Source organism: Mixta tenebrionis (assembly GCF_006517625.1).
In the GTDB taxonomy this organism is placed as follows: domain Bacteria; phylum Pseudomonadota; class Gammaproteobacteria; order Enterobacterales; family Enterobacteriaceae; genus Mixta; species Mixta tenebrionis.
Map to the genome: position 1 here is coordinate 1 of NZ_VHQI01000008.1, position 56,370 is coordinate 56,370.

General features: G+C 56.8%; 57 protein-coding genes (1 of these 57 only partly in view). 25 read left to right on the forward strand and 32 right to left on the reverse strand.

Annotated elements, in window-relative coordinates:
• Nucleotides 1-132: 132 nt before the first annotated feature.
• The 3 genes from clpP to bolA all read right to left on the reverse strand — a co-directional run bounded on the left by clpP (nt 133) and on the right by bolA (nt 3,034).
• Nucleotides 133-756, reverse strand: coding sequence for an ATP-dependent Clp endopeptidase proteolytic subunit ClpP (gene clpP / locus FKM52_RS13790; RefSeq protein ID WP_141176754.1), 624 nt, complete (start codon nt 754-756; stop codon nt 133-135).
• Nucleotides 757-1,096: 340 nt separating this feature from the next.
• On the reverse strand, nt 1,097-2,401 hold the full coding sequence (tig, locus tag FKM52_RS13795; RefSeq protein WP_141176755.1) for a trigger factor: 1,305 nt from the start codon (nt 2,399-2,401) through the stop codon (nt 1,097-1,099).
• Between the two features lie 318 nt (nt 2,402-2,719).
• Entirely contained in the window at nt 2,720-3,034 is a 315-nt protein-coding gene (gene bolA / locus FKM52_RS13800; RefSeq protein WP_141176756.1) for a transcriptional regulator BolA, read from the reverse strand.
• A gap of 267 nt (nt 3,035-3,301) precedes the next feature.
• Here bolA and FKM52_RS13805 point away from each other — a divergent pair, with 267 nt between their 5' ends.
• From FKM52_RS13805 to FKM52_RS13840, 8 genes are all read left to right on the forward strand, one after another.
• The gene (locus tag FKM52_RS13805; protein WP_141176757.1) at nt 3,302-3,880 is read left to right on the forward strand and encodes a lipoprotein; all 579 of its coding nucleotides are present in this window, start codon (nt 3,302-3,304) and stop codon (nt 3,878-3,880) included.
• A gap of 54 nt (nt 3,881-3,934) precedes the next feature.
• Entirely contained in the window at nt 3,935-5,416 is a 1,482-nt protein-coding gene (gene ampG, locus FKM52_RS13810; RefSeq protein WP_141176758.1) for a muropeptide MFS transporter AmpG, read from the forward strand.
• Between the two features lie 438 nt (nt 5,417-5,854).
• Nucleotides 5,855-6,781, forward strand: a complete 927-nt coding sequence (cyoA, locus tag FKM52_RS13815; RefSeq protein WP_141176759.1) for a cytochrome o ubiquinol oxidase subunit II — start codon at nt 5,855-5,857, stop codon at nt 6,779-6,781.
• Nucleotides 6,782-6,785: 4 nt separating this feature from the next.
• Complete coding sequence (cyoB, locus tag FKM52_RS13820; RefSeq protein ID WP_141176760.1) at nt 6,786-8,768, forward strand: cytochrome o ubiquinol oxidase subunit I; 1,983 nt, start codon at nt 6,786-6,788, stop codon at nt 8,766-8,768.
• Complete coding sequence (locus FKM52_RS13825) at nt 8,768-9,379, forward strand: cytochrome o ubiquinol oxidase subunit III (RefSeq protein WP_377090106.1); 612 nt, start codon at nt 8,768-8,770, stop codon at nt 9,377-9,379. The genes cyoB and FKM52_RS13825 overlap by 1 nt, the downstream gene beginning before the upstream one ends.
• Nucleotides 9,379-9,711: a cytochrome o ubiquinol oxidase subunit IV gene (locus FKM52_RS13830; RefSeq protein WP_141176762.1), complete on the forward strand. Its 333-nt coding sequence runs from the start codon at nt 9,379-9,381 to the stop codon at nt 9,709-9,711. The genes FKM52_RS13825 and FKM52_RS13830 overlap by 1 nt, the downstream gene beginning before the upstream one ends.
• A 13-nt stretch (nt 9,712-9,724) precedes the next feature.
• Nucleotides 9,725-10,612, forward strand: coding sequence for a heme o synthase (gene cyoE, locus FKM52_RS13835; RefSeq protein ID WP_141176763.1), 888 nt, complete (start codon nt 9,725-9,727; stop codon nt 10,610-10,612).
• 125 nt (nt 10,613-10,737) lie between these two features.
• Nucleotides 10,738-12,102 (forward strand): MFS transporter, encoded by a 1,365-nt coding sequence (locus FKM52_RS13840; protein WP_141176764.1) that lies wholly within the window; start codon nt 10,738-10,740, stop codon nt 12,100-12,102.
• Between the two features lie 1,300 nt (nt 12,103-13,402).
• Here FKM52_RS13840 and FKM52_RS13850 read toward each other — a convergent pair.
• Nucleotides 13,403-13,894, reverse strand: a complete 492-nt coding sequence (locus tag FKM52_RS13850) for a YajQ family cyclic di-GMP-binding protein (protein WP_141176765.1) — start codon at nt 13,892-13,894, stop codon at nt 13,403-13,405.
• A gap of 132 nt (nt 13,895-14,026) precedes the next feature.
• On the opposite strand from FKM52_RS13850, the gene panE reads away from it, so the two are divergent.
• From panE to lysC, 5 genes are all read left to right on the forward strand, one after another.
• On the forward strand, nt 14,027-14,947 hold the full coding sequence (gene panE, locus FKM52_RS13855; RefSeq protein WP_141176766.1) for a 2-dehydropantoate 2-reductase: 921 nt from the start codon (nt 14,027-14,029) through the stop codon (nt 14,945-14,947).
• A complete protein-coding gene (gene yajL / locus FKM52_RS13860; protein ID WP_141176767.1) occupies nt 14,901-15,497 on the forward strand; it encodes a protein deglycase YajL in 597 nt (198 codons plus the stop codon). The genes panE and yajL overlap by 47 nt, the downstream gene beginning before the upstream one ends.
• Nucleotides 15,498-15,917: 420 nt before the next feature.
• Complete coding sequence (locus FKM52_RS13865; RefSeq protein ID WP_141176768.1) at nt 15,918-16,460, forward strand: glycoside hydrolase family 108 protein; 543 nt, start codon at nt 15,918-15,920, stop codon at nt 16,458-16,460.
• Entirely contained in the window at nt 16,457-16,828 is a 372-nt protein-coding gene (locus FKM52_RS13870) for a DUF2570 domain-containing protein (protein WP_141176769.1), read from the forward strand. The genes FKM52_RS13865 and FKM52_RS13870 overlap by 4 nt, the downstream gene beginning before the upstream one ends.
• Entirely contained in the window at nt 16,722-16,997 is a 276-nt protein-coding gene (lysC, locus tag FKM52_RS22240; RefSeq protein ID WP_425462653.1) for an Rz1-like lysis system protein LysC, read from the forward strand. The genes FKM52_RS13870 and lysC overlap by 107 nt, the downstream gene beginning before the upstream one ends.
• Before the next feature lie 109 nt (nt 16,998-17,106).
• Here the strand turns inward: lysC and thiI are convergent, their stop codons facing one another.
• A complete protein-coding gene (gene thiI, locus FKM52_RS13880; protein WP_141176770.1) occupies nt 17,107-18,555 on the reverse strand; it encodes a tRNA uracil 4-sulfurtransferase ThiI in 1,449 nt (482 codons plus the stop codon).
• 229 nt (nt 18,556-18,784) lie between these two features.
• On the opposite strand from thiI, the gene xseB reads away from it, so the two are divergent.
• From xseB to dxs, 3 genes are read left to right on the forward strand one after another with little or no spacing between them, the layout of a single operon-like run.
• Nucleotides 18,785-19,027: an exodeoxyribonuclease VII small subunit gene (xseB, locus tag FKM52_RS13885; protein WP_141176771.1), complete on the forward strand. Its 243-nt coding sequence runs from the start codon at nt 18,785-18,787 to the stop codon at nt 19,025-19,027.
• Complete coding sequence (gene ispA, locus FKM52_RS13890) at nt 19,027-19,920, forward strand: (2E,6E)-farnesyl diphosphate synthase (RefSeq protein ID WP_141176772.1); 894 nt, start codon at nt 19,027-19,029, stop codon at nt 19,918-19,920. The genes xseB and ispA overlap by 1 nt, the downstream gene beginning before the upstream one ends.
• 19 nt (nt 19,921-19,939) lie before the next feature.
• Nucleotides 19,940-21,805: a 1-deoxy-D-xylulose-5-phosphate synthase gene (gene dxs, locus FKM52_RS13895; RefSeq protein WP_141176773.1), complete on the forward strand. Its 1,866-nt coding sequence runs from the start codon at nt 19,940-19,942 to the stop codon at nt 21,803-21,805.
• A gap of 152 nt (nt 21,806-21,957) precedes the next feature.
• Here the strand turns inward: dxs and pgpA are convergent, their stop codons facing one another.
• From pgpA to nrdR, 6 genes are all read right to left on the reverse strand, one after another.
• Nucleotides 21,958-22,464, reverse strand: coding sequence for a phosphatidylglycerophosphatase A (gene pgpA, locus FKM52_RS13900; RefSeq protein ID WP_141176774.1), 507 nt, complete (start codon nt 22,462-22,464; stop codon nt 21,958-21,960).
• Nucleotides 22,442-23,419 (reverse strand): thiamine-phosphate kinase, encoded by a 978-nt coding sequence (gene thiL / locus FKM52_RS13905; protein WP_141176775.1) that lies wholly within the window; start codon nt 23,417-23,419, stop codon nt 22,442-22,444. Before thiL ends, pgpA begins: the two co-directional genes overlap by 23 nt.
• Before the next feature lie 57 nt (nt 23,420-23,476).
• Complete coding sequence (gene nusB / locus FKM52_RS13910) at nt 23,477-23,896, reverse strand: transcription antitermination factor NusB (RefSeq protein WP_038627635.1); 420 nt, start codon at nt 23,894-23,896, stop codon at nt 23,477-23,479.
• 19 nt (nt 23,897-23,915) lie between these two features.
• Nucleotides 23,916-24,386 carry a 6,7-dimethyl-8-ribityllumazine synthase gene (gene ribH, locus FKM52_RS13915; RefSeq protein WP_141176776.1) on the reverse strand — a complete coding sequence of 157 codons (471 nt, stop codon included), beginning with the start codon at nt 24,384-24,386 and terminating at the stop codon, nt 23,916-23,918.
• An 89-nt stretch (nt 24,387-24,475) separates the two neighbouring features.
• Nucleotides 24,476-25,582, reverse strand: a complete 1,107-nt coding sequence (ribD, locus tag FKM52_RS13920) for a bifunctional diaminohydroxyphosphoribosylaminopyrimidine deaminase/5-amino-6-(5-phosphoribosylamino)uracil reductase RibD (RefSeq protein WP_141176777.1) — start codon at nt 25,580-25,582, stop codon at nt 24,476-24,478.
• 3 nt (nt 25,583-25,585) lie between these two features.
• Entirely contained in the window at nt 25,586-26,035 is a 450-nt protein-coding gene (gene nrdR / locus FKM52_RS13925; protein WP_038627640.1) for a transcriptional regulator NrdR, read from the reverse strand.
• A 182-nt stretch (nt 26,036-26,217) separates the two neighbouring features.
• On the opposite strand from nrdR, the gene FKM52_RS13930 reads away from it, so the two are divergent.
• The gene (locus FKM52_RS13930) at nt 26,218-26,754 is read left to right on the forward strand and encodes a DUF3251 domain-containing protein (protein ID WP_141176778.1); all 537 of its coding nucleotides are present in this window, start codon (nt 26,218-26,220) and stop codon (nt 26,752-26,754) included.
• Nucleotides 26,755-27,022: 268 nt separating this feature from the next.
• On the opposite strand, the gene secF is transcribed toward FKM52_RS13930, so the two are convergent.
• The 5 genes from secF to queA form a co-directional block, all read right to left on the reverse strand.
• The gene (gene secF / locus FKM52_RS13935; RefSeq protein ID WP_141176779.1) at nt 27,023-27,991 is read right to left on the reverse strand and encodes a protein translocase subunit SecF; all 969 of its coding nucleotides are present in this window, start codon (nt 27,989-27,991) and stop codon (nt 27,023-27,025) included.
• A gap of 10 nt (nt 27,992-28,001) precedes the next feature.
• Nucleotides 28,002-29,849: a protein translocase subunit SecD gene (secD, locus tag FKM52_RS13940; protein WP_141176780.1), complete on the reverse strand. Its 1,848-nt coding sequence runs from the start codon at nt 29,847-29,849 to the stop codon at nt 28,002-28,004.
• Between the two features lie 22 nt (nt 29,850-29,871).
• The gene (gene yajC / locus FKM52_RS13945; RefSeq protein ID WP_141176781.1) at nt 29,872-30,207 is read right to left on the reverse strand and encodes a preprotein translocase subunit YajC; all 336 of its coding nucleotides are present in this window, start codon (nt 30,205-30,207) and stop codon (nt 29,872-29,874) included.
• Between the two features lie 24 nt (nt 30,208-30,231).
• Complete coding sequence (gene tgt, locus FKM52_RS13950; protein WP_141176782.1) at nt 30,232-31,356, reverse strand: tRNA guanosine(34) transglycosylase Tgt; 1,125 nt, start codon at nt 31,354-31,356, stop codon at nt 30,232-30,234.
• Nucleotides 31,357-31,426: 70 nt separating this feature from the next.
• The gene (gene queA / locus FKM52_RS13955) at nt 31,427-32,497 is read right to left on the reverse strand and encodes a tRNA preQ1(34) S-adenosylmethionine ribosyltransferase-isomerase QueA (protein ID WP_141176783.1); all 1,071 of its coding nucleotides are present in this window, start codon (nt 32,495-32,497) and stop codon (nt 31,427-31,429) included.
• A gap of 103 nt (nt 32,498-32,600) precedes the next feature.
• Between queA and FKM52_RS13960 the strand changes: the two genes are divergently transcribed.
• The gene (locus FKM52_RS13960; RefSeq protein WP_141176784.1) at nt 32,601-33,182 is read left to right on the forward strand and encodes an ACP phosphodiesterase; all 582 of its coding nucleotides are present in this window, start codon (nt 32,601-32,603) and stop codon (nt 33,180-33,182) included.
• A gap of 169 nt (nt 33,183-33,351) precedes the next feature.
• On the forward strand, nt 33,352-34,602 hold the full coding sequence (locus FKM52_RS13965) for a mechanosensitive ion channel family protein (protein WP_141176785.1): 1,251 nt from the start codon (nt 33,352-33,354) through the stop codon (nt 34,600-34,602).
• Between the two features lie 61 nt (nt 34,603-34,663).
• On the opposite strand, the gene proY is transcribed toward FKM52_RS13965, so the two are convergent.
• The 7 genes from proY to phoB form a co-directional block, all read right to left on the reverse strand.
• On the reverse strand, nt 34,664-36,013 hold the full coding sequence (gene proY / locus FKM52_RS13970) for a proline-specific permease ProY (RefSeq protein ID WP_141176786.1): 1,350 nt from the start codon (nt 36,011-36,013) through the stop codon (nt 34,664-34,666).
• 68 nt (nt 36,014-36,081) lie between these two features.
• Entirely contained in the window at nt 36,082-37,401 is a 1,320-nt protein-coding gene (brnQ, locus tag FKM52_RS13975) for a branched-chain amino acid transporter carrier protein BrnQ (protein WP_141176787.1), read from the reverse strand.
• A gap of 152 nt (nt 37,402-37,553) precedes the next feature.
• Nucleotides 37,554-37,853: a hypothetical protein gene (locus FKM52_RS13980; RefSeq protein WP_141176788.1), complete on the reverse strand. Its 300-nt coding sequence runs from the start codon at nt 37,851-37,853 to the stop codon at nt 37,554-37,556.
• Nucleotides 37,805-38,908: a cobalamin-independent methionine synthase II family protein gene (locus tag FKM52_RS13985; protein ID WP_141176789.1), complete on the reverse strand. Its 1,104-nt coding sequence runs from the start codon at nt 38,906-38,908 to the stop codon at nt 37,805-37,807. The genes FKM52_RS13980 and FKM52_RS13985 overlap by 49 nt, the downstream gene beginning before the upstream one ends.
• A 397-nt stretch (nt 38,909-39,305) precedes the next feature.
• The gene (locus tag FKM52_RS13990) at nt 39,306-40,226 is read right to left on the reverse strand and encodes a PstS family phosphate ABC transporter substrate-binding protein (protein ID WP_141176790.1); all 921 of its coding nucleotides are present in this window, start codon (nt 40,224-40,226) and stop codon (nt 39,306-39,308) included.
• 12 nt (nt 40,227-40,238) lie between these two features.
• Nucleotides 40,239-41,558 carry a phosphate regulon sensor histidine kinase PhoR gene (gene phoR / locus FKM52_RS13995; RefSeq protein ID WP_141176791.1) on the reverse strand — a complete coding sequence of 440 codons (1,320 nt, stop codon included), beginning with the start codon at nt 41,556-41,558 and terminating at the stop codon, nt 40,239-40,241.
• Between the two features lie 14 nt (nt 41,559-41,572).
• The gene (gene phoB, locus FKM52_RS14000; RefSeq protein WP_141176792.1) at nt 41,573-42,262 is read right to left on the reverse strand and encodes a phosphate response regulator transcription factor PhoB; all 690 of its coding nucleotides are present in this window, start codon (nt 42,260-42,262) and stop codon (nt 41,573-41,575) included.
• A gap of 204 nt (nt 42,263-42,466) precedes the next feature.
• On the opposite strand from phoB, the gene sbcD reads away from it, so the two are divergent.
• The 3 genes from sbcD to FKM52_RS14015 all read left to right on the forward strand — a co-directional run bounded on the left by sbcD (nt 42,467) and on the right by FKM52_RS14015 (nt 47,806).
• The gene (gene sbcD, locus FKM52_RS14005) at nt 42,467-43,696 is read left to right on the forward strand and encodes an exonuclease subunit SbcD (RefSeq protein WP_141176793.1); all 1,230 of its coding nucleotides are present in this window, start codon (nt 42,467-42,469) and stop codon (nt 43,694-43,696) included.
• Nucleotides 43,693-47,370: an AAA family ATPase gene (locus tag FKM52_RS14010; RefSeq protein WP_141176794.1), complete on the forward strand. Its 3,678-nt coding sequence runs from the start codon at nt 43,693-43,695 to the stop codon at nt 47,368-47,370. The genes sbcD and FKM52_RS14010 overlap by 4 nt, the downstream gene beginning before the upstream one ends.
• Nucleotides 47,371-47,440: 70 nt before the next feature.
• Nucleotides 47,441-47,806, forward strand: coding sequence for a hypothetical protein (locus FKM52_RS14015; RefSeq protein ID WP_141176795.1), 366 nt, complete (start codon nt 47,441-47,443; stop codon nt 47,804-47,806).
• Here the strand turns inward: FKM52_RS14015 and mak are convergent.
• Nucleotides 47,781-48,722: a fructokinase gene (gene mak, locus FKM52_RS14020; RefSeq protein ID WP_141176796.1), complete on the reverse strand. Its 942-nt coding sequence runs from the start codon at nt 48,720-48,722 to the stop codon at nt 47,781-47,783. The two genes, FKM52_RS14015 and mak, sit on opposite strands and share 26 nt — an antisense overlap.
• A 144-nt stretch (nt 48,723-48,866) precedes the next feature.
• On the opposite strand from mak, the gene rdgC reads away from it, so the two are divergent.
• Nucleotides 48,867-49,778 (forward strand): recombination-associated protein RdgC, encoded by a 912-nt coding sequence (rdgC, locus tag FKM52_RS14025; RefSeq protein WP_141176797.1) that lies wholly within the window; start codon nt 48,867-48,869, stop codon nt 49,776-49,778.
• A 39-nt stretch (nt 49,779-49,817) separates the two neighbouring features.
• On the opposite strand, the gene ppnP is transcribed toward rdgC, so the two are convergent.
• The 4 genes from ppnP to aroL form a co-directional block, all read right to left on the reverse strand.
• The gene (ppnP, locus tag FKM52_RS14030; protein ID WP_141176798.1) at nt 49,818-50,102 is read right to left on the reverse strand and encodes a pyrimidine/purine nucleoside phosphorylase; all 285 of its coding nucleotides are present in this window, start codon (nt 50,100-50,102) and stop codon (nt 49,818-49,820) included.
• Nucleotides 50,103-50,178: 76 nt separating this feature from the next.
• Nucleotides 50,179-50,856, reverse strand: a complete 678-nt coding sequence (locus FKM52_RS14035; protein ID WP_141176799.1) for an AroM family protein — start codon at nt 50,854-50,856, stop codon at nt 50,179-50,181.
• 1,063 nt (nt 50,857-51,919) lie between these two features.
• Nucleotides 51,920-52,111, reverse strand: coding sequence for a YaiA family protein (locus FKM52_RS14040; RefSeq protein ID WP_141176800.1), 192 nt, complete (start codon nt 52,109-52,111; stop codon nt 51,920-51,922).
• A 134-nt stretch (nt 52,112-52,245) separates the two neighbouring features.
• On the reverse strand, nt 52,246-52,791 hold the full coding sequence (gene aroL, locus FKM52_RS14045) for a shikimate kinase AroL (protein ID WP_141176801.1): 546 nt from the start codon (nt 52,789-52,791) through the stop codon (nt 52,246-52,248).
• 284 nt (nt 52,792-53,075) lie between these two features.
• On the opposite strand from aroL, the gene FKM52_RS14050 reads away from it, so the two are divergent.
• On the forward strand, nt 53,076-53,774 hold the full coding sequence (locus FKM52_RS14050; protein ID WP_141176802.1) for a DUF2076 domain-containing protein: 699 nt from the start codon (nt 53,076-53,078) through the stop codon (nt 53,772-53,774).
• A gap of 35 nt (nt 53,775-53,809) precedes the next feature.
• Here the strand turns inward: FKM52_RS14050 and FKM52_RS14055 are convergent, their stop codons facing one another.
• From FKM52_RS14055 to FKM52_RS14065, 3 genes are read right to left on the reverse strand one after another with little or no spacing between them, the layout of a single operon-like run.
• Nucleotides 53,810-54,262, reverse strand: coding sequence for a YaiI/YqxD family protein (locus FKM52_RS14055; RefSeq protein ID WP_141176803.1), 453 nt, complete (start codon nt 54,260-54,262; stop codon nt 53,810-53,812).
• Between the two features lie 12 nt (nt 54,263-54,274).
• Nucleotides 54,275-54,718: a DUF421 domain-containing protein gene (locus tag FKM52_RS14060; RefSeq protein ID WP_141176804.1), complete on the reverse strand. Its 444-nt coding sequence runs from the start codon at nt 54,716-54,718 to the stop codon at nt 54,275-54,277.
• 9 nt (nt 54,719-54,727) lie between these two features.
• Complete coding sequence (locus FKM52_RS14065; protein WP_141176805.1) at nt 54,728-55,243, reverse strand: hypothetical protein; 516 nt, start codon at nt 55,241-55,243, stop codon at nt 54,728-54,730.
• Nucleotides 55,244-55,347: 104 nt separating this feature from the next.
• Between FKM52_RS14065 and proC the strand changes: the two genes are divergently transcribed.
• On the forward strand, nt 55,348-56,160 hold the full coding sequence (gene proC / locus FKM52_RS14070; RefSeq protein WP_141176806.1) for a pyrroline-5-carboxylate reductase: 813 nt from the start codon (nt 55,348-55,350) through the stop codon (nt 56,158-56,160).
• Between the two features lie 107 nt (nt 56,161-56,267).
• Here the strand turns inward: proC and iraP are convergent, their stop codons facing one another.
• Nucleotides 56,268-56,370, reverse strand: partial view of an anti-adapter protein IraP gene (gene iraP / locus FKM52_RS14075; RefSeq protein ID WP_141176807.1) — the 3' portion only. It continues 158 nt past the right edge of the window; only the last 103 of its 261 coding nucleotides appear in the window; the start codon falls outside the window, past its right edge — the gene reads right to left on this strand; the stop codon is at nt 56,268-56,270.

Here is a 56,370-nt window from a genome sequence, read left to right on the forward strand (position 1 = left end):
CCATCTTTGCGCTTATCTGTCATTCATTTACCCCCTATTTATTGCACACCCTTTCCGCAACGCGGAAGCGGGCTGTCCGTCCTTTTTCGTTTCCGACATGATACAGACAGACTGGTACAATATCGTATGTAATCAGGTACGCTGGGTAAGCACAGAGTCAACCAGACCGTACTCAACGGCCTCGCTGGCGGAAAGGAAACGATCGCGTTGCGTATCACGTTCAATAGTTTCTATGCTCTGACCCGTATGTTTCGCCATCAGCTCGTTCATCAGCTGTTTGGTCTTCACGATTTCACGCGCATGGATCTCAATATCAGAAGCCTGCCCCTGGAAGCCGCCCAGCGGCTGGTGAATCATGACGCGGGCGTGCGGCAGACAGAAACGCTTGCCTTTGGCGCCTGCGGTCAGCAGGAAGGAACCCATAGAGCAGGCCTGTCCCATACAGATAGTGCTGACGTCCGGCTTGATAAACTGCATAGTGTCATAAATAGACATGCCTGCGGTAATCACTCCGCCCGGCGAGTTAATATAGAGGTAGATATCTTTTTCCGGGTTTTCCGCTTCCAGAAACAGCATCTGGGCCACAATCAGGTTCGCCATCTGATCTTCAACCTGACCGGTAAGGAAAATGACGCGCTCTTTTAACAGGCGGGAAAAAATGTCGTAAGAACGCTCGCCGCGCGAGGTTTGTTCGACCACCATAGGCACCAGCGCCATGTGAGGCGCGGAAAATTCACGTTCGCCATTGTATGACATTACCGTCTCCTGGATAAATTTCATTGGCAACACTCTGTACCGATTCTACTCAAGTGAGCACATGAAAACCACGCTTCACGCAGCCACTCTCCGACGCTATCCGGACGGTCAATCAGTCAGCCTTACATTTCTCAATCTACGCGAGAAACGATCTGGGGGCGCTGCCCCGCTGTTTCAAGCATAACAACCTTTTCTTCAATCGCTAAACCGGATTACCATCATACTGAATAACCTGGCGCTTAATTAGCCAATAAGGCGCATAAAAGGCGATTTCAGAAGCAAATAAACAAAAAGCCCGCACCTTGCGGCAGCGGGCTTTCAGCTGTTAAAGCAGCGAAAATCAGGCCATGGTGGTCTGATTCATCAGTTCCTGGAATTTAGTGGCTTTTTCAGTCACTTTGGCTTTTTCCAGTACCGCTTCAACCGCCTGCTCTTCCAGCGCGACGTTGCGCATATTGTTCATCAGCTCATTATTTTTGCTGTAGAACTCGATCACTTCCTGCGGATCTTCGTAGGCGGACGCCATTTCTTCAATCAGCGCTTTTACGCGATCTTCGTCAGCTTTCAGCTCGTTGGCGCGAATCACTTCGCCCAGCAGCAGACCAACCATTACGCGGCGTTTCGCCTGCTCTTCAAACAGTTCGCGCGGCAGCTCCAGCGCCTGTTTTTCATTGCCGCCGAAGCGCTGCGCAGCCTGGCGACGCAGCACGTCGATTTCACCGTCGACCAGCGCTGAAGGCACGTCGATTTCATTCGCTTTGATCAGGCCGTCGATCGCCTGGGTTTTAACGCGGTTACGCACCGCGCCTTTCAGCTCGCGTTCCATGTTTTTACGCACTTCGGCGCGCAGGCCAGCGACAGAACCATCTTCAACGCCGAAACGTTTGATAAATTCTTCGGTCAGCTCCGGCAGTTCGCGCTCTTCAACTTTTTTCAGCACGATGGCGAACTTCGCATCTTTCCCTTTCAGGTTTTCAGCGTGGTAATCTTCCGGGAATTTTACTTCGATGGTGAATTCGTCGCCGGCTTTGTGGCCGACAACGCCTTCTTCAAAGCCTGGGATCATCCGGCCCTGGCCCATCGCCAGTACGAAATCCGACGCTTTGCCGCCTTCAAATTCTTCGCCGTCTACGGAACCGGTAAAGTCGATGGTTACGCGATCTTCGGCAGCCGCTTCACCTTCTTTTTCTGACCAGGTCGCCTGCTGCTTGCGCAGGGTTTCCAGCATGGCATCCACGTCTTCATCGGTCACTTCGACAATCGGTTTTTCTACTTCGATTGCATCCAGACCTTTCAGCTCAACTTCCGGATAGACTTCAAACTCAACCGAGTAGGTGAAATCTTCACCCTGCTTGTACTGCCCCGGTACGTAGTTCGGCGCGCCAGCCGGATTGATTTTTTCTTTGATGATCGCCTCAACAAAGTTGCGCTGCATCAGATCGCCCAGCACATCCTGACGAACGGAGGCGCCGTAACGCTGCGCGACCACGCTCATCGGTACTTTACCCTTACGGAAACCGTCGATACGGACTTTCTTCGCTACCTCGACCAGCTCTTTTTTCACAGCGCTCTCGATGCTGTCAGCAGCGACAGTAATCGTAACGCGACGGCCCAGGCCCTGAGTGGTTTCTACTGAAACTTGCATCTTGTTACCTCAAAAAATCACGAGCTCGGTCAACTTCAGACAGCGCGGATTACCGTAACCCACGCTATCCAACAACCGGGACGGCCTCTGATGAAGAACCCAATTCCCTGTTACCAGAAGCGTCCCGAAGCAATTCCGGAAAAATAGACGCCGCATTATAGCGGCATCGTTTTACCGCGTCGAGAACGCAAACCGCCCGCGGCTTCGCAGTTTGGCGGAAATTAAGCGAAAAATAATAAAAAACGCCGAATGAAGCGCGCAAAATTCAGACAAAAGAAAACGGCCCGCGGGCCGTTCAGAAAAAACATCGCGCTGAAATCAGGCCAGCGTCCCGGCGCCGCGACAGTTAGGCGAAGCCAGTACGGTATCCTGCAACCCCTCCCACTCTTTCAGCGTATAGGTGTGCAACGCCAGCGCGTGCACGCCGCCCGCCAGCTCATCGCTTAGCGTGCCGTAAATGGCGCGATGGCGCAGCAGAAAACGCTGGTTGGCAAAGCTGTCGCTGACGATCACCACTTTAAAGTGGCTTTCTGAGCCAGCCGGTACATTATGACGATAACTCTCATCATGAACTTCCAGATGAGCCGGTTGAAACGCCGTTCTTAACTTTTCTTCTATTTGTTCGCGAATCATGACTTACACTCCTCTACGGCAGTGAGCTACGCCCCATCTCTTTAAATATTAGTCGCTTTTCTTCCTTTTCCGCAGGCAAGGAGAAAAAAACTGTCCCGGTTGTTTCATTGCCGGCGGGCGCGCGCGCGTAACAGCGATCGTCGCGCTGGAGAAAAAACAAGCAGGATGATGAATTTACGCGCCGCCGGGGCTTTTTTCACGGAAAGGCAATGATATGATGGCTGCTGTTTTATCGGCAATATCATTCAGACATATGAGAACATAAGCATGTTAAAACGACTCCTTCTTCCGCTGCTGGCCGCCTTTATTTTGGCTGGCTGCGCCAGCAACAGCAATACGCTTGACGTGCAGCCCGTTATTCAGCTGCCCCAACAGGATCCCAGCCTGATGGGCGTAACCATTAGCATTAACGGCGCTGACCAGCGTGCCGATCAGGCGCTGGCGAAAGTCAACCGCGACGGCCAGCTGGTTACCCTGACGCCGGGGCGCGATCTGCGTTTCCTGCTGCAGGAAGTGCTGGAGAAACAGATGACCGCGCGCGGCTATATGGTTGGTCCTAACGGCGCGGTGGATCTGCAAATCGTGGTCAATAACCTTTACGCCGACGTAACGCAGGGCAATCTGCGCTACAGCATTACCACTAAAGCGGATATTTCTATTATCGCCAATGCGAAAAACGGCAATAAGCAGGTGAAAAACTACCGCCAGACCTACAGCGTCGAAGGCGCATTCAACGCCACCAACGAAAAAATCACCAAAGCCGTCAACTCAACGCTGAGCGACGTTATCAGCGATATGGCTCAGGACACCAGCGTCAACGATTTTATCAAACAAAACGCACGTTAATGATTTATTACGGCCCGGCAGGAACGCCGGGCCGTTTTGCAGGGAAAGATCGTTGTGGCTAATCAACTGTTACGTATTTTCACCCAGCGCAACGCTGCGGTGCTGCTGCTGCTGGGCTTCGCTTCCGGGCTCCCTCTGGCGCTAACCTCCAGCACGCTGCAGGCGTGGATGACCGTCGAGGGCGTGGATCTTAAAACTATCGGCTTTTTCTCGCTGGTTGGGCAGGCCTATGTTTTTAAGTTTCTTTGGTCGCCGCTCATGGATCGCTATACGCCGCCCTTTTTAGGACGGCGCCGCGGCTGGCTGCTGATCTCCCAGCTGCTGCTGATCGGCGGCATCGTCCTGATGGGCTTTATGGAGCCGGCGCGGCATCTGACGATGCTGGCGGCGCTGGCGGTACTGATCGCCTTTTGCTCCGCCTCGCAGGATATTGTCTTCGACGCCTGGAAAACCGACGTGCTGCCGCCGGAAGAGCGCGGCAACGGCGCGGCGATTACCGTATTAGGCTATCGCCTGGCGATGCTGGTTTCCGGCGGGCTGGCGCTCTGGCTGGCGGATCGCTATCTCGGCTGGCAGGCGACCTACTGGCTTATGGCGCTGATGATGGTGCCCGGCGCGATCGCCACGCTGCTGGCGCGCGAGCCTGACGGCGCAATTGTTCGCCCGCATTCGCTGGAAGAGGCGGTTATCGCGCCGCTGCGCGATTTCTTTAATCGCGATAACGCCTGGCTGATGCTCTCCCTGATTGTGCTTTATAAGCTTGGCGATGCCTTCGCCGCCAGCCTGACCACCACCTTCCTGATTCGCGGCGTCGGTTTTTCCGCCGGCGACGTCGGGCTGGTGAACAAATCTCTCGGCCTGCTGGCCACTATTATCGGCGCGCTGTACGGCGGCATGCTGATGCAGCGGCTGAGCCTGTTCCGGGCGTTAATGCTGTTTGGCATACTGCAGGCGCTCTCCAACCTGGCCTACTGGCTGCTGTCGGTGACCTCGCCGCACCTGTGGAGCATGGCCTGCGCGGTCTTCGTGGAAAACCTGTGCGGCGGCATGGGCACCTCAGCCTTTGTGGCGCTGCTGATGAGCCTTTGCAACCGCTCTTTTTCCGCCACCCAGTTCGCGCTGCTCTCGGCGTTTTCCGCCGTCGGCCGCGTCTATGTCGGCCCGGCGGCAGGATGGCTGGTTGAGCTGTGGGGATGGCCGACCTTTTACGCTTTTTCCATCGCGGCCGCCCTGCCGGGGCTGCTGCTGCTGGCCGCCAGTAAAAACAGCCTGCTGCGGGCGCAGCAAAGCGAGCAGTTCAGCGTCCGTCGCTGCTGGCCGGCGGCCTACCGCTGGGCGCTACGTTTGCTGGCCGGCGGCAGCGCGCTGCTGGCGCTCTGGCTGCTGCTGCTGGCGCTGGAAGCGAGCAACCTTCTGGCTGCGTCGGTATCGCCGCTGATTTTATTCAATACCGGTTGTCTGCTGGCGCTAATCGGCATATTTACCGGTACGCTGCTTGACTATCTGGCGCTGCGCAAACCGCCTGTCACGAAATAAAAACGCCGCGTTTAATTACCATGCAGCTGGCTCAGAAAAATAAGCGCCAGCTGTAAATAATATTGTCCGACTTTCCCCGCAAAAATTTAACCCGCCGTTTTAACTACCGCCGTCTAATATTAAAAAACGGTGCGTAATTATTCATGTTTAATAATTATCACTTAAATGATGCAAATTTGTTAAACTATTGAGGCTCGATTACGTTGTTTAGATTCATCCCTTCCTATGAGCGGGTAAGGACGTCTTTTTTCGTTATATTAACTCAACTGCCTGACCCTGTTCATATTATGTCACTTTGTGTAACAGATGTGACACCCTTAGCAAAAGGTGTCAACACAGTCCTGACACGTTCTTAAGCTGGTTTACACTGCATAAACCTTCCCGTAAAATGCCGCCACACTTAAACGACAATAGAGCCCTTGTCATTGAGGTCGTTAAATGAGACTCAGGAAATACAATAAAAGTTTGGGGATTTTGTCATTAACTGCAGGTACTTTATTGTTAAGTGGCTGCGATAGTGCGTTGTTAAATCCCAAAGGACAGATTGCAATGGAGCAGCGTTCGCTGATACTGACGGCCTTTGGCTTGATGTTGATCGTCGTAATACCCGCAATTCTGATGGCTGTGGTGTTTGCCTGGAAATATCGTGCGTCTAACACTAATGCAAAATACAGCCCTAACTGGTCCCACTCTAATAAAGTGGAAGCGGTGGTCTGGACCGTTCCGATCCTGATCATTCTTTTCCTGGCCGTGTTGACCTGGAAATCAACCCACGCGCTGGAGCCGGGTAAGCCGCTGGTTTCCGACGTGAAGCCGGTTGAGATCGATGTAGTTGCGCTGGACTGGAAATGGCTGTTTATCTATCCGGAGCAGGGTATTGCCACGATCAATGAAATCGCATTTCCGGTAAATACGCCGGTGAATTTCAGGATTACCTCAAACTCCGTCATGAACTCCTTCTTCATTCCGACCCTCGGCAGCCAGATCTACGCCATGGCGGGCATGCAGACCAAACTGCACCTGATCGCCAACGAGGCCGGCACCTTTAACGGCATCTCGTCTAACTTTAGCGGCCGCGGATTCTCAGGAATGAAATTTAAAGCTATCGCGACTCCCGATCGGGCTGGCTTCGATCGTTGGGTAGCGCAGGCGAAACAGGCACCGGATACCTTAACCACCATGGATGAGTTCGAGAAGCTGGCGGCGCCAAGCGAGAATCATCCGGTTGAGTACTTCTCCAAAGCTAATCCTGAGTTGTTCAGGCAGGTTATTGAAAAATTCAAGATGAGCCACGGAGAGATGGACATGTCAGGTCATGAAGGCATGGACATGAGTGAAGCCTCTCACGCGGGAGCCGAGGAATAATACGATGTTCGGAAAACTAACACTGGATGCAGTGCCGTATCATGAGCCGATTATCATGATTACGGTGGCCGCCATTATTCTTGGTGGTCTGGCCCTTGTCGCTGCCTTAACTTATTTCGGCAAGTGGAAATATTTGTGGACGGAATGGCTGACCTCCGTCGATCACAAAAAACTGGGTATCATGTATGTGATCCTCGCCTTCGTCATGCTGCTGCGTGGCTTTGCGGACGCCATTATGATGCGCGGCCAGCAGATGCTGGCCTCGGCCGGGGAGGCTGGCTTCCTGCCGCCTCATCACTACGATCAGATCTTTACCGCCCATGGCGTTATCATGATCTTCTTCGTGGCGATGCCGTTCGTGGTCGGTTTGATGAACATTGCTGTTCCTCTGCAGATCGGCGCGCGCGACGTAGCCTTCCCTTTCCTGAACAACCTGAGCTTCTGGTTTACCGCCGTTGGCGTGATTCTGGTTAACCTGTCGCTGGGCGTTGGCGAGTTCGCGCAGACCGGCTGGCTGGCCTATCCGCCGCTGTCGGGGGCGGAGTACAGTCCGGGCGTCGGGGTAGATTACTGGATCTGGAGCCTGCAGCTTTCCGGTATCGGTACGACATTAACGGGTATTAACTTCTTTGTTACTATCCTGAAAATGCGTGCTCCTGGCATGACCATGTTTAAAATGCCGGTGTTCACCTGGGCTTCGCTCTGTACTAACGTACTGATTATCGCGGCATTCCCGGTACTGACCGTCACTCTGGCGCTGCTGACCCTCGACCGTTATCTGGGCTTCCATTTCTTTACCAACGATATGGGCGGCAACATGATGATGTATGTCAACCTAATCTGGGTATGGGGCCATCCGGAAGTTTATATTCTGGTTCTGCCGGTGTTCGGCGTGTTCTCTGAAGTGGTTGCGACTTTCTCGAAAAAACGCCTGTTCGGCTACACCTCGCTGGTGTGGGCGACCGTGGTTATTACCATTTTGTCCTTTATCGTTTGGCTGCACCACTTCTTCACCATGGGCGCAGGCGCGAACGTTAACGCCTTCTTCGGCATCATGACGATGATTATCGCCATTCCGACCGGCGTGAAGATCTTTAACTGGCTGTTCACCATGTATCAGGGGCGCATTCAAATGCACTCCGCCATGCTGTGGACCGTAGGCTTCCTGGTCACCTTCTCCGTGGGTGGTATGACCGGCGTGCTGCTGGCGGTGCCGGGCGCAGACTTCGTACTGCACAACAGCCTGTTCCTGATTGCGCACTTCCATAACGTGATCATCGGCGGCGTGGTGTTCGGCTGTATGGCCGGCGTAACCTACTGGTTCCCGAAAGCCTTCGGCTTCACCCTGAACGAGACCTGGGGTAAACGCGCCTTCTGGTTCTGGATTATCGGCTTCTTCGTTGCCTTTATGCCGCTGTACGCGCTGGGCTTTATGGGGATGACCCGTCGTCTGAGCCAGGATATCGATCCGCAGTTCCATCCGCTGCTGGTGGTAGCTGCCGTTGGCGTAGGCCTGATCGCGCTGGGCATTCTTTGCCAGCTGATTATGTTCTGGGTTTCGGTGCGCGATCGTCACGAAAACCGCGATCTGACCGGCGATCCCTGGGGCGGACGTACGCTGGAGTGGTCAACCTCCTCTCCGCCGCCGTTCTATAACTTCGCAGTGGTGCCGCACATCAATGAGCGTGACGCCTTCTGGGAAATGAAAGAAAAAGGCGAAGCGTACAAACAGCCTGCTCATTACGAAGAGATTCATATGCCGAAAAACAGCGGCGCAGGACTGATTATCGCCCTGTTCGCGACGGTCTTTGGTTTCGCCGCCATCTGGCATATCTGGTGGCTGATGGGTCTCTCCTTTATCGCGATGATTGCGAGCTGGGTCATTAAGAGCTTCGACGAAGACGTTGATTACTATGTTCCGGTCAAAGAGATCGAAGCAATTGAGAATCAGCACTTCAAAGATATCAGCAAAGCAGGTCGGAAATAATGGCACAAACACTGTCTAAACAGCACGTCGCCCATGCGGAGCATGGGCATCATGATGCGGGAGCCAACAAGGTCTTTGGCTTCTGGATCTATCTGATGAGCGACTGCATTATCTTTGCAACCCTGTTTGCAACCTATGCGGTTATGGTTAACAACACGGCGGGCGGACCGGCGGGTAAAGATATTTTCGAACTGCCGTTCGTGCTGGTCGAAACCGCCCTGCTGCTGCTGAGCTCCATTACCTACGGTATGGCCGTGATCGGCATGAACAACGGCAGCAAAGGCGCGGTTAACCGCTGGCTGGCGCTGACTTTCCTGTTCGGTCTGGGCTTTATCGCGATGGAGATCTACGAGTTCCATCATCTGATCGAGGAAGGCTTCGGCCCGGATCGCAGCGGCTTCCTGTCCGGCTTCTTCACGCTGGTCGGCACCCACGGTCTGCACGTGACTTCCGGCTTGATCTGGATGCTGGTGCTAATGTTCCAGATCGCGAAACGCGGTCTGACCGATACCAACCGCGCCCGTATCATGTGTCTGAGCCTGTTCTGGCACTTCCTTGACGTGGTGTGGATCTGCGTATTTACCGTTGTCTATCTGATGGGGGCCATGTAATGAGTCATTCTGTTAACGAACATGGCGCCTCTCACGGCAGCGTGAAGTCATATATGATCGGCTTCATCCTCTCTGTCATCCTGACGGCGATTCCGTTCTGGATGGTAATGGATGGCGGCGCTTCGCATGGCACAATTCTCAGCGTGGTTCTGGTGTGTGCGGTAGTCCAGGTGCTGGTTCATCTGGTTTTCTTCCTGCATCTGGATACCAAATCTGAAGGCGGCTGGAACTTTGTGGCGATTGTTTTCTCCGCCATCATTATTCTGATAGTCGTCGTTGGCTCGCTGTGGATCATGTGGAATCTCAATTACAACATGATGATGTCCCACTAAAGAGTCGCTCGTGATGATTAAGCAATACCTGCAAGTAACAAAACCAGGAATTATTTTCGGGAATTTAATTTCTGTTATCGGGGGTTTTCTGCTGGCTGCCAAAGGCAGTATTGATTACACCCTGTTTCTCACCGCCCTCGTTGGTGTTTCGCTGGTGGTCGCATCAGGTTGTGTTTACAACAACTTTATCGACCGCGACATCGACAGAAAAATGGAGAGAACCAAGAATCGAGTGCTGGTTAAAGGCCTCATCTCTCCGAAAGTAACCCTGGTTTATGCAACCGTATTAGGTATTGCTGGCTTTGCGTTGCTGTATTTCGGAGCAAACCCGCTGGCCATGTGGCTGGCGGTGATGGGCTTCGTGGTGTACGTCGGCATCTATAGCCTTTATATGAAGCGTAACTCGGTTTACGGTACGCTGATTGGCAGCCTCTCCGGCGCCGCGCCGCCGGTGATCGGCTACTGCGCGGTGACCAATGAGTTTGATGCTGGCGCGCTGATCCTGCTGGCGATCTTTAGCCTGTGGCAGATGCCGCATTCCTATGCGATTGCCATTTTCCGCTTTAAAGATTACCAGGCAGCGAACATACCGGTTCTGCCGGTGGTGAAAGGCATTTCCGTGGCGAAAAACCATATCACGCTCTATATTCTGGCGTTTATGATCGCCACGCTGATGCTGTCGCTGGGCGGCTACGCTGGCTACAAATATCTGGTAGTTGCGGCGGCAGTTAGCGTGTGGTGGCTGGGAATGGCGCTTTCGGGTTATAAAACCTCTAACGATCGCGTTTGGGCGCGTAAGCTGTTCGTATTTTCCATCGTTGCCATCACCGCGCTGAGCGTGATGATGTCGGTAGATTTTATGGCTCCGGCTTCTCACGATCTGCTGACCTGGGTACGCTAATCGCAAGCAACATCTCTCAGGGCGCATCTGCGCCCTTTCTTTTTGTTACGACTGCTTAAACACTTCTGTTTTACCCGCCCTGCCCTGCTGCTTAAAATGTTGTCGGCAATAATACTGAGGTTGTAATGAACGATAATAAAATGACACCGGTTGAACTGCGGGCAACCTGGGGTTTAGGCGCCGTTTTTTCTTTACGTATGCTGGGCATGTTTATGGTGTTGCCCGTGCTGACCACTTACGGCATGGCGTTACAGGGCGCCAGCGAAGCATTGATTGGCCTGGCGATCGGTATTTATGGTCTGGCGCAGGCTATTTTTCAGATACCCTTTGGCCTGCTTTCCGATCGTATCGGCCGTAAGCCGCTGATCGTCGGCGGGCTGCTGGTGTTTGTCGCCGGCAGCGTTATCGCCGCCAGTACCGTATCTATCTGGGGCGTGATCCTGGGACGCGCTTTGCAAGGCTCCGGCGCCATCGCCGCCGCCGTGATGGCGCTGCTTTCCGATCTGACGCGCGAGCAAAATCGTACCAAGGCGATGGCGTTTATCGGCATTAGCTTCGGCATTACGTTCGCTATCGCCATGGTGCTGGGCCCGATTGTTACTCACGCTTTCGGTTTGCATGCGCTGTTCTGGATGATTGCGATACTCGCCAGCCTCGGCATTGTGATTACGCTGCTGGTGGTGCCGAATGCGCCGCATCATGTGCTGAATCGCGAATCGGGCATGGTGAAAGGCAGTATACGTGAAGTGTTAATGCAGCCGCGCCTGCTGAAGCTGAACGTCGGCATTCTTTGTCTGCATGTGTTGCTGATGTCAAGCTTTGTCGCCCTGCCCGGCCAGTTTGAACAGGCGGGATTTCCGGCGCAGCAGCACTGGAAGGTTTATCTGGTGACGATGCTGATTGCCTTCGTCGCCGTGGTGCCCTTTATTATTTACGCCGAAGTAAAGCGCCGCATGAAGCGGGTGTTTATCTGCTGCGTGGCGCTGATTCTGGTCGCGGAGATTGTGCTGTGGGGCGCCGGCGGTCATTTCTGGACGCTGGTGACCGGCGTACAGCTTTTTTTCGTGGCGTTTAATTTGATGGAGGCGATTCTGCCTTCGCTGATCAGTAAAGAGTCGCCGGCAGGTTATAAGGGCACCGCGATGGGAATTTATTCCACCAGCCAGTTTCTCGGCGTGGCGATCGGCGGCAGTCTCGGCGGTTGGGTGTTCCAGAATTTTGATGCCCAGACGGTGTTTCTGTTGGGGGCGATAGTGGCTACGCTGTGGCTGTTGTTAAGCACGACGATGCAGGAACCGCCCTATGTGAGCAGTCTGCGTATTGTTTTGAGCGAGCATGCGTTGAATGATGCGCGTCTGGAACAGAAGTTACGGGCGCAGCCCGGCGTCTCTTCAGTGTTTATCGTACCGGAAGAGCGCAGCGCCTATGTAAAAATTGACAGCAAGGTGACCAGCCGGGTTGAGCTGGAGGCGCTGCTCGCCAGCGCGTAAGGTTGCAGGTTGCAGGTTGCAGGTTGCAGGTTGCAGGTTGCAGGTTGCAGGTTGCAGGTTGCAGGTTGCAGGTTATTGTATGGTAAAGGCCGCACAGTGCGGCCTTGTTTATATCTTTAATACTCTTTGCATGCTGGACGGCGCCTGCACAGGAAGGCCAGTTCGATCGTAAAGACGCTAAATGTCATCCCTGACCGCTCGGCCCGCGCCTTCCCTGGCGCGGGACGCTTTACTCTTCGATCTGGCCTCCCTGCGCCTTAAGTCCGGCGTCGGCTGTCAGCAGGTGAAGCGATTAATTAAAGCAAAAGCGCGTATCGCGATGTTTTCGTGTTAAGTCTGTTGTTAATTGTCAGCAGGTAAAGCGGTTAATTAACGCAAAAGCGCGTATCGCGCCATTTTCGCCTTAAGTCCGGCGTCGGCCGTCAGCAGGCAAAACGATTAATTAACCCAGGAACGGGTTATCGCGACGTTTTCGTCTTAAGTCCGTTGTTAATTGTCAGCAGGTAAAGCGGTTAATTAACGCAAAAGCGCGTATCGCGCCATTTTCGCCTTAAGTCCGGCGTCGGCCGTCAGCAGGCAAAACGATTAATTAACCCAGGAACGGGTTATCGCGACGTTTTCGTCTTAAGTCCGTTGTTAATTGTCAGCAGGTAAAGCGGTTAATTAACGCAAAAGCGCGTATCGCGCCATTTTCGCCTTAAGTCCGGCGTCGGCCGTCAGCAGGCAAAACGATTAATTAACCCAGGAACGGGTTATCGCGACGTTTTCGTCTTAAGTCCGTTGTTAATTGTCAGCAGGTAAAGCGGTTAATTAACGCAAAAGCGCGTATCGCGCCATTTTCGCCTTAAGTCCGGCGTCGGCCGTCAGCAGGCAAAACAATTAATTAACCCAGGAACGGGTTATCGCGATGCGCAGCCAGGCCTCTCTGTCTTAAGTAGCGGCTGCGNCGTCTTAAGTCCGTTGTTAATTGTCAGCAGGTAAAGCGGTTAATTAACGCAAAAGCGCGTATCGCGCCATTTTCGCCTTAAGTCCGGCGTTGACTGTCAGCAGGCAAAACGATTAATTAACCCTGGAACGGGTTATCGCGACGTTTTCGTCTTAAGTCCGTTGTTAATTGTCAGCAGGTAAAGCGGTTAATTAACGCAAAAGCGCGTATCGCGCCATTTCCGCCTTAAGTCCGGCGTCGGCCGTCAGCAGGCAAAACAATTAATTAACCCAGGAACGGGTTATCGCGATGCGCAGCCAGGCCTCTCTGTCTTAAGTAGCGGCTGCGCCTCACAATAGCGCAGCCGTACCTTGATTAATCGCGGAAGTTTTTAAACTGGAACGGCTGCCCCAGGTTGCCGCCGCGCACCAGTGCGATAGCGCTTTGCAGATCGTCGCGTGATTTACCGTTAACGCGCACTTCTTCGCCCTGAATCTGCGGCTGCACTTTGATTTTGCTGTCTTTAATCAGCTTAACGATTTTTTTCGCCATATCGCTCTCAATGCCCTGCTTCAGCTTGAGATCGAGACTCCAGTTTTTGCCGCTGTGCTCAATCTGATCCGGCACTTCCAGCGCCGCACCCTCAATTCCCCGCTTCAGCAGCTTCTCGCGTAGAATATCGACCAGCTGTTTCACCTGAAAATCAGATTCGGTGGTCACTTTAATGGTCTGCGCTTTTTCATTCAGCTCGATGCTGGCGCTGACGTTGCGAAAATCGAAGCGGGTTGAGAGTTCACGGTTGGCGTTTTCAACGGCGTTACGCACTTCCTGCATGTCGATTTCAGAAACGATATCGAAAGATGGCATTATTTTGTCTCCAGACTCTAAAGTGACATGCATAATACCTGCTTGCGCCGGGCAAAGAAAACAGCCTGTGCGCACAGTGATTATCAATTAACTCGCCGTTAAGGCCTTGAAACTTCGCCTGCGGGAGGAAGCATGAAAATTACGGTACTCGGCTGCGGCGCCCTGGGTCAGCTCTGGCTGACCGCACTTAATCGTCAGGGCCATGAGGTTCAGGGTTGGCTGCGCGTACCGCAGCCCTATTGCTCGGTCAACGTTATCGGCACAAACGGCGTCGCCAGCAATAACACCTTTATCGCCAACGATCCGCTGTTTCTCAGCAGCAGCGATCTGCTGCTGGTCACGCTAAAGGCGTGGCAGGTTTCCGGCGCGGTAAAAAATATTCAGGCGCTGTTGCCGCCCGATTGCCCGATTCTGCTGCTGCACAACGGCATGGGTACGCTGGAAGAGCTGCGCGGAGTCACGCAGCCGCTGCTGCGCGGCATTACTACCCATGCAGCAAAACGTGACAATACGGTAATTGTGCACGTCGCCAGCGGTATTACCCATATTGGCCCCGCTTCGCCCGAAAGCGCGTCGCTGAGCGAGCTGGCGGAGACGCTGCATCAGGCGCTGCCGGACGTGGCCTGGCATAATGATGTCACCGCCGCCTGCTGGCAAAAACTGGCGGTTAACTGTGTAATAAATCCGCTCAGCGTGGTCAACGATTGTCTCAACGGAGCACTGCTCGCCTGGCCTGAGCAGATCGCCCTGCTGTGCGCAGAGGCGGCGGCGGTTATGGAAAGAGAAGGCGTTCACACCAGCGCGCAGCAGCTGCAGGATTATGTGTACTCGGTGATAGCCAATACCGCGCTGAATGTCTCTTCTATGCTACAGGACGTGCGGGCGCAGCGGCGTACTGAGATAGATTATATTACCGGTTACCTGCTGCTGCGGGCGCGGGCGCAAGGCATCGCCACGCCGGAAAACAGCCGTCTGTATGAAATGATCAAGCGAAAGGAGCAAAATTATGAGCGCGAACGTATCGGTGCTGGTCTGCCTGGCACATGGCACTGAAGAGATCGAAGCGGTCACGGCGATCGATCTGCTGGCGCGCGCGGGCATCAGGGTTACTACCGCCAGCGTGAATGGCGATGGCGATCGGCAAATCCTTTGCTCACGCGGCGTCAGGCTGCTGGCGGACAGCAGGCTGGTAGAGGTGGCGGATGGTCATTTTGACGCCATCGTACTGCCAGGCGGCCTGAAAGGCGCGCAGGCTTTTCACGATAGCCCGCTGCTGGTAGAAACGGTGCAGCAGTTCCACCTTTCCGGGCGCATTGTAGCGGCGATCTGCGCTGCGGCGGGTACGGTTCTGGTACCGCACAATCTGTTTCCCGTCGGCAATATGACCGGCTTTCCCGGCCTGAAAGATAAAATTCCTGAAGAAAAGTGGGTGGAGAAACGTGTGGTATGGGATCCGCGCGTTAACCTGCTTACCAGCCAGGGGCCAGGTACGGCGATGGATTTCGCCCTGAAGCTTATCGATCTGCTGGTGGGAAAAGAAAAGGCGCGTGAAGTCGCAGAGCAGCTGGTACTGGCGGCAGGCATTTACGCCTATCAGGACTAATGCAGATAAGCCATTGCTGACGAAATATTGTTCAGCAATGGTCAGTAAATTCTTATTCCTTTTCCCGCTCTGCCAGCGCGCCAGGCCGGCGCCGCTGGATATATACGTGCCCGCCTGAGCCAGGCTACGCTAAAAATTAAGCGATAAAAATTATCGCTACGGCAATAAAAAATAGTCGCCATGTCATATGTCATACCGGCTTCACCGGGTTATCAGCCAGCCCCAGCAACGCATCGCTTACTAATTCCGCTCACCAACGCCTGTTCGCTGCGGCGGAAATATAATATCCACCAACCGTTCCGCTATCATTTTTTATTTTCCGGCGCTTATTAATTAACGGGTAAAAAAGTTACCGTCCAACAACAGAAGTTTATAGTGTAGCGCAACCCGATAAAAAAATAGCAGATTGCGAGGCTGACGATGACGGAAACGGATATATTTAATGCGATAATTGAAAAAGAAGGCGATTATATTAATCTTCCCGCTGATAAAGGCGGAGCCACCCGCTGGGGCATAACGGAACAGGTAGCCAGAGCGCACGGCTACGCTGGCGCAATGGCCGAGCTGCCGCAGGCTACGGCATTAACCATTCTGTATAACGACTACTGGAGCGGCCCCAGGCTGGATCGGCTGGCGCAGGTTTCTCAGGCCATCGCCGTTAAGCTGTGCGATACCGGCGTTAATATGGGGCCGGTGCCAGCGATTAGCTGGCTTCAGCGCTGGTTAAACGCGTTCAGCCAGCAGCAAAAACTTTACGGCCGCCTTATCGCCGATGGCAATATCGGCCCGCTCACGCTTAGCGCGCTGGATATTTTTCTCACTCAGCGCGGCGCAGAAGGCGAACGGGTGATGCTCAAAGCGCTTAACTGCAGCCAGGGCGCACGCTATTTGCAAATAACCGAATCCCGTCCACAAAACCAGGCTTTTATTTATGGCTGGATAAAAGAAAGGGTAACGTTATGAGATTTATTCGCTGGAGCGCCATAATTGCCGTGCTAATTGTGATGCTGTTATTGCAATTTACTATTAATCAGCAGCAGCGTAATAGCCTCAGGCAAAAGGAGCAGGAAAAAATAGCGTTAATGGATCAGCTTATTCAGCAACAACATTTAATTGAAGACCTGCGTCAGTATGAACAACTTAACCGCAGGCTGGCGGCTAAACAATTACAACAGGAAAAAGCCGCCGCTCAGCAACATAACGCGATGCAACGGGAATATCACCATGCGATCAAAACCAGTCCTTGCGCTGCTCAGCCTGTGCCTGATTCTGTTATTAACCTCCTGCGCGCAGCGTCCGCCCAGCGTACCGCTGCTGCGGCTTCCTCCTGAAACGCTATTTCAGCCTTGCGAACAGCCGCTATTTATGGGTAAAAGCTGGGGAGACGCCGTCAGCTACAGCCTGCAGTTGCAGCATAGCTTAAAAATCTGTGCGGGACGCATCGACAGGCTGATTGAATGGCGTCGACAGGCCAGCCTTCTGCCCGGCAGGCTTAACTAATGCTCACCGGGACGAAGGCGGCTACTGCCAGCCTCGCCGGCATCATGCGGATGCGCCAGCCGGGAAAAGATCGCTGTCCGTATCGGTCAGGATAACGGACAGCGCTGTTTCAGGGGCGGTAAACCTTCACGTTCTTAAAGCCCTGCTCGTGCAGATAGAGCGCCTGCAGGCGGCTCATTACGCCGCGCTCGCAGTAGAGCAGCCAGGTTTTACTCTGATCGAGATCGCCAAACTGGGTGCCCAGCTTATAGAATGGCAGCGATTTCACCTCAATGCCTTCTACTTTCAGCGGCTTAACTTCCTGCTCATCCAGCGAGCGAATATCCAGCAGGGCGTCGTTAGCGGAGAAAGAGGCCACGGTCTCTACTTCAGTAACGTTTTCCTGCGTCTGCTCGGCAATGGTGCGGATATCGACATTGGTCGCTTCCTGCACCACGCGATCCAGCACGGCGAAATCGAAGTTTTCCTCTTCCGCCTCAATACGCGCCTTCACCGCCTTTACCGTCGGGCTTTTTGAGATCACGCCGCAATATTCCGGCATGGTGCGGGCAAAATCTTCCGTACCGATCTGGCGGGCGAGATTGATGATGTGTTCTTTATCATGCGAGATCAGCGGACGCAGAATCAGCGTATCTGACGCGTTATCAATCAGACGCAGGTTGGTCAGCGTCTGGCTGGAAACCTGGCCCAGCGCTTCGCCGGTAACCAGCGCCTGCACGCCATAGCGTTCGGCAATCTGCGAGGCGGCGCGCACCATCATTCGCTTCAGCACCACGCCCATCTGGCCGTCGTCCACTTTTTCCAGAATTTCTGCCACTACCGGCTCAAAGTTAATCGCCACGAAGCGCACGCGATGTGAGCGCCCAAAGCGGTTCCACAGGTAGTGGGCCACCTGACGCACGCCGATCTCATGGGCCGCGCCGCCGAGGTTAAAAAAGCAGTAGTGCACGCGGCAGCCGCGACGCATCAACATATAGCTGGAAACGCCGGAGTCGAAACCGCCGGAAATCAGCGACAGCACATCTTCCTGGGTGCCGATAGGGAAACCGCCCAGCCCTTCATAGCGCCCGGTGATCAACAGCAAACGATCGTTTTCAATTTCCAGATTCACCGTTACCTGCGGGTGAGAGAGCTTAACCTGCGCGCTTTCAATATGCTGGTTCAGCCCGCCGCCGACATAGCGTTCCACGTCCTGCGAGCTGAACGGGTGCTGGCCGCGGCGCTTCACGCGCACGCAGAAGGTCTTGCCTTCCAGACGCTCGCGGTTGATCGCCAGCGTCTGCTCAAAGATATCGTGCATATCGGTCCAGCTGCGATCTTCCACCGCCAGCACGTGATGAATGCCGGGAATCCGCGTCAGCTCATCGATAAAGGCCGCGCGCAGGCTATCATCTTTAGAGCGGACTTCAATATGATCCCAGTGACGCACCACCGCCAGCGTTTCGTCCAGATCTTTCAGGACATTACGGATATTGCCGGTAAGAATTTTAATGAAGCGCAAGCGCACCGACTGGCTTTTGATGGTGATTTCAGGAAACAATTTAATGATAAACTTCATGACCGCGCAGCTCTGAGGCAATTAAGTGCTAAAAATGGCGGCACTTAACTGATAAAATCAATGAATTGCAAAGGAACCTGAGCCCTCTGCTTCCGAGGCGCGACAGTATATCACCTTTGCCGGCGAGCTGCCTGTTTTACTGCCATGCTCTATGATTATTTTGCTAATCATTTCCAGTCGGCTACCATGTCCGATTGCTAAAGATAAAAACCTGTGAGCAACCATTACTATGCCAAAAAAAGCCGAACAGCCCATCAGTTTTGAAACATCGTTGCAGCAGCTGGAACAGATCGTCACCCGCCTGGAAAGCGGCGATTTACCGCTGGAAGAGGCGCTGAACGAATTTGAGCGCGGCGTACAGCTGGCAAAAACCGGACAGAAAACCCTGCAGCAGGCGGAACAGCGCGTGCAGATCCTGCTTAGCGATGATAAAGATGCGGCGTTATCGCCCTTTACGCCGGACGCTGAATAATGGATTTTGCTCAACTCCTCGCGCATTATCAGCAGCGGGTGAATGCGGCGCTGTCGCGCTTTATCGATCCGCTGCCCTTTCAGAGTTCTCCTCTGGTCAATGCGATGCAATATGGCGCATTATTAGGCGGTAAACGATTACGCCCGTTTTTAGTCTATGCAGTTGGCGACATGCTGCGCGTTGACGCCGACAGCCTTGATGCTCCCGCCGCCGCCGTTGAATGTATTCACGCTTATTCATTAATCCATGACGATTTGCCCGCTATGGATAATGACAGTTTGCGACGCGGGCAGCCCACCTGCCATATTAAATTCGGCGAGGATACCGCTATCCTCGCAGGCGATGCGTTGCAAACGCTGGCCTTTTCCATTCTTGTCGATGCGCCGATGCAGCAGGTAGAGCCGCGCGATCGCCTTGCGATGATTTCCGAACTGGCGCAGGCCAGCGGCGTCGCCGGCATGTGCGGCGGTCAGGCGCTTGATTTAGCGGCGGAGGGGCGGCAGACCGATTTAACGGCGCTGGAAACCATTCATCGTCACAAGACCGGCGCGCTGATCCGCGCCTCGATACGCCTGGGCGCACTGGCGGCAGGCGCACGCGAAGCGCTGCCGCATCTCGATCGCTATGCCAATGCGATCGGACTGGCTTTTCAGGTACAGGATGACATTCTGGACGTGGTAGGCGATACCGCCATAACCGGCAAGCAGCAGGGAGCCGATCAGCAGCTCGGCAAGAGCACCTATCCGGCGCTAATGGGGCTGGAAAACGCCCGGCGCAAAGCGCACGACCTTTATCAGGAGGCGCTGGACGCACTGGATCGGCTGGCCGCGCTCTCGCTGGATACCAGCACGCTGCGTGCGCTGGCAGGCTTCGTAATCGAACGCGATAAATAACTTCCACGATGAGTCACTGATGAGTTTTGATACTGCAAAATACCCAACGCTGGCGCTTGCCGATACCGTGCAGGCGCTACGCCAGCTGCCTAAAGAGAAACTCCCCGCCCTGTGTGACGAGCTGCGTCAATACCTGCTGGACAGCGTAAGCCGCTCCAGCGGCCATTTCGCTTCCGGCCTCGGCGTGGTTGAGCTGACCGTCGCGCTACATTACGTCTATAACACGCCGTTCGATCATCTGGTATGGGACGTGGGTCACCAGGCCTATCCGCATAAAATTCTGACCGGGCGCCGCGATCGCATTGGTACCATCCGCCAGAAAAATGGCCTGCATCCTTTTCCGTGGCGCGCGGAAAGTGAATTTGACGTGCTGAGCGTCGGCCACTCCTCCACGTCGATCAGCGCGGGCCTTGGCATGGCTGTCGCCGCAGGCAAAGAGGGCAAAGGCCGCCGCACCGCCTGCATTATCGGCGACGGCGCGATCACCGCCGGCATGGCGTTTGAAGCGATGAACCATGCCGGCGATATCAAAGCCGATCTGCTGGTGATCCTTAACGACAACGAAATGTCGATTTCTGAAAACGTCGGCGCGCTCAACAACCGTCTGGCGCAGATCCTCTCCGGGAAAACCTATGCGCGCCTGCGCGAGGGCGGCAAAAAAGTTTTAACCGGCCTGCCGCCGATTAAAGAGCTGGTCAGGCGCACCGAAGAGCACCTGAAAGGCATGGTGGTGCCGGGCACGCTGTTTGAAGAGCTGGGCTTTAACTATATCGGCCCGGTGGACGGGCATGACGTGCTGACGCTGGTGCATACGCTGAGCAACATGCGCGATCTGAAAGGCCCGCAGTTCCTGCATATTATGACCAAAAAGGGCAAAGGCTACGCGCCGGCGGAAAACGATCCTATCGCCTGGCACGCCGTGCCTAAATTCGATCCGGCCAGCGGCGCGCTGCCTAAAAGCGCCGACGGGCTGCCGAGCTACTCTACCATCTTCGGCAACTGGCTGTGTGAAACCGCCGCGGACGACGACAGGCTGATGGCGATCACCCCGGCAATGCGCGAAGGCTCAGGCATGGTCAGCTTTTCGCGCCAGTATCCGGGGCAATATTTCGATGTCGCCATCGCCGAACAGCATGCGGTAACCTTTGCCGCCGGACTGGCGATTGGCGGCTATAAGCCGGTGGTGGCGATCTACTCTACCTTTCTGCAACGCGCCTACGATCAGCTGATTCACGATGTCGCTATTCAGCAGCTGCCGGTACTGTTCGCTATCGATCGCGGCGGCATCGTCGGCGCCGACGGGCAAACGCACCAGGGCGCCTTCGATCTGGCGTTCCTGCGCTGCATCCCTGGCATGGTGATTATGACGCCGAGCGATGAGAACGAATGTCGCCAGATGCTCTATACCGGCTATCACTATCAGCAGGGCCCCAGCGCGGTACGCTATCCGCGCGGCACCGGCACCGGCGCTACGCTGCAGCCGCTCTCTGCCCTGCCGTTAGGCAAAGGCGTGGTAAAACGCAACGGTGAAAAACTGGCGATTCTGAACTTCGGCACCCTGCTGCCGCAGGCTGCCGCCGCCGCGGAAGCGCTGAATGCCACGCTGGTGGATATGCGCTTTGTGAAACCGCTGGATGAAGAGCTGGTGCTGGAGCTGGCCGCCAGCCATGAAGCGCTGGTAACGCTGGAGGAAGGCGCAATTAAAGGCGGCGCGGGCAGCGGGGTTAACGAACTGCTGATGGCGCGCCGCGTGCTGGCGCCGGTACTGAATCTCGGCCTGCCGGATGAGTTTATTCCGCAGGGCACGCAGGATGAGATCCGTCACGACTACCAGCTGGATGCCGAAGGTATTCAGCAGCAGATCGCTGGCTGGCTGGCGCAGTAATTACCCTGCAGCGATAAAAAAAGCTCAGCGGATCTTTCCCTGAGCTTTTCTTTTATCGATAACCATAAACCTTCCACAGGATAGCCGGCAAACGGCATCGAGAGCGAATGGCGGCCTGAACGGCGCCTCAGCGACGCCGTACATTTTCCGGCCTACAGCGGCAGATGCAGGCTGGCGTAATAGAGGATGCCTGCGGCGATGATGCCGGCGATGATATCGTCTACCATAATGCCCATGCCGCCGTGCACGTTACGGTCAAACCAGCGGATCGGCCAGGGCTTCCACATATCGAGCACGCGGAAAATCACGAAGCCGGCCAGCACCCACTGCCAGCTCACCGTTGGAATCGCCATCAGCGTGATCCACATACCGATAAACTCGTCCCAGACGATACTGCCGTGATCGTGAACGCCCATATCCTTTGCGGTGCGGTGACAAAGGTACACGCCGATACAAATGCCGAACATCACCAGCAGCGAGTAGATATCCTGCGGCAAGAAGTTCATCAGCCACCAGAACGGAATCGCCGCCAGCGATCCCATGGTGCCCGGCACGTAAGGGCTCAGGCCGCTGCCAAAACCGGTAGCCAGCAGATGCCAGGGGTTACTCAGCCGCAGGCGGCTTTTCGCCAGATCCTTATCGCGCGTCAAAATGGTCAAATCCTTTCAGTTTCAGCGTTGCCGGCTTGCCATCCTGCAACAGCACCAGGCCTTCCGATTCCGGCCCCAGCTGGCCAATACAGGTCCAGGGCACGCCGAGATTACCCAGCGCCACGTCCAGCGCGCCGCGGTTAATTTCCGGCACGGTAAAGCAGAGCTCATAATCTTCGCCGCCGCTTAACGCCCAGCGCTGCGCCTGCTCCAGCGGAAAATGGTCGCGCAGTACGGCAGAGATCGGCAGCGCATCGAGATTCACGCGCGCGCCGCATTCGCTGGCCTTCAGGATATGACCGAGATCGGAAATCAGCCCATCGGAGAGATCGATCGCCGCGCTGGCCAGGTTACGCAGCGCCTGGCCCTGCAAAATACGCGGCATCGGACGCAGATGACGCTTGATTAGCGCCTCATGAGCTGCCGGATCGGTAATACGCTCGCGATGCTGCAGCAGCGCCAGCCCCGCCGCGCTGTCGCCCAGCGTGCCGGTAACGTAGATCCAGTCGCCAGGGCGCGCTCCGCTGCGCCGCAGCGCCTTTCCGGCAGGCACCAGTCCATGAATGCCCAGCGTCAGGCTGCGCGGACCGCGTGTGGTATCGCCGCCGATCAGCTGCATATCATAGTAGTCCAGCAGTTCGAACAGGCTGTCGCTAAACGCTTTTAGCCACTCTTCGTCTACCTCCGGCAGCGTCAGCGCCAGCGTCAGCCACGCGGGATCGGCGCCCATCGCCGCCAGATCGCTTAAGTTAACCGCCAGTGCTTTATAGCCGAGATCGGCTGGATGGATATCGCGCAGGAAGTGGATGCCTTCCACCAGCGTATCGGTACTGATGGCAAGGGTCTGCTTTTCCGGCACGTTCAATAACGCGCAGTCGTCGCCGATACCCTTTTCCACATCGCGACGTGAGCTTGTCACGCGATTAAAATAACGCGCGATCAGTTCAAATTCGCCACATGACATAATGAAATTCCGCTGAACCTGAAAAGAAAAGGCCGGAGATGCTCCGGCCTCAGAAGATTATTTCTTGTTGGGGCGGATTTGTGGAGCAGCTTTATCCAGTACACCGTTAACAAACTTATGGCTGTCTTCAGCACCGAATACTTTCGCCAGCTCAATACCTTCGTTGATCGCCACTTTATACGGCACATCGCTACGCTTGCTCAGTTCATAGAGAGAAACGCGCAGGATGGCTTTTTCCACCTGGCCCAGCTCTTCCAGCTGGCGCGACAGATAAGGCTTCATCAGACCATCAAGGTACGCGCTGTTGGTCGCAACGCCAGCCAGCAGCTCGCGGAAGTAGTTGATATCAACATCTTTGACATCCTGTTCCGCGAGAAACTGATATTCAATATCAGCAATGTCATTATGGGACAACTGCCAGGAGTAAAGCGCCTGGACAGCACACTCACGGGCGCGGCGACGAGCAGCAGGTTTCACAAAAATCCCCTTACAAAAATCAGGCTTTGATGGCTTTCAATACGTTAATCATTTCGAGCGCGGTCAGTGCGGCTTCCGCACCTTTATTGCCCGCTTTGGTTCCGGCGCGTTCAATCGCCTGCTCGATATTTTCCGTGGTCAGGACGCCAAAGGCGACCGGGATGTCGCTGTTCATAGCGACGCTGGCAAGACCAGAGCTGGCTTCACCGGCAACAAATTCGAAGTGCGCGGTGCCGCCGCGAATGACGGTGCCCAGCGCAATAACGGCATCATGCTTGCCCGCTTTGGCGACGGCGCGCGCCGTTATCGGCAGTTCATAGGCGCCCGGCACCCAGACCACGGTGATGTTTTCATCTTTCACCTGGCCGATGCGTTTTAGCGCATCGATCGCGCCTTCCAGCAGACTGTCGTTAATAAAGTTGTTAAAACGCGCGATAATGATGGCGACTTTCGCTTCCGGCGTGGCAACAGCAGCTTCGATAATTTTCATAGTTTTCCTTTCAGGGTTCTTATTAGCCCCGCAGGGGGGCGGATTCTATCACACTCTTTCGCACTCTGCTTCCGCTTTTCCGCAGGGCGTTAAACCGGGCGGAGTGTCAGACGCAGATCGGGACCGACCTGCGCCACTTCGCTAAAGCTGAAGGCGGGCGCATCATGCAGCCGCTCCAGCCCCGGCAGGGTACAAAGACCGCGCGCGCTGTCGCCTAATAGTTTAGGCGCCAGATAGACGATAAGCTCATCAACTACGCCGGCACGCAGCAGCGCGCCAGCGAGCTGCGCGCCAGCTTCTACCCAAATATGGTTGATTTGCTGTTTGCCCAGCAGCATCATCAGCGCGACCAGATCGATGCGCTGATTAAGCGCCGGAACCTGCAGCTGACGCACGCCGGGCGGCCATGCCTGATTTTCATCGCTCTGCAGGCGGGCCAGCCAGGTTTCTCCCGGCTGCTGCGCCAGACGATGCTGCGGCGTGACCCGGTTGCGGCTGTCGACAATTACCCGTACCGGCTGACGCAGATTTTCTACCGGATAGTCAGCCTGAATATCCGCGCCCAGCTCCTGCCAGCGTACCGTTAATGCCGGATCGTCCGCCAGCACGGTAGCGCTGCTGCTCAGGATTGCCGAGCACTGCGCACGCAGGCGCTGCACATCCTGCCGCGCCTGCGGCGAGGTGATCCACTGGCTTTCACCGCTGGCCATTGCCGTCCGGCCATCCAGCGACGCGCCAAGCTTGAGCTGCACAAACGGAAATCCGGTACGCATACGCTTTAAGAAGCCGCGGTTCAGCGCTTCCGCCTCCGCCATCATCAGGCCATGACTGACCTCAACGCCCGCCTGCTGCAGGCGATACAGCCCGCGCCCCGCCACTTCCGGGTTAGGGTCCTGCATCGCCGCCACTACGCGGCTTACGCCGGCGGCAATCAGCGCATCGCAGCAGGGCGGCGTGCGTCCGTGATGGCTGCACGGCTCCAGCGTGACGTAAGCGGTAGCGCCTTTGGCGCGCTCGCCCGCCATACGCAGCGCATGTACTTCCGCATGCGGCTCACCGGCCCGCTGGTGCCAGCCTTCGCCGACGATCTCCCCATCGCGTACAATGACGCAGCCGACATTAGGGTTAGGGGTGGTAGTAAATTTTCCGCGCCACGCCAGCATCAGCGCACGCGCCATATATTTTTCATCACGCATGGCTTAATCCTGTAAGCGGGCGATCTCTTCGCCGAATTCGCGAATGTCTTCAAAGCTGCGGTAAACCGAGGCAAAGCGGATATAGGCTACTTTATCCAGCTTTTTCAGCTCATCCATCACCAGGTTGCCGATCATTTTACTGGGTATTTCACGTTCGCCGGTAGCGCGCAGCTGCGTTTTGATATGGCTGATAGCATTTTCCACCGCATCCGAGCTGACCGGACGTTTTTCCAGCGCTTTTACCATGCCGCTGCGCAGTTTATCTTCGTTAAAGGGTTCGCGAACATCGTTACTTTTGATGACGCGCGGCATCACCAGTTCCGCCACTTCAAAAGTGGTAAAGCGTTCATGACAGTCCAGGCACTGGCGGCGACGGCGTACCGAAGTACCTTCGCCAACCAGACGGGAATCAATCACTTTGGTATCCACAGCGGAACAAAATGGGCAATGCATGACATATCCTGATGGTTCACAAAATTAAACCTTAGTGTACCCCGAAGCCCATGACAACCAAAGCCTCTGGGGGCTGGCAAGGCATTTTTCTGTGCGACATGGCACAGGCAGCGCGCTTTTTCGCTCTCTCCGACGCTTTCACCTAAGCTTATGTAAGTGAAAGCGTTAGGAGGAGAGTAAAAATGAGAACAGGGCTTCTTTTGCTGCCGCTACTGGGCATCGTGTTGCTTAGCGGCTGCGCCGCGCCGCCAGCGAAGACTGAGGCGCTGGATCGGCAGGTGATTAAGCTGAATCAGCAGGTTTTGCAGCTGTCCCGTCAGGCCAGCGCGCTGGAATTGCAGAATAAGCTTAACAGTCAGTCGGCTCAGGGCGCATGGCTGTTGCCTGCGGCCAGTAGTCGCGTGGAGCTGGCAAGCCTTGCCGGGCCGTTGATGCTGTCGCTGACGCGCATTGAGCCGGAGGCAAGCGGGACGCGGGCGCTGCTTACGCTTCGCTCCGCCGGCGATGCTCCGCTGCAAAATCTGCGCATGCAGGTTGAATGGGGCGAGCTGGATGCCGCCACCGGGCAGCCGCTGAGCGGCAGCGCGCTGTCGCAAACTATTGAGGTGCGCAACACGCTGTTGCCAGCAGCATGGCAGCCGGTGCCGCTGCGCCTGAGCGGCCTGACGCCGGATCGATTAGGCTACGTACGGGTGCATGGCGTGGAGCCGCTCCACTAAGTTATGCCCGGCGCTGCCCTTCAGCATTGTGCCGGCGCCGCGCCCGGCCAGCGGCGGCCAGGCCGTTACGTAAAGACGCCGTAAATCCTCCTGGAGGCTCTGCCGCGTCATCCATGACGCGGAAGCTTTACTTCAGACCTGCCCGGCGCTGCCCTTCAGCATTGTGTGGCGCCGCGCCCGGCCAGCAGCGAACCGGGCGTTATCCATTCAATCTGGTGATGTAAAAAAGGCCGCATTAGCGGCCTTTTAATCACTGATATTACCGTGCTTACGGCAGAATCGAAGGCTGATCCGCGCCCTCTTTTTCTACTTTCTGCTGCAGCATATGCTCGCGCTTCATACCCATTTTCAGCGCCAGCGCCGAAGCGACGTAGATAGAGGAAACCGTACCGATGGAAACCCCGATCAGCATGGTCAGCGAGAAGCCTTCCAGCAGCGCGCCGCCAAAGATAAACAGCATCAGTACCACCACCAGCGTCGTGGCGGAAGTCATGATAGTACGGCTTAGCGTCTGCGTCAGAGAAACGTTGAAGATCTCATAAGGCGTACCGCGACGGATTTTACGGAAGTTTTCACGAATACGGTCCGATACCACGATGCTGTCGTTCAGCGAGTAGCCAATCACCGACATCAGAGAAGCAATGATGGTGAGATCGATCTCGATATGAAACAGCGACAGGATACCAAGCGTAATGATCACGTCGTGCGCCAGCGCCAGTACCGCGCCAAGCGCCAGACGCCATTCGAAACGAAAGCCGACATATATCAGGATACAGATCAGCGCCACCAGCAGCGCCATGCCGCCCGCCTGCGCCAGATCGCTGCCCACGCTGGGTCCGACGAACTCAATACGCTTAACCGCCGCGTTTTGACCGGCAGCCTGATTAATTACCGTAACAACCTTGTTGCCCAGTTCCTGACCCGCATTACCCGCGTTCGGCGACAGGCGCACCATAACGTCGCGGCTGCTGCCGAAGTTCTGCACCTGGGGTTCCACGAAGCCCGCTTTTTCCAGCGCGCCGCGCAGCGTATCCAGTTCGGCCGGTTTTTCCAGGTTGATTTCAATGACGGTACCGCCAGTGAAATCCAGCCCCCAGTTAAAACCGCGCACGCCCATGATGATAACCGACGCGATCAGCAGCAGCCCGGACAGGGTAAAGGCCAGCGTATCCCAGCGCATAAAGTCATGAACTTTACGGCCATAGTTTAATTGTTCAACACTATATTGCTGTGCCACAACCTACTCCTCAGATAGACAGCTTGTTGATGCGTTTGCCGCCATACAACAGGTTAACAATGGCACGCGTACCAACAATGGCGGTGAACATCGAGGTGCCCACGCCGATCGCGGTGGTAATGGCGAAGCCCTTAATGGAGCCGGTGCCGACCGCATACAGAATAATGGCGGTAATCAGCGTGGTAACGTTGGCGTCAATAATACTGGAGAACGCGCCTTTATAGCCCTCGTGAATCGCCTGCTGAACGGTACGCCCGTTCTTCAGCTCTTCTTTGATACGCTCATTTATCAGTACGTTGGCATCAACGGCAACCGCCAGCGTCAACACGATACCGGCGATGCCGGGCATCGTTAAGGTCGCGCCCGGCAGCAGCGACATAATACCGACGATCAGCACCAGGTTGGCGACCAGCGCGGTGGTGGCGATAACGCCGAACTTTTTATAGTAAACCACCATAAAGAGAATCGATGCGATCAGGCCCCACAGGCAGGCTTCCAGACCCTGGGTAATGTTTTGCTGCCCCATTGTCGGCCCGATAGTACGCTCTTCAACAATCTGAATCGGCGCAATCAGCGCGCCGGCACGCAGCAGCAGCGAAAGCTGGCGCGCTTCGTTCGGGTTGTTGATGCCGGTAATACGGAAGCTGTTGCCCAGACGCGACTGAATATTCGCCACGTTGATCACTTCTTCCTGCTTAACCAGAATCGCGCGTCCGTTAGCGTCTTTCTTACCGCTGTCTTTATACTCGACAAACAGCGTCGCCATCGGTTTACCGATATTATCTTTGGTAAAGTTCGACATCATATTGCCGCCCGCGCTATCGAGCGAAATATTAACCTGCGGTTGGTTATATTCGTCGGTGCTGGAGGTGGAATCGGTAATATGATCGCCGGTAAGGATAACGCGTTTGTACAGCACCACCGGCTGCCCTTCGCGCGTCTGCTTCACTTCGGAATCGCCCGGCACGCGGCCTTTAGCAGCGGCATTCGCATCCACCATGGTATTAACCAGACGGAATTCCAGCGTCGCCGTAGCGCCAAGAATCTCTTTCGCGCGCGCGGTATCCTGAATACCCGGCAGCTCAACCACAATGCGGTCGGCCCCCTGACGCTGTACCAGCGGTTCGGCAACGCCCAGTTGATTAACGCGGTTACGCAGGATATTGATGTTCTGCTGCACGGCATATTCACGCGCTTCACGCAGGCGTTCATCGCTCATTACCGCGCGCAGCGTGTTATCGCCGCGGCTGTTGATCACCAGATCGCGATGGCGGCCGGAGAGGTAGCTTACGGCGTCATCCCGCGCAGCGTTGTCGCGGAAACGAATTTCTACGCCGTAGTTATCAATTTTGCGCACGTTGCTATAAGGAATGCCCTTCTCGCGCAGATCGCTGCGCAGGCCGTCGGTATTCTGCTCCTGCAGCTTACCGAGCGCGGTATCCATATCCACTTCCATCAGGAAGTGCACGCCGCCGCGCAGGTCCAGACCCAGCTTCATCGGCTGCGCCGCCACCATTTCCAGCCATTTCGGCGTGGCGGGCGCCAGGTTAAGCGCGACAACATAATCTTCGCCCAGCGCGCTCAGCAGCGCTTCACGGGCGCGCAGCTGCACATCCGTATTGGCGAAACGCGCCAGGATGGCGCCCTGCTCCAGCGCAATGGATTTGCTCTGAATATTTTCTTGTTTTAATACGTTTTGGATCTGGTCCAGCGTTTGCTCACTGGCGGCGCTTCCGCGCGCACCAGTGATCTGAACGGCCGGATCCTCTCCATACAGGTTAGGAAGTGCATACAGCAGACCGACGGCGATAACCACGATCAGCATAATGTATTTCCATAAAGGATAACGGTTTAACACGGCAGTTCCCTTAGGAAAACTATCAATTAAGCGCCTTCATCGTACCTTTCGGCAGAACGGCAGCCACGAAATCACGTTTAATAATTACTTCATTGTTATCATTCAACGCAATAGTGATATAGCCAGTTTCCGCTACTTTGGTAACGCGCCCTACCAGACCGCCGGTCGTCAGCACTTCCTCACCCTTTGAAATGGAATCCATCAGTTTTTTGTGCTCTTTGGCACGTTTTTGCTGCGGACGCAGGATCATGAAGTAGAAAATCAGGCCGAACACGGCCAGCATAATCACCAGAGAATATGGACTTCCCTGAGAAGGTGCGCCTGTTGCTGCCACTGCGTCAGAAATGAAAAAACTCATCAAATTTCCCTCATTGTTTAATTATCAATCGTTTAATGGCGGAACCGCTTTGCCCTTCCGCGTGTAGAAGTCACTGACGAAGTGCTCTAATTTACCTTCTTCAATGGCCTTGCGTAAACCCGCCATCACGCGCTGGTAGTAACGCAAATTATGAATGGTATTCAAACGGGCACCCAGTATTTCGTTACAGCGATCGAGATGGTGCAAGTAGGCGCGGCTGTAATTGCGACAGGTGTAGCAATCACACTCTGCATCCAGCGGCGAAGTATCATCTTTATGCTTAGCGTTACGAATTTTTACCACGCCATCGGTAACGAACAGGTGGCCGTTGCGCGCGTTGCGCGTCGGCATTACGCAGTCGAACATATCGATGCCGCGCCTTACGCCTTCCACCAGATCTTCCGGCTTGCCGACGCCCATCAGATAACGCGGCTTATCTTCCGGAATCTGCGGGCAGACATGCTCCAGAATACGGTGCATATCTTCTTTCGGCTCGCCAACCGCCAGGCCGCCCACAGCGTAACCATCAAAACCAATCTCCACCAGCCCTTTGACGGAGACATCACGTAAATCTTCGTAAACGCTGCCCTGAATAATACCGAACAGCGCATTTTTATTGCCGAGCTTATCAAAGTGTTCGCGGCTGCGTTTCGCCCAGCGCAGCGACATCTCCATAGAGCGCTTTGCGTAATCCCAGTCCGCCGGGTAAGGCGTACATTCATCAAAGATCATGACGATATCGGAGCCGAGATCGTACTGGATCTCCATCGATTTCTCCGGATCGAGGAAAATCGCATCGCCGTTAATCGGGTTGCGGAAATGCACCCCGGCTTCGGTAATTTTACGAATATCGCCGAGGCTGAATACCTGAAAGCCGCCGGAATCGGTAAGTATCGGCCCCTGCCACTGCATAAAGTCATGCAGATCGCCGTGCAGTTTCATAATTTCCTGGCCAGGACGCAGCCAGAGGTGGAAAGTGTTGCCCAGCAGAATCTGCGCGCCGGTCTCTTTTACCTCTTCCGGCGTCATGCCTTTTACCGTGCCGTAGGTGCCTACCGGCATAAAGGCCGGAGTTTCCACTACGCCGCGCTCAAAAATCAAACGGCCACGACGCGCGCGGCCATCTTTAGTATCAAGTTCAAACTTCACGTTGCCTCCACCAGAGAAACAGTCTGATGCATAATTAACACAACGACGCCGCCGCGGCGGCGCCGGTTAGTCAGGCGCCGACCTTCTCGTCGGGCGCCTGGGGATTACGGGTGATAAACATCGCATCGCCGTAGCTGAAAAAACGATATTGCTGCGCCACCGCTTCACGATAGGCGTTCATCGTATGGCGATAGCCCGCAAAGGCGGAAACCAGCATAATCAGCGTCGATTCCGGCAGATGGAAATTGGTGATCAGCGCATCGATGAGCTGATAACGGTAGCCAGGATAGATAAAGATCTGCGTATCATCAAAGAACGGCGCGATAAGCGCGTCCCCGGCGGCCTGAGCCGCGCTCTCCAGCGAACGAACCGAAGTCGTGCCGACCGCCACCACGCGATTGCCGCGCGCTTTGCAGGCCAACACCGCATCCACTACCTCCTGCGGCACTTCGGCATATTCGGAGTGCATGATATGGTCTTCGATACTATCCACGCGCACCGGCTGGAAGGTGCCGGCGCCGACGTGCAGGGTGACAAACGCCATCTCCACGCCCTTTTCACGCAGCGCCGCCAGCAGCGGTTCGTCAAAATGCAGACCGGCGGTTGGCGCGGCAACCGCGCCCGGCTTCGCGCTGTAGACCGTTTGATAAAGCTCGCGGTCCGCTTCTTCATCAGGGCGATCGATATAGGGCGGCAGCGGCATATGGCCGATGGCGTTCAGGATATCAAGCACGCTGCGCGCGTCGGCAAATTCGATTTCAAACAGCGCGCCATGACGCGCCACCATGGTGGCGCGCACGCTTTCATCATCGCCGAACAGCAGCTCTGCGCCCGGTTTCGGCGCTTTAGAGGCGCGCACGTGCGCCAGTACGCGCTTGTCATCCAGCATACGCTCCACCAGCATTTCTATCTTGCCGCCGCTGGCTTTGCGCCCGTAAACACGGGCCGGAATAACGCGGGTATTATTAAATACCAGCAGATCGCCGGGGTTCAGCTTATCAAGCACGTCGGTGAACACGCCATGGCTCAGCGCGCCATCGGGGCCGTTCAGCGACAGTAGCCGACATCCGCTGCGTTGGGGCTGCGGATAATGGGCAATCAACGACTCTGGTAATGCAAAAGAAAAATCGGCAACGCGCATACATAGTGTCTTACGGATAACAAACAGGCGGCATAGTCTAGCGGAAAAGCGGCAAATTCTGAACTGTTACCCGGCATCCATTCTGTTAGCGTATACTGCGTGGATGAACTTTCTTGCGCATCTTCATCTGGCCTCGCTGGCCAACAGCTCGCTGGCGGGCAATCTGATAGCGGATTATGTGCGTGGCGATCCGCTGCCGCACTGGCCTGCCGATATCGCCGCCGGCATCGCCCTGCATCGGCGTCTCGACGCCCTGACCGACGCCCTGCCGGAGGTACGCAGCGCTAAACGTCTGTTCCGCGACAGCACGCGCCGGGTAGCGCCGATCACGCTGGATGTCGTCTGGGATCATTTTCTTTCACGCTACTGGCAGCGTCTCGTACCTGACCAGCCGCTGCCGCTGTTTCTCGCTCAGGCGCAGAGACAAATCGAGCCGATACTGCCTCAATCGCCTGAAGGCTTTCAGCGCCTTAATCAATATCTGTGGCGCGAGCGCTGGATGGAGCATTATGCCGAAGCCGCCTACCTGCAGCAGGTATTGCGCGGCATGGCGTCGCGGCGGCCGCGGCTGGCGGCGCTTAGCGATTCCTGGCATGATTTTCACGCTAATTACTCCGCGCTGGAGACGCTGTTCTGGCAGTTTTATCCGCGTCTGATGGCGCGCGCCGCGGCGCAGCAACTTTAACCGCGCCGGCTGAGCCGGTCAGTTTACGATATCCCTTCGCGCCAGGCTTTGGTAGACTCGCCCTGCTTAACGCAGGCGAGGCGGCCTGTTTGCCCGCCGCCGACGGAGAATGCTCGCCGTTGCGCCGCGTTGTTAAATAACCAGGACAAGTCTTTCTCAGGGAGAAAATATGCAGCACCAGATCCTTTACTGGCTTAATCACTTCGGCGTGCCTTACGCAACACCGCTTTCGCTAGCCGCAGTCGTGGCGATTATCCTGCTAATTTCGCTGATCGTGCACCTATTGCTGCACCGCGTACTGCTGCCGCTGCTGAAGCGCCGCGCTTACGCCTCCAGCTATCAGTGGCCGAAATCATTAATCGATAACCTTCTGTTCAACCGCTTTGCCCTGCTATTACAGGGCGTACTGCTGAATATTCAGGCCAGCCTGTTTTTACATGACGGCGAACCGCTGTATGCCATTTTGCTGGTCATCTCCCAGGTCTGGATGATGCTGTTCACGCTGCTGGTGCTCTTTTCGCTGCTGGATATCCTGCTGGAACTGTCAGCCGACAGCGCTATCGCCCATCAGCTGCCGCTGCGCGGCATTTTCCAGAGTATTAAGCTGGTAGCGGCGATTCTGTTCGCCATCATGATCATCTCGCTGCTGTTGGGTAAATCGCCGCTGGTGCTGATTACCGGGCTGGGTGCGATGACCGCGGTGCTGATGCTGGTATTTAAAGATCCCATTCTGGGGCTGGTGGCAGGAATTCAGCTTTCCGCTAACGATATGCTGAAGCTTAACGACTGGCTGGATATGCCCAAATATGGCGCGGACGGCGCGGTTATCGATATTGGCCTGACGACGGTAAAAGTGCGCAACTGGGATAATACTATTACCACGATTCCCACCTATGCGCTGATTGCCGATTCATTTAAAAACTGGCGCGGTATGTCAGAGTCGGGCGGACGCCGTATTAAACGCAGCCTGAATATTGATACCACCAGCATCCATTTTCTTAGCGAAGATGAACTGGCGGCGTTGCAGCGCGCGCAGCTGTTAGCGCCCTATATCGATCAAAAAATCGCTGAGGTTTCCCGGCATAACGCTGAACTAAGCTGCGACCTGAGCACGCCGCTGAACGGGCGCCATTTAACCAACGTCGGCACCTTCCGCGCCTGGCTCGAAGCCTGGCTGCGTAATCACCCGGAAATCCATCAAAATATGACGCTGATGGTGCGCCAGCTGGCGCCCGGTTCTGATGGCCTGCCGCTGGAAGTGTACGCTTTTACTAACACGACCGTCTGGCTTGAATATGAGCGTATCCAGTCCGATATTTTCGATCATATTTACGCCGTTCTGCCAGCCTTTGGCCTGCGCGTGCATCAGACCCCAACCGGTCACGATATGCAGCTGCTCAGCGCTTCGGTAGTAAAATAACGCCGTCAGCGCATCAAAACAGAGAAAAAAATAAGCCGCATCGCTGCGGCTTATTTATTGGTTACGCTTTTTTCACCAGCTTATAGCCCGCCAGCAGCAGCACTATCCAGACAGCGCCCACATAAAGCGATACGCGCGTATCCGGGAAATAGCCGATCATGCCGATAATAAATATCAGAAACAGCACGCCGAAGGCCGCGGTATAGCTGCCGCCGGGCAACGCGAACTTCAGCGCCTGCGCCTGCTGCCTGCTCAGGGTGCGACGGAAAGCAATCTGCGAGCAGAGAATCATGATCCATACCCAGACGGTAGCAAAGGTTGCCAGCGAAGCGATCACCAGGAACACTTTTTCCGGCATCAGGTAGTTAAGATAAACCGCGATCAGCATCGCCAGCATCATTACCACCACCGTAACCCACGGAATGCCGCGCCCGGAGACCTTCATAAACACTTTCGGCGCGTGGCCCTGCTGCGCCATGCCGTGCAGCATACGTCCCACGCCGAACACATCGCTGTTAATGGCCGACAGCGACGCGGTAAGCACCACGAAGTTCAGAATCGACGCCGCCGCGGCAATGCCCAGATGCTGGAAGGTTAAAACAAAGGGGCTGCCCTGGGTGCCGACCTGATTCCAGGGGTAGATCGACATAATGACAAACAGCGTACCGACATAAAAAACCAAAATACGCCACGGCACCGAGTTAATAGCGCGCGGTATCGATTTCTCCGGATCTTCCGCCTCGCCGGCGGTGATGCCGATAATTTCAATGCCGCCGTAGGCGAACATCACCATCTGCAGCGATAGCAGCATGCCCACCACGCCATGAGCGAAGAAGCCGCCGTTGGTCCAGAGATTGCTGATGCCGGTAGGCTGACCGCCATTGCCGATTCCCCAGATAATCATCCCGAAGCCCGCCACGATCATAATAATGATGGTGGCCACCTTAAAGAAGGAGAACCAAAACTCAACCTCGCCGAATACCTTGACGCTCATCAGGTTAACGCCGCCGATAATCAGCACCACGCTCAGCACCCAGATCCAGTGCGGCACCTCCGGAAACCAGACGCCCATATAGATGCCAAAAGCGGTAACGTCGGCAATAGCGACGATCAGGATCTCAAAGCAGTAGGTCCAGCCGGTGATATAGCCGGCCATTGGCCCAAGGTAATCCTGCGCGTAGCGCGAAAATGAGCTGGACTGCGGGTTATTAACGGACATTTCGCCCAGCGCGCGCATGATGATATAAGCGACCACGCCGCCGATGATATAGGCCAGCAGAACGCTCGGCCCGGCCATTTTAATGGCATCGGCAGAACCGTAGAACAGCCCGGTACCAATCGCCGAACCCAGCGCCATAAAACGGATATGGCGCGTGCTCAGTCCCCGTTTGAGCTTATTGGTTTCTTGCATAGTGACATCTTACCTGTGGAAATGAAAAACCACGGGCGGGCCCGTGGTTATACCGAAATGTATCAGGATTAATGATGCGCGCTGACCGGCTGCGGCCCCATCAGGCGATCGGCGACCACCACGATAGCCAGCATCGCCAGTGAAGGCGGCAGCCAGGCCAGCCCCTGTTCGGCCAGCGGCAGATGCTGACTAATGGCAGGCAGCGCATCTTTAAAGCCAGTGCTTTTAATCGCGTCGATGATACCAAATACCAGGCTGACAAGCATGGTCGGCGCCACGATGCGTGAGTTTTTATTCCACCAGCTCAGGGTAAAGCTCAGCACAATCAGCACGATGCAGGGCGGATAGATCGCCGTCAGCACCGGGATGGAGATCTGAATCAAATGGCTCAGGCCAAGATTTGACACCACCATTGAGAACAGGCCGAGAATAAATACCAGCGTCTTATAGGAGAACGGCAGGTACTGAGCAAAGAACTCCGCACAGGCGCAGGTCAGGCCCACCGCCGTCACCATACAGGCGATAAAGATCAGCGCCGCCAGGAAGAAGCTGCCCATGCCGCCGAAGGTATGCTGCACGTAAGCGTGCAGGATCGCAGCGCCGTTGGCATTCTGATCCGCCAGCGAACCGCTGCCGGCGCCCAGCTTAAACAGGCTGAGATAGACCAGCGTCAGGCCGACGCCTGCGATAATGCCCGCCAGAATAGTGTAACGCGTCAGCAGGCTCGCCTCTTCCACGCCGCGGGAACGCGCGGCGTTAACGATAACGATGCCGAACACCAGCGCGCCCAGCGTATCCATCGTGAGATAGCCGTTAACGAAGCCGCTGGAAAACGCCGCGTTTTGATACGCGTCGGTTGCCGTAATCGAGACTCCCGCCGGCCACAGCAGCGCGGCGACGCCCAGAATCACCAGCGCGACGATTTTCAGCGGCGCGAGGATATGGCCCACCGTATCCAGCAGCTTACCGGGATAGAGCGATACGCCAATGACCAGCGCGAAATAGATCAGGCTGTAGATAAGCAGCGGCAGCGGGCCGTCGCCGGTTAACGGCGCAATGCCGATTTCAAAGGAAACGGTGGCGGTACGCGGCGTGGCGAACAGCGGCCCTACGGCAAGGTAACAGACCGTCGCCAGCAGAATGCCCGCCGCTTTGCCGATCGGCGTGCTGAGCGCATCGATACCGCCGCCTACGCGCGCCAGCGCGATAACCGTCATAACCGGAAGCCCGACGGCGGTAACCAGGAAACCGAGCGCCGCAGTCCAGACGTGCTCGCCTGACTGCAAACCAACCATCGGAGGAAAAATAATATTGCCTGCGCCAACAAACAGGGCAAAAGTCATAAAGCCCAGCGCAATGATGTCTTTCGACGTTAAACGATGTGTCATAGAACTGTATTGCCTGCTACTGATGTTGCGGTGGATGTGGTGTTAAGTCTTATCGCACCCTCTCTGCGCTAAAATGATCGATTCAAACAATAACCGGAGTTTATGCATCGTCACGACGTGGGGCGCAGTGGTTTTGAGCTGCTTTATTCTTTTCACAGAGGGAAACCGCGATAAGGAGAATAAGTAAAACGTTTATAGCGGCGAAAGGCAATACAGGTTTGGAAAAGCAGAACGATATAGTGAATATAAGTGCCAGGGTAGATAATCGCTTCAAAGTATGCCGCAAGCACATTACATGATATGACTTTCTTTTCAGCAACGCGGGGTAAATTCCTGCGTTTATCCGCGCGAAAATGCACAAAAGGCGCGCTTTCACGCGCCTGACTGCACAAATTTACGCCAGTTACCAGACGTTTTTCGCGATATCCACCACCAAACGCAGTTTTTCCCACTGCTGCGCCTCGCTGAGGTTATTTCCCTCTTCCGTTGAAGCGAAACCGCACTGCGGACTCAGGCAAATTTGGTTAATATCCACATACTGCGTGGCTTCTTTAATACGCGCTTTGACGCTCTGCGCATCTTCCAGCTCGCCCTGCTTGGTGGTAATCAGCCCCAGCACTACCTGCTGATGGCCCGGCCTGATAAAGCGCAGCGGTTCGAAGCCGCCGGAACGTTCGTTATCGTACTCCAGGAAGAACGCATCGACATTTACCCCGCCGAAAAGAATTTCCGCCACCGGCTCATAGCCGCCTTCAGAGATCCAGGTAGAGCGGAAGTTGCCGCGGCAGACGTGCAGGCCCACGGTAAGATCGGCAGGCTTACCCTGCAGCGCTTTATTCAGCACGCGGGCATAGATATGCGCCAGCTCCTCAGGGTTGTCGCCGCGCGCGCGAATCTGCTGCTTCTGATCTTCCGAGCAGAGATAGGCCCAGACGGTATCATCCAGCTGTAAATAGCGGCAGCCGGCGTCGTAAAACGCCTTAATCGCATCGCGATAGGTTTGCGCCAGATCGTCAAAATAGTCCGCCAGATCGGGATAAACCTCAGCATCGATCATTTTGCGCCCGCCGCGAAAATGCAGCACGCTGGGGCTGGGGATAGTCATTTTCGCTACCGCATCGCCGCTGATGCTGTTCAGGAAACGAAAATCTTCCAGCATCGGATGATCGCCAAAACCGAGCTTGCCGGTAACGCGCACGCCGCGCGCTTTCGTCTGAATACCGTTAAACTGGATGCCCTGCTCCGCTTCGTAACGCTCCACGCCCTGCAGGCCATCGAAAAAATCGAAGTGCCACCAGGCGCGGCGAAATTCACCATCGGTGACAACCTGTAATCCGGCGGCGCGCTGCTGTTCAACGACATGACGAATCTCTTCATCTTCGACACGACGCAGCGCGGCGGCGTCGATTTCACCAGCGGCAAACTGCTCACGCGCGCGTTTAACGGCGGCAGGACGTAAAAAGCTGCCAACCACGTCGGCGCGAAAAGGGGCGGTTGTTCTTTGCATGTTGTTCAACTCCTGTTACGAGGCGATCCCGCCCCGTTGCTTTAGCAGTGAAATAGTTTCAGCTTATTATTTTAAGACTTCTGGATGTCTATATGTCTGAAACCAGCGTCGCACGACTTGCATCAGACGGCAAGGGAGGAAATTTCATCTTACTTGAAATTTTTTCATCATCGAGGTTAAGCAGAACAGGGGCGCTATCAGCGCCGGCTGCGCTTAGCAAATTATAGTTAACACGCGTGATGCTAACCGTGCCGCAAACCGTATACCCGTAGACAAAACGAATCACGCCGGCGCAAAAATTTACCCTCCGCCCTGTAGCAGCTTAATCACCAGTAAAAGCGTTGACCACTTCAACGGCGCGCCGCCGGGCGCCAAATAAAATCAACTGCGCCCTGGCTCAGAGCGAGAGCAGCGCCCTCGCCTCGGCGATCTGCTGATCGGAAAGCGGCAGATAGCCCGCCTGACTGACCAGCGCCTGGCCCTCCGGCGACAGCACCTGACGCAGAAACGCGGCGGTCAGCGGCTCCGGCGCCTTGCCCGGCGCTTTATTGATATAGATATAGAGCGGGCGCGCATAGGGATAGCGGCCGCTGCGAATAGACGCCGCATCGGGCATTACCGCCGCGCCCTGTTTCGCCAGCGCCAGCATTTTGACGCCGCTGATATGAAAACCGAAGCTGGCGTAGCCGATAGCGTTCAGGTTGCCCGCTACCGCCTGTACCACCGCCGCCGAACCGGGATACTCGCCAACGTCGTTGCGAAAATCGCCGCTGCACAGCGCCTGCTGTTTAAAGTAGCCCCAGGTGCCGGAAGCGGAGTTCCTGCCCAGCCGCTGCAACGGACGCTGCCGCCAGCCCGGCTGGGTGAGCTGTAAATCGCCCCAGCTATGCGGCGCGGCGGCGGCTCCGCAGCGGCGCGTCACGGAAAAAATGGCGTCAAGCTGCTGCGCGTTAAGCTGGGTCAGCGGATTATCCTGATTGACCACCACCACCAGCGCATCCAGCGCCACCGGCACCGCCAGCGGCGGATAGCCGTAGTGATGCTCAAACAGCTGACGCTCCGAAGGCTGCATCGGGCGGCTCATAGCGCCCAGCTGCGCGGCCCCGGCGGCCAGCGCGATTGGCGCCGTCGAGGAGCCTGCCGCCTGTACCTGCACATTAACGCCGGGATATTGCCGGTTAAAGCTTTCGCCCCACAGCGCCATCAGATTGCCCAGGGTATCGGAACCGACGCTGCTGAGGTTGCCCGCCAGAATCGCGGGCTTAGCCTGCAACGCGCCGGAAAAAAGCAGCAGCGCTGCGATAAGGATGTTTTTCATGCCTGGCGTCCATCAGGGTTTACGCGCCGCATTGTCCGGCAGATGCTGGCTGACAATCAACCTCGGCGGCAGAATAAAGCTAAAGCAGGTTTCTTTATGCGGCTCGCTGGCGATGTTCAGACGCGCGCCATGATGGCTCAGCGCATGCTTTACAATCGCCAGCCCCAGCCCGCTGCCGCCGGTGGATCGCGATCGCGCCTTATCGACGCGGTAAAAACGCTCGGTCAGGCGCGGCAAGTGTTCTGGCGCGATGCCCGGCCCGTTATCCTTCACCGCAAACAGCGCGCCCTGTTTATTATGCAGCCAGCTAACCTCAATCCGCGTCCCTTGCGGCGTATGATTCACCGCGTTATAAACCAGATTGGAGATGGCGCTGCGCAGCTGCTCCTCGTTGCCAAACACCTGCAGATGCGGGTCGCTATGGAAAGCGATTTGATGGCGGCCGTTGCTGAGGGTTTCCGCCTCGCGCTGCAGCAGACGCAGCATCATCGGCACATCCACCTTCTCCGCCAGATCGATAGCGGGCGCGGCCTCGATGCGCGACAGCGTCAGCAGCTGCTTCACCAGGCCATCCATGCGCCGCGTCTGCTCCTGCATGGTTTGCAGCGCCTTTTCACGCGCTTTGCCCTCCAGCACCGCGTCGCTCATCATCTCCAGATAGCCCTGCAACACCGTCAGCGGCGTACGTAGCTCATGGCTGACATTGGCAAAAAAGTTGCGCCGCGCCCCTTCCAGCTGATGCATCTGCGTCACGTCGCGCGCCACCAGCAGCCACTGGCCTTCGCTGTAGGGCATCACGCGAAACTCCATATGCAGCTGGTTATTCATTACCAGCGTCAGCGGACGGGCAAAATCCTGCCGGCGCAGGTAGCGTGAGAATTCCGGGTAGCGCAGCAGATTGAGGATATTCTGGCCGTTATCTTCCGGCCAGCGCAGCCCCAGATGCTGCTGCGCCAGACCGTTACACCAGAAAATCGTCCCTTCATCGGTGGTCAGCACTACCGCGTCGGGCAGCGACTCCGCGCCGCTGCGAAAGCGCTTAATCAGGTTGCCCAGCTCGCGACGACGCCGACGGTTACGCAGCTGCATCTGATAGAGCCCGTAAAACAGCGGCTCCCAGCTCGCCTGGCCGGTGGGCGGCGTCATGGTGCGGTCGATCCACAGCCAGTGCGACAGGCGCAGCAGATTCCAGAAATGCCAGCCCAGCAGCAGCAGCACCGCGGCCAGCAGAAACCAGGGCAGCCCGCCGGCCAGCAGGCCGAGCAGCAGCGCCGGCAGGCAAACCAGCAGCAGTTCCAGCAACAGTCTCTTCCAGGAGAGGCGTTCCAGCACGAGGCAGACTCCGATCAGTAACGAGCGGAGAAACGATACCCCGTTCCGCGCACGGTTTGCACCATTCGATCGTGTCCGGTCAGCTCCAGCGCCTTGCGCAGGCGGCGAATATGCACGTCCACCGTCCGATCTTCCACATAGACGTTGGTGCCCCAGACGTTATTCAGCAGCTGTTCACGACTGTAAACGCGCTCCGGGTGGGTCATAAAGAAGTGCAGCAGCTTATATTCGGTCGGCCCCATTTCCAGCGGCGTGGTAGCAGACATCACGCGATGCGAAGAAGGATCGAGGCTCAGCCCCTGAATCTCAATCACCTCTTCCACCGCCATCGGCGAAATGCGGCGCATCACCGCTTTAATCCGCGCTACCAGCTCTTTGGGGGAAAAAGGTTTGGTGATGTAATCGTCGGCGCCCACTTCCAGGCCGCGTACGCGATCTTCCTCTTCGCCGCGCGCCGTCAGCATCATCACCGGAATATCGCGCGTCATCGCCTCGCGTTTAAGATGCTTAATAAACTGAATGCCGCTGCCGCCCGGCAGCATCCAGTCCAGCAGGATCAGATCGGGCCAGGGTTCGATAAGCAGGTTGACGGCGCTGTCGTAATCATCCGCCTCGATCGGTTGATAATCGTTCTGTTCCAGCACGAAACATAACATCTCTCTGATAGGGGCCTCATCTTCGACAACCAGAATGCGCTTAGCCATTATTGCTCCTGCGAATGTGACGCGCTGTCACGGGAATGTGCGGCGTCATTATGCGTCAGTTTTATGACAGATTTATGAAAAATGCACGGCCTGACCGCGCTGAAAATAACCTTTTTGTAACACTGCCAGCGCGCATTTTCCGTGGTCTGCGCACGGGCTGTGGTTATAATCGCCCGCGGCGTTCTGCTTTTAGCTGGGAGTTCTATGCGCATTATCCATACTTCGGACTGGCACCTCGGTCAGTTTTTTTATACCCGCAGCCGGGCGGCTGAACACCAGGCCTTTTTTCGCTGGCTAATCGATCGCGTGGAAGACTATCAGGTGGATGCGGTCATCGTGGCGGGCGACATTTTTGATACCGGCTCGCCGCCCAGCTATGCGCGCGAACTTTACCACCGTTTCGTGGTGGATTTACAGCGCACCGGCTGCCAGCTGATTGTGCTGGGCGGCAATCATGATTCCGTCGCCACGCTGAATGAAACGCGCGCGCTGCTTGCCTGCCTCAATGCTCAGGTGATCGCCGCCGCCAGCGGCGATCCGCAACAGCAGGTGCTGACGCTGACCACGCGCCAGGGCGAGCCGGGCGCCATTCTCTGCGCCATCCCGTTTCTGCGCCCGCGCGATATAATGCGCAGCCAGGCGGGCCAGTCCGGCAGGCAAAAACAGCTGACGCTGCTGAACGCCATTACCGATTACTATCAGCAGAGCTATCACCACGCGCGCGCCCTGAGCCGTCAGGCGGAGCAGCCGCTGCCGGTGATCGCCACCGGCCATCTGACCACCGTCGGCGTCAGCAAAAGCGATGCGGTGCGCGATATCTATATCGGCACGCTGGACGCCTTTCCGGCGCAGGCGTTTCCGCCCGCCGATTATATCGCGCTGGGCCATATTCATCGGCCGCAGCGCATCGCCAACAGCGAGCATATTCGCTACAGCGGATCGCCGCTGCCGCTCAGCTTTGACGAGCTGGGCAGCGAAAAAAGCGTATTTCTGGTGAGCTTTGCCGCAGGCCGGCTGGAACAGGTTGAGGCGCTGCCGGTGCCCTGCTTCCAGCCGATGCAAACCATCAGAGGCACGCTGGCGGAGATCGAAGCGCAGCTGCGGCCTTTCGCCGATCTCAGCCGCGCGCAGCCGGTCTGGCTCGATATCGAAATCACCACTCAGGAGTATCTGCATAATATGCAGCAGCATATTCAGGCGCTGACCGCAGAGCTGCCGGTTGAAGTGCTGTTAATGCGCCGCAGCCGTGAACAGCGCGAGCGGGCGCTGGCGCGCCTGCAAAATGAAACGCTGAGCGAGCTGAAAGTGGCAGAGGTCTTTGAGCGGCGACTGGAGCAGGAAGCGGAAACGGACGAGGCGCGACTGCAGCGCGTGCGGCACCTGTTCAGCGCCACCCTGGAACAGCTACAGCAGGGCGAGGAGATCCAGCCGTGAAGATTTTATCCCTGCGCTTTAAAAACATTAATTCGCTGCGCGGCGAGTGGAAAATCGACTTTACGCGCGAGCCGTTCGCCAGCAACGGTCTGTTCGCCATAACCGGCCCGACCGGCGCCGGGAAAACCACCCTGCTCGACGCTATCTGCCTGGCGCTCTACCACGAAACCTCGCGGCTGGGGAAAATCTCCCAGACGCAAAACGAACTGATCAGCCGCGATACAGCAGAGTGCCTGGCGGAAGTGGAGTTTGAAGTCAGGGGCGAAGCCTGGCGCGCCTTCTGGAGCCAGAACCGCGCGCGTGGCGCGGTGGACGGCAATTTGCAGGCGCCGCGCGTTGAGCTGGCGCGCTGTAAAGACAACGTCATCGTGGCCGACAAAGTGAAAGATAAGCTGGAGATGATTACCCAGCTGACCGGGCTTGATTTTGCCCGCTTTACCAAATCGATGCTGCTCTCGCAGGGAGAGTTCGCCGCCTTTCTGAATGCCGCTGCCAACGATCGCGCCGAACTGCTGGAGGAGCTGACCGGCACGGAGATTTACGGACAGCTTTCGGCGCGTATTTTTGAGCAGCATAAGCTGGCGCGCATTGAGCTGGATCGGCTGCGGGCGCGCGCGGCTGGCATGGCGCTGCTGGAAGCTCCGGCGCGTCAGCAGCTGGAGGAATCGCTTCAGGCGCTGACGCAGCAGGAGCAGGCGCTGCAGCTGCGGTTAGCGCTTACTCGCCAGCAGCAGCAGTGGCTCAGCCAGCAGCAGCGGCTGGAGCAGGAAAAACAGCAGGCGGAGGCGGCGCAACGTCAGGCAGAGAGCGAGTGGCAGCAGGCGGAGCCGACGCGGCAGCGGCTGAAACGGGCGGAGCCGGCGGAAAAACTACGCCCGCTCTGGCAGCAGCGCCAGCAGCTACGGCAGGATCTGCAACAGCTACAGCAGCAGGCGCAGCAGCTTTCCGCCTCGCTGCAGCAGGATAGTGAGCAGCTACACACCTTGCAACACCAGCAATCGCAGGCGGAACAGGAAAATCAGCGGCTGCATGAGGCGTGGCGTCAGCAGGAGAATCTGATTAATGAACGGGTTATTCCGCTCGACCATCAGATCGATACGCTGGCGCAGCAGGTTGCCCTGCAGCAGCAGAGCCTGGATGAGAATCAGCAGGCGCAGCAGCAGCGTCAGCAACGCCAGCGCCAGCTCAGCCAGCAGCAGCAGGCGCTGTTGGCGCAGCAGGCGCAGGAACAGCGCTGGCGCAGCGATAACGCTCAGGTAGCCGACTGGGGCGAACGGCTGGGCGGCTGGCGCGAACGATTACAGCGGCAACAGCAGTCGCAGCATCACCTGCAGGCGCTGGAGGAAAAACAGCGCCAGCAACAGCGGCTACAGGATGAGCAGCAGCGCCAGCTGGCGGCGCTGAAGGCGCAATCCGCTCCGCAGGAAAACGAGCTGGAGCGCGCGCATCAGCAGGTTACTCAGGCTGAGCAAACGCTTACTGTCTTACAGCAGCGGCAGCCGGAAGCGGCGCTGCGACAGCAGCTGGAGCGCCAGCAGCAGCAGCGTCCGCTGCGGCAAAAGCTGGCGATTTGCTTTTCCACTCTGCGTCCGCTGCGCCAGCGCCACGCCCAACAGCAGCTGGAGCTGCAGGCGCTGGACGAACAAATCCGGCATCAAACGCAGCAGCTGGAGCAGCAGCGCCAGGCCTGGCGGGAAAAACATCAGCACCGCCTCGACCTGGAAAAGCGCCTGGAGCTGGAGCAGCGCATTATCAGCCTGGAGCAGGAACGGGCCAGGCTGATTGCCGGCGAGCCCTGCCCGCTGTGCGGCGCGACCGAGCATCCGGCGGTAGAACATTATCAAACCCTGACGCTGACGGAAAACCAGCAGCGGCTGGAGGCGATACGCCAGCATGAAGATCGGCTGCGTCTCGCCGGCGTGACCTGCAGCGAACAGCTGAAAGCGTTGCAGCAACAGCAGCAACGGCTGAGCGGGCAGCAGCAGACGCTAAGCGCCGAGCTAACGCGTCAGCTGGACGAGTGGCAAACGTTGCTGGCCGCCGCCGGCCTGACGCTGGCGCCGGAAGAGGAAAACGGCCTCAACGACTGGATCGCTCAGCAGGAGGCGCAGGAGGCGGAGCTGCAGCAGCAGCTGCAACAGCAGGAGCATGCCGCCCGCAGGCTGCAACAGGCGAAAGAGCAGCTGGCGGCCTGCCGGCAGCGCTGGCAGCAGCAGCAGCAGGCGCAACAGCTGGCGCAACAGCAGCTGAGCCATCTGCAGCAACAGCTGCAGGAACAAGAGCAGCAGCATCAGCAGCTGCGGCAGGAACAGCAGCAGCTTAGCGCCGCGCTGGAACAGGAGCTGACGCAGCACCAGCTAACGCTGCCGGAGCCGGAGGCGTTGCAGCGCTGGCTGGACGCGCGTCAAAACGAATGGCGGCGCTGGCAGGAAAGTGAGCAGCTGCTTGCCGATCTGTCGGCGCGGCTGGCGGCGTGCGAAACCGCGTTACGCAGCGTTAACGATGAGCTGGCGCAGCTGGCGGAACAGCGCCAGCGTGCCGACAAACTGGCGCAGTCGCAACAGCAGCAGCTGCTTGAATTGCGCCAGCAGCGCCATCAGCTGCTGGGCGATGAGCGCGTAGCGGAGGTGCGCCAGCAGTGGCAGCAGCGTCTGCAGCAGGCCGAAGCGCGCTACCGCGAACGGCAACAGCGCTGGCAGCAGGGGCAGGATGGCTTAAATAACCTGACCGGACAGCATAATTCACTAATTAAACAGCAAGACGCCGCTGAAAAGCGCTATATCGCATGTGAAACCCAGTTTATTCAGGCGCTGACGCAGAGCGACTTCAGCGATGAAGCCGCCTTTCATGCCGCGCTGCTGGATGAACAGGAGGCGCAACAGCTGCGCGCAACAAGCCAGCAGGCGGAGGCGCGCCGTCAGCAGGCGGAGGCGCTGGCGCAGCAGGCGCAGGCGCGGCTGGCGCAGCATCAGCAGGCGCGGCCCGCCGATATTAGCGCCACGCTGCCCGAACTGGAGCGCGAGCTGGCAACGCTGGAGCATGAGCTGCAGGCCAACGCGCGCCAGCAGGGTCAGCTGCGCCAGCAGCTGGAGAGCGACGATACGCAACGTCAGCAGCAGCAAAGCCTGCTGCGGCGGATTGAAGATAACGCGCAGCAGGTAGAGGACTGGGGCTACCTTAATCAGCTGATCGGCTCCAGCAGCGGCGATAAGTTCCGCCGCTTCGCCCAGGGCCTGACGCTGGATCATCTGGTCTGGCTGGCGAACCAGCAGCTTGAACGCCTGCATGGTCGTTATCTGCTGCAGCGCAAAGCTGCCGATACCCTGGAGCTACAGGTTATGGATACCTGGCAGGCCGACGCGCAGCGCGATACGCGCACCCTCTCCGGCGGCGAAAGCTTCCTGGTCAGCCTGGCGCTGGCGCTGGCGCTCTCCGATCTGGTCAGCGATAAAACCCGTATCGAATCGCTGTTTCTGGATGAGGGCTTCGGCACGCTGGATGCGGATACGCTCGATACCGCGCTGGACGCGCTGGATGCGCTCAACGCCAGCGGGAAAACTATCGGCGTTATCAGTCACGTTGAGGCGATGAAGGAGCGTATTCCGGTGCAGATTAAGGTCAGGAAGGTAAACGGCCTCGGCTACAGCCGGCTGGATCGGCAATTTTCAGTCTGATGCGCCTGTTTTCGTCGCGCCGCGCATGTTACCGTGCGCGGCATTGACCGTTCGTGATTAAGGATAAACCATGTTGGCTTTCCGCCTCGCTTCTCTGGCTGCGGCCGCGCTGCTGCTCAGCGCCTGTCAGCGCGCGCAACAGCCTGCGCCCGATATCGCCCTCCGCTGTAGCGGAGCGCAGCAGCGCATCTGCAGCTGGCTCAGCGATATTCAACAGCAAGTCGGCAGCCGTTTCGATCGGGCGACGCGTTACGCTGGTCAACACTGCGATCTGACCATCGGCTACGATGCGCAGCGCGGCTATCAGGTACTGCGCAGCGAAGGCGATGAGCCGCTCTGCCTGCAGGCGTGGCAAACCTTCGGCGCTACGGCGACGCTGCCGCCGCCGCCGCCAGAGGCGCCCGCGCAGTTTATTTTGTCATTCCATCCGCAGTAGCCTGCTGAGAGGCCAGCGGCCAGAGCCAGGCAGCGCCGCGTACGCCGCTGGAGTCGCCGTGTCGCGCCCTGACGATCGGCGTTTCGCATTCACGCCCGAACACCCAGGGCTTTATCAGCTGCGGCAGCGTCTGGTAGAGCCGTTCGACATTGCTCATGCCGCCGCCAAGCACGATGATATCGGGATCGAGCAGATTAACCACCTGCGCCAGCGATTTCGCCAGCCGCAGCTCGTAACGGCTCATGGCCAGCTCAGCCAGCGCGTCCTGCTGCGCCAGCAACGCTACGATCTCCGCGCCGTTGAGCGCCTTTCCGCTCAGCCGCTGATAGTCGGTGGCGAAGCCGGTGCCGGAAACAAAGGTTTCGATACAGCCCTGCTGCCCGCAGTAGCAGGGCACCTCTTCACGGTAGCGCAGCTCATCCTCATCCATCCACGGCAGCGGATTGTGTCCCCATTCTCCGGCATTGCCGTTGCCGCCGCGATGGGAGACGCCGTTAATGGCGATGCCCGCCCCGGAGCCGGTGCCGATAATGACCGCAAATACCAGCGCCCTGCCTGCCGCCGCGCCGTCCACCGCCTCCGACACCGCCAGGCAGTTAGCGTCATTGGCGATGCGCACTTCGCGATCCAGCAGCCGCGCCAGATCGCGATCCAGCGGCTGCCCGTTCAGCCAGGTCGAGTTGGCGTTTTTCACCCGCTGGCTAAACGGCGACAGCGTGCCGGGAATGCCGAGGCCGACGCTGCCCCGCGCGCCGGTTTGCTCTTCCGCCAGGCGAACCAGATCGACAATGGTTTGCAGCGTCTGCGGATAGTCATTACGCGGCGTCGGCACGCGGTGGCGAAACAGCGTCTCGCCCACGTCCGAAAGTGCAATCACTTCCGTTTTGGTTCCGCCTAAATCGATGCCAATGCGCACAGCTTTTTCCTCGTCGGTTATGCGAATGCTGTTTACCTTAGAAGGCGGGGCCAGGAAAGGCAATGACCCGTCGCCGATGTTTCGTTATCATGCGCGCACCGTTTATGACCCGTGCCTCTGGCACCTCCGGCAAAGGAAAACCCTATGGTGTGGTTTAAAAATTTGATGATTTATCGTCTGAACAGCGACATTTCGCTCTCTGCAGACGACCTGGAAAAACAACTTGCTGCGTTTTCCTTTTCCCCGTGCGGCAGTCAGGATATGGCGAAAACCGGCTGGGTTGCGCCAATGGGAGCGCGTAGCGACGCGCTGATCCACGTCAATAACGGCCAGACGCTGATTTGCGCACGCAAAGAAGAGAAGATCCTGCCGTCGCCGGTAGTTAAACAGGCGCTGGAAGCGAAGATCGAGAAGCTGGAAGCGGAACAGCAGCGCAAGCTGAAGAAAACCGAAAAGGATTCACTGAAGGATGAAGTGCTGCACAGCCTGCTGCCGCGCGCCTTCAGCCGTTTCAGCCAGACTTTCCTCTGGATCGACAGCGTCAATAACCTGATCATGGTCGACTGCGCCAGCGCGAAAAAAGCGGAAGATATCCTGGCGCTGCTGCGTAAAAGCATCGGATCGCTGCCGGTAGTGCCGCTGGCGATGGAGAAACCTATCGAGCTGACGTTAACCGAATGGGTACGATCCGGCGATCTGCCTGCGGGTTTTGCGCTGATGGATGAGGCTGAGCTGAAGGCGATCCTCGAAGATGGCGGCGTGATCCGCTGCAAAAAGCAGGATCTGGTTTGCGATGAAATCGCCAACCATATTGAGGCCGGCAAGCAGGTAACGCAGCTGGCGCTGGACTGGCAGCAGCGCGTTCAGCTAATGCTGGCCAGCGACGGTTCGGTAAAACGTCTGAAGTTCGCCGATACCCTGCGCGAACAGAATGATGACATCGATCGTGAGGATTTCGCGCAGCGCTTTGACGCCGATTTCCTGCTGATGACCGGCGAACTGACCGCGTTGATTAGCGAACTGACGACGGCGCTGGGCGGCGAAGCGCAGCGTTAAGCAAAAAAGTGCGCCGCTGGCGGCGCACCTTCACCGCGTTTAAAGATAGCGGCAGAGATAAGAGGTAGGTTCCGCTACCTGCAAATGGAATTCGCTGTGGCCGGGTACGTGGAACACGCTGCCCGCTTCATAAGCTTTCCATTCGGTTTCGCCAGGCAACAGAACGTTCAGCGCGCCGCTGATCACCGTCATCTCTTCCGGCTGCGCGGTGCTGAAGGCGTATTCGCCCTCCACCATCACGCCGACGCTGGCGCGTCCGGTACTGGCGCTGGAAAAACCGATCGATTTCACTTTCCCTTCAAAGTACTCGCTTACATTCAGCATACCACGTCCCCAAAATCAACCAGATGAACCGGCAGTGTAGGGGCTAAGCGCGCCGCTTGTCACCTTAAATCGTCGCTTAAACCAGCAGCTCCGCCGCCATTTTAGCCAGCAGCATATTCGGCAGCAGAACCGGGATGCCGAGCAGCTGCTGCAAAATATCGCGCTGGCGCGGATGGTAGCCGGGACCATCAAGCAGCACCACGTCGGCGCCCTGCTCCTGCAGCTGCAGCGCCGCATCGATCAGCCGTTCGTTATCGGTCATTCCCGGCCTGGCGACGGCAAAACGGGCGGGACAGCTCAGGTTGCGCCATTTCACCGCCTGGCGGCGCAGCGCATCTTCCGGCGGCACCACAATCCCCACCTGATGACCTTCCACTATCGCCTTTACCAGCGGCGGCACAATGCGATCCGGCTCCAGCAGTACGGCGTTGCGCGCCTGTAACCCACGCAGGCCGTGAAGGTTTACCAGCAGAATAGTTTCCGCGCCGCGCGCCTCCAGCTGCCAGATCAGCTGCTGCAACGCCTGCTGCACTTTCTCCGCCGCCAGCGTTATCGATACGCCATCGGCCAGCGGCACGTTAACCACGCCGTCGCCCTGCGCCGGCGCATACTTTTCCTGCGCTTCCGCCGCCGACAGGCCATCCAGCAAACCGATACGCAGGATCTGTTCTTCCGGCAAATGTTCCAGCAACAGCGGGGTCATATCGCTACAGGGGGATTGCGCTATCGTTAGTATAACCAGTGTCTGTTTCATAGGCTTTTCATCTGAGACGGGTCACCAGCTAACCCGAGGATTAAGAAAACGTCCGGCCGTTTACCGCCACGACGCGATTTAATTCCCGATGGCAAAATATCGACGGCATTATTTTGACGCGCGCGCCGCACTAATGCCTGAGATAAAAAAGTTCTGTCTTCTCTGTACCTGGCGAATTAGCGCCCTTTTTTTCGGCGTTAACCTGCCGCGGGCAAAAGGTAGAACAGCTGGCGCTAAACCCATCACGCGCCGCAATGGAAAATAAAGTTAACGTCGCGCCTGACGTTAATCACTAAATTCCATCTGTTTAACCGGGACATTATTCTGCCGCCTGGTTAAAAATAAACGGCTCGCCGCTCTCCGGCTGCGAACTTAATACCGCCGACGGCTTTGACGATTTAATCGTCGGCTAACCTAACGGCTAATATAATCGACCGCGCCCGCAACCGCCGCCCGGATCCAACAGGACGCAGCAACCTGCGCGCTTCGCCTGTAGCGCGCTCCGCGACGCCGTTGCGCTGTAACGCACCCGATGACGGGCGCTCAGGCTGACGGTTAATCACCGGCTCGACGATCGCGGCAAACTATTATTTTGGCTTAAACGCTCACCAGCGATTAATAACATCCTGGCACAGCAGATGAATAAAAACCACGCGGGAAATTTGTGATTACAGACAGGTTAAGGGCCTATTTCTGACGATAGAAAAAAGCAGAGAATAACATTTTCGCGCCGTTAACCATTAATTGCTCCTTTCCTCAGTGATTTACACCTCTTTCAACCTGATGATTGAGAAACTTTTCATCCTGCATTACGCCTTATAACGCAAAGGAAAATAAAAGCTGAAAGTTCCGAGGTCAAGTATAAAATCTTTTTTTCAGAGCTATCCGGTTAGCAAAAAATTTCAGACAGCAATTTTTTAACCTTATGGAATAACAAACAAATAATTTCCGTTACAGAAACATGTAATCCATTAGAGAAATGAACAACCGGAAGAACGGAAGAATGCTTTAATTACGGATCGCTACGCTGACGGAGGTTTTACAGGCATCCATGCCCGCCGGGCTATTCTTTGTCGCTGTTTTCGTAGCGCTCTTTCGCATCCAGCGCTTCCTGCTCGCTTTCATGTTCGCTAATCAGCGAGTCAGGCTTAGGGTGATCGGCACGCAGCTCATAGCGCGTAACGCCCTGTCCGGCAGCGCCTTTATCAACCGGCACAATCCGGGCTTCACGTGGGTAAGGTGGTCTGGTCGGCATAGGGTCTTCCCTCCGGTGGTGAAAGTGGTATCCGCTCTCTGCGTCCGCCTGTCGGCATCCGTAGAGCAAGTATAGCCAATCCCGCCGTCGCGCCAGCGACGCAGAACAGAAAGGTAACAAAAACAGGCGGATTGTTAACCGGTGAGGCTGACGCCCTTGCGCCCGTCGTCGCGCGCCAGCGCCGTCAGGATCTGCGCCGCGACCCGTTCAGGCGCCTGCATCGCATCGATAATATGGTGGGCCGCATCCCGGTAAAGCGCCTCGCGCTGATGAAGCACCTCCGACATCTCTTCCGTAATGGGGCGACCGGTCAGCGTGGGGCGCTGCGCGCTTTGCGGATAGGCGGAGAGGCGCGTAGCCAACACCGCAGCGTTCGCCTGCAGCCAGATAACCGCCCCCTGCTCGCGCATAAAGCGGCGATTCCTCTCCGCCAGCACCATGCCGCCGCCGGTAGCGATAACGGTCTGCGGCGCGCTAACCGCCATCAGCGATGCGCTTTCCCGCCGGCGAAACCCTTCCCAGCCTTCCGCCGCCACGATATCCGCTACCGTTTTGCCGGTAACCTGCTGCAGATGATGATCGGTATCGCGAAATTCATAGCCCAACGCCTGCGCCAGCGCGGCGCCGACGGTGGTTTTCCCGCAGCCGCGCGCGCCGATTAAAAAAACGGGTGAGGTCATAACTGGCTACCCTCCGCCAGCGCTGCGTTACGCCGCAGATGGCTGTTTGATCTAAGCATGTCGGGCATCATACCGACAAAAAAATTCTGCCGCTAGCTGTAACGTTGTTTTTACGCATGTCGATTGAAGCAAGGACCTGCTCCACCTGAAAGCGCGCGCCACAAGGAAAAGTATCCGGCTCGCTGTCTTACTGTCAGCTGGCAATATTTACTTACGCAGAGCCGATTTACTTTCGCCATATAGCGTCCAGAATAAATAAAAAGAGCGGGTTGACAGAGGTAACCATGCAGAGCGAAGAACAACGTTTGATAGAAAGTCTGTTTAGCCGGCTGAAGCAGGCCGAAAGCCAGTCCGCGCCGCGCGACCAGGGCGCCGAGCGCCTGATTGAACAGCAGCTGCGCCAGCAGCCCGCTGCGCCCTACTATATGGCGCAGGCGATCCTGATTCAGGAAGCGGCGATGAAAAAACTGAACGCTCAGGTCGCCGAACTGGAAAATAGACTGGCGCAGGCGCAACAGCAGCCGCCTGCCCGCCAAAGCAGCGGCGGTTTTCTTTCCAGCCTGTTTGGCGGCGGCCAGCGCCAGACGCCGCAGCAGCCCGCCAGGAGCGACAGCGCGCCGCAGCAGTCATATGGTCAGCCATCGTATAACGCCCCTCAACAGCCCTACAGCGCGCCCGCGCCGCGCGGCAGCGGCTTCCTCGGCGGCGCTTTGCAAACGGCGGTCGGCGTGGCGGGCGGCGTGGTAATGGCGGATATGCTTACCAGCATGTTCCATCACTCGCAGCCGGAAGAGATTGTAAATATTATTAATGAGCCAGCGCTGCCCGATGCGGAGCCGCTGGATACCAGCCTGGATACCTTCAACAACGGCGATGACCGGGCGTTTTTGCAGGATGCCGGCTGGCAGCCGGATGATAACGCCGCTTTCGACAACGACAACTTCGGCAACGATGATTTCAGCGACGACGACAGCTTTATTTAAGCAGCAGGCTCGCGCGGTCAGCCGCGGCAGTTTATTCAGCCGCGCTGCTGCGCCAGCAGCCACTTATCCAGTTCCGCGGCAAACTGCTGACGATCGCGCTGGCTGAGCGAGGCGGGTCCGCCGGTCTGAATGCCGCTGGCGCGCAGCGTATCCATAAAATCGCGCATCGTCAGGCGTTCACGAATGGTGGCGGCGCTGTAGCGCTCGCCGCGCGGATTCAGCGCCGCCGCCCCTTTCTCCAGCACTTCCGCCGCCAGCGGAATATCGGCGGTGATCACCAAATCCGTCGCGCTGACGCGCTGGACGATTTCATTATCCGCCACGTCAAAGCCCGCCGCCACGCGCAGCGTACGAATAAAACGTGAGGGCGGTACGCTAAGCGGCTGGTTAGCTACCAGTATCAGATCGATCTGGCTGCGCTCCGCCGCACGATAGAGAATATCTTTAATCACTTTTGGACACGCATCGGCATCCACCCAAATTGACATCGGCTTTCCTGATCAGGCGTGGGGAATAATGCTGATTTTGCCGTTCTTCTCCAGAATGGCAAATTTTATCTGTTCAAGCCGTTCCAGTCCCTGCGAACTGCGCGCCGAGGCCAGAATATCCTCTTCGGTAATTCCTGCTCTTTTCGCCCGCTGCGTCAGCAGCTTGCCATCCTCCACCAGAATCAGCGAAGCGCCGTCGATCAGCAGCTCCAGGCGCGGAAACCAGTCTTTAAACTTGCCGAGCAGGATATCCATTACGATCAGGGTAATGATGGTCAGCGCCGCGCCGGTTACGGAGAAATCGTTGCCCAACAGCGCCTGCTGCGTCGCCTCGCTGATAATCAGCAACAGAATAAAATCGAAGCTGGTCATCTCCAGCAGGGTACGTCGTCCGGCGATTTTCAGCACCACCATCAGCAGAAAGTACATACTTATCGCGCGCAATACCGTTTCCATACTTTTCTCCTATGGATAAACCCACTGGGTAAACTGCAGCTGCGCGCCGCTACTGTCGGCGACGTTAAACCGGTAACGCCCCGGCGACTGCGGCTGCCCGCCCAGCCAGATGGAGGCGCGCGCAGTATTTGACGCCTGATACCAGAGCGTCAGGGAATGCTCGCCGCTTTCGGCGCGCAGCGGCTGCGGCTGAATACTCTGTAGCTGAAAATTATCCACGCCGTCGCCGCTAAGAGTGAGGCGATAGGATCCAGAATGCGGCGGCCGCAGACGGATGGTCATCGCCGCGTCGCTCTGCTGGCGCGCAAAGCGCTCATACTCCACCTGCAGATCGCCCTGCGGCGCGACGGCGCGGCGATCGCTCAGGAAGCCTTTAGAAAACAGCCCGCAGGCGCCGCCAGTTACAATAGCGATCAGTACCGCGTAGCCAATCTGCTGTATCCGCCACTCAATACGCTGCCAGCGCATATGCTCCTGAACCGGGTAGCGGCGGTTCCGTCCTTCATCTTGCTGAAACGGGGCCATTTTTTCTCCTCCAGTGACGCTTTGAGTTTAGCTGAAGCTGGATAAAGCGGCAGAATGACGTAAGCTGGTGCACTACGCGAAACAGCTAAGCAGATGGAGGAACCATGCTGGAAAAGAAAATCGGCTTCATTGGCTGCGGTAATATGTCGAAAGCGATTATTGGCGGGCTGGTGGCGAGCGGCCAGATTAACGCCGCTCAAATCTGGGTCTATGACCATAAGCCAGAAACCAATCAGGCTATGGCGCAACAGTATGGTATTAACGCCGCGCAGAGCGCTGAAGAGGCGGCGCGCGAGGCGGATATCCTGTTCGGCGCGGTGAAGCCAAACGTGATTCTCAAGGTGCTGAAGGAGATCGCCGGCGCGCTGAATAAAGAGACGCTGGTGGTTTCCATCGCCGCAGGCGTCACGCTTGATGCGCTGGCGATGGCGCTGGGCCACGATCGCAAAATCGTACGCGTAATGCCGAATACGCCAGCGCTGGTAAATGAGGGGATGACATCCGTTACGCCGAACGCGCTGGTTACCTCGGAGGAGAGCGATGAGGTGTTGGCCATTTTCAACAGCTTCGGCAAAGCTGCCCTGGTGCCGGAATACCTGATTCACGCCGTGGTTGGCGTCAGCGGCTCGGCGCCCGCCTACGTATTTATGTTTATTGAAGCGATGGCCGATGCCGCAGTGCTGGGCGGCATGCCGCGCGCGCAGGCCTATCAGTTTGCCGCGCAGGCGGTAAAAGGCGCCGCGCAGATGGTGCTGGAAACCGGCAAGCATCCCGGCGAGCTGAAGGATATGGTCTGTTCGCCGGGCGGCACTACCATTGAAGCGGTTAAGGTGCTGGAGGAGAAAGGCTTCCGCTCGGCGGTTATCGCCGCAATGGAACAGTGTATGGATCGCTCTCAGGCGCTGAGCAAAAGCTAAACTGCGCGCTTTCACTCCGCAGAACGCAGGCGGCTAAAGTAAGTTATTCACCGCCTGCGTCGCGTCAATCCCTACCCGACAAGAGCGACTAAAACGCCGGAGAGCCGTTAATAGCGCGGATGATTCAACAATTTATCGATATAGCCGCGCAGCAAAGAGGCGTCTTCCGCGCTGGCGCCGTCCACCGCCGTCGCCGTCGCTAAAGCCTGG

Bases quoted from the DNA above. Each gene is read 5' to 3' on its own strand.
- lysC (WP_425462653.1), top strand. From the start codon at position 16,722: ATGCGATCAAAACCAGTCCTTGCGCTGCTCAGCCTGTGCCTGATTCTG.
- proC (WP_141176806.1), top strand. From the start codon at position 55,348: ATGCTGGAAAAGAAAATCGGCTTCATTGGCTGCGGTAATATGTCGAAA.
- ribH (WP_141176776.1), bottom strand. From the start codon at position 24,386: ATGAAAATTATCGAAGCTGCTGTTGCCACGCCGGAAGCGAAAGTCGCC.
- thiI (WP_141176770.1), bottom strand. From the start codon at position 18,555: ATGAAGTTTATCATTAAATTGTTTCCTGAAATCACCATCAAAAGCCAG.
- ppnP (WP_141176798.1), bottom strand. From the start codon at position 50,102: ATGCTGAATGTAAGCGAGTACTTTGAAGGGAAAGTGAAATCGATCGGT.
- bolA (WP_141176756.1), bottom strand. From the start codon at position 3,034: ATGATTCGCGAACAAATAGAAGAAAAGTTAAGAACGGCGTTTCAACCG.
- brnQ (WP_141176787.1), bottom strand. From the start codon at position 37,401: ATGACACATCGTTTAACGTCGAAAGACATCATTGCGCTGGGCTTTATG.
- FKM52_RS14040 (WP_141176800.1), bottom strand. From the start codon at position 52,111: ATGCCGACCAGACCACCTTACCCACGTGAAGCCCGGATTGTGCCGGTT.
- FKM52_RS13960 (WP_141176784.1), top strand. From the start codon at position 32,601: ATGAACTTTCTTGCGCATCTTCATCTGGCCTCGCTGGCCAACAGCTCG.
- nrdR (WP_038627640.1), bottom strand. From the start codon at position 26,035: ATGCATTGCCCATTTTGTTCCGCTGTGGATACCAAAGTGATTGATTCC.
- rdgC (WP_141176797.1), top strand. From the start codon at position 48,867: ATGGTGTGGTTTAAAAATTTGATGATTTATCGTCTGAACAGCGACATT.
- FKM52_RS13805 (WP_141176757.1), top strand. From the start codon at position 3,302: ATGTTAAAACGACTCCTTCTTCCGCTGCTGGCCGCCTTTATTTTGGCT.
- yajC (WP_141176781.1), bottom strand. From the start codon at position 30,207: ATGAGTTTTTTCATTTCTGACGCAGTGGCAGCAACAGGCGCACCTTCT.
- ispA (WP_141176772.1), top strand. From the start codon at position 19,027: ATGGATTTTGCTCAACTCCTCGCGCATTATCAGCAGCGGGTGAATGCG.
- FKM52_RS14065 (WP_141176805.1), bottom strand. From the start codon at position 55,243: ATGGCCCCGTTTCAGCAAGATGAAGGACGGAACCGCCGCTACCCGGTT.
- tig (WP_141176755.1), bottom strand. From the start codon at position 2,401: ATGCAAGTTTCAGTAGAAACCACTCAGGGCCTGGGCCGTCGCGTTACG.
- sbcD (WP_141176793.1), top strand. From the start codon at position 42,467: ATGCGCATTATCCATACTTCGGACTGGCACCTCGGTCAGTTTTTTTAT.
- xseB (WP_141176771.1), top strand. From the start codon at position 18,785: ATGCCAAAAAAAGCCGAACAGCCCATCAGTTTTGAAACATCGTTGCAG.
- FKM52_RS13840 (WP_141176764.1), top strand. From the start codon at position 10,738: ATGAACGATAATAAAATGACACCGGTTGAACTGCGGGCAACCTGGGGT.
- cyoE (WP_141176763.1), top strand. From the start codon at position 9,725: ATGATTAAGCAATACCTGCAAGTAACAAAACCAGGAATTATTTTCGGG.
- FKM52_RS14015 (WP_141176795.1), top strand. From the start codon at position 47,441: ATGTTGGCTTTCCGCCTCGCTTCTCTGGCTGCGGCCGCGCTGCTGCTC.
- clpP (WP_141176754.1), bottom strand. From the start codon at position 756: ATGTCATACAATGGCGAACGTGAATTTTCCGCGCCTCACATGGCGCTG.
- FKM52_RS13830 (WP_141176762.1), top strand. From the start codon at position 9,379: ATGAGTCATTCTGTTAACGAACATGGCGCCTCTCACGGCAGCGTGAAG.
- FKM52_RS13990 (WP_141176790.1), bottom strand. From the start codon at position 40,226: ATGAAAAACATCCTTATCGCAGCGCTGCTGCTTTTTTCCGGCGCGTTG.
- aroL (WP_141176801.1), bottom strand. From the start codon at position 52,791: ATGACCTCACCCGTTTTTTTAATCGGCGCGCGCGGCTGCGGGAAAACC.
- cyoB (WP_141176760.1), top strand. From the start codon at position 6,786: ATGTTCGGAAAACTAACACTGGATGCAGTGCCGTATCATGAGCCGATT.
- FKM52_RS13985 (WP_141176789.1), bottom strand. From the start codon at position 38,908: ATGCAAAGAACAACCGCCCCTTTTCGCGCCGACGTGGTTGGCAGCTTT.
- thiL (WP_141176775.1), bottom strand. From the start codon at position 23,419: ATGTCATGTGGCGAATTTGAACTGATCGCGCGTTATTTTAATCGCGTG.
- FKM52_RS13865 (WP_141176768.1), top strand. From the start codon at position 15,918: ATGACGGAAACGGATATATTTAATGCGATAATTGAAAAAGAAGGCGAT.
- FKM52_RS14055 (WP_141176803.1), bottom strand. From the start codon at position 54,262: ATGTCAATTTGGGTGGATGCCGATGCGTGTCCAAAAGTGATTAAAGAT.
- FKM52_RS14060 (WP_141176804.1), bottom strand. From the start codon at position 54,718: ATGGAAACGGTATTGCGCGCGATAAGTATGTACTTTCTGCTGATGGTG.
- phoB (WP_141176792.1), bottom strand. From the start codon at position 42,262: ATGGCTAAGCGCATTCTGGTTGTCGAAGATGAGGCCCCTATCAGAGAG.
- FKM52_RS13870 (WP_141176769.1), top strand. From the start codon at position 16,457: ATGAGATTTATTCGCTGGAGCGCCATAATTGCCGTGCTAATTGTGATG.
- yajL (WP_141176767.1), top strand. From the start codon at position 14,901: ATGAGCGCGAACGTATCGGTGCTGGTCTGCCTGGCACATGGCACTGAA.
- FKM52_RS13825 (WP_377090106.1), top strand. From the start codon at position 8,768: ATGGCACAAACACTGTCTAAACAGCACGTCGCCCATGCGGAGCATGGG.
- FKM52_RS14050 (WP_141176802.1), top strand. From the start codon at position 53,076: ATGCAGAGCGAAGAACAACGTTTGATAGAAAGTCTGTTTAGCCGGCTG.
- FKM52_RS13930 (WP_141176778.1), top strand. From the start codon at position 26,218: ATGAGAACAGGGCTTCTTTTGCTGCCGCTACTGGGCATCGTGTTGCTT.
- cyoA (WP_141176759.1), top strand. From the start codon at position 5,855: ATGAGACTCAGGAAATACAATAAAAGTTTGGGGATTTTGTCATTAACT.
- FKM52_RS13850 (WP_141176765.1), bottom strand. From the start codon at position 13,894: ATGCCATCTTTCGATATCGTTTCTGAAATCGACATGCAGGAAGTGCGT.
- dxs (WP_141176773.1), top strand. From the start codon at position 19,940: ATGAGTTTTGATACTGCAAAATACCCAACGCTGGCGCTTGCCGATACC.
- proY (WP_141176786.1), bottom strand. From the start codon at position 36,013: ATGCAAGAAACCAATAAGCTCAAACGGGGACTGAGCACGCGCCATATC.
- ribD (WP_141176777.1), bottom strand. From the start codon at position 25,582: ATGCGTGATGAAAAATATATGGCGCGTGCGCTGATGCTGGCGTGGCGC.
- panE (WP_141176766.1), top strand. From the start codon at position 14,027: ATGAAAATTACGGTACTCGGCTGCGGCGCCCTGGGTCAGCTCTGGCTG.
- FKM52_RS14035 (WP_141176799.1), bottom strand. From the start codon at position 50,856: ATGAAACAGACACTGGTTATACTAACGATAGCGCAATCCCCCTGTAGC.
- FKM52_RS13965 (WP_141176785.1), top strand. From the start codon at position 33,352: ATGCAGCACCAGATCCTTTACTGGCTTAATCACTTCGGCGTGCCTTAC.
- queA (WP_141176783.1), bottom strand. From the start codon at position 32,497: ATGCGCGTTGCCGATTTTTCTTTTGCATTACCAGAGTCGTTGATTGCC.